Source organism: Arthrobacter sp. UYCu723 (assembly GCF_054059215.1).
Genome location: NZ_JBSSBW010000004.1, coordinates 112,290 through 169,960 on the forward strand (window position 1 = coordinate 112,290; position 57,671 = coordinate 169,960).

Below are 57,671 nucleotides of genomic sequence, written 5' to 3' on the forward strand. Positions count from 1 at the left end.
CGGCATTAACGATTGGGCATCCGTCGTGGGCTTCGCCGGGCAGGGACTCGGAGTCGCGCGTGGCGACGAGGGCGGATCTCAGAACTGCCAGGCGGGCGATGGTGTCGTCTATGTCCTGGAGGCGTTGGGTAAGCATGCCGCGGACGGTTGCGCAGGGCGGCGTTCCTGATTCTTCCTGGAGGGTGAGGATGCCTGCTATGTCCTCCAGGGCGAGCCCGAGGGAGCGGGCGCGCCGGATGAACGCCAGGGTGTCGATATCATCCGCGGTGTACAGGCGGTATCCGCCGGAACTTCGCGGCGGGGTCCGGATCAGCCCGCGTCGCTCGTAGAGCCGGATCGCTTTGGGCGTGAGGCCCGTGTCTTTGGCGGCCCGGCCGATCGTGAGCAGGGTTCCCATTTTTTCCTCCTTGGTCTTGACGTTACCCCCGGGTCAAGGTTTTAGCGTGGGACGTACGAGGAGGAGGTGGAAGGAAATGGCTTTACAACAAGGTGAGGTTTACCGTTGTCCGGATGCGTCGTGCGCCTGTGAGATCACGGTGACGAAGGGTGCGGCGGAAGGCCACGGCGGGGACAAGAACCCGACATGCTGCTGCGGGCACAGCATGGAGAAGATCAGCTGAGCGGACGAACGCCAGGCAGGCCACCGGGCGTCCGGGCGGTTTTCCGACGACCGGAATGGCGGCGACTCTGGGCGGCGCGCACGGCCTCAGTCGCCGGTGACGCTTTGGCGGCCGTGGCGTTAGGCCTGCTGGGTAGTGACTGCACTCGGGGCGGGTGCAGAGGATTTCTGATATTCCGTGCAGTCGAGTTCTGAAACTTACAGCAACGCCTACACTACGAGCCTCTACGTTCCAGGGCCACTACGAGCCTTGGAGTGTATTGCGAACGATCGTTCGCGAGACACCCGCGGGGCAGATGTCGTTTTTCGAAGTCGTCTGCACTGGCATCCGTGGTAGCCCGGGGGTAGTGCAGGCGCGTTTGAACACGCGTCTGTTCAAACCCGCCTGCACAACAGGCGTTCTGTCTCAAAGCCGCCTGCACCACCTTTAACGATGACTTTGAGGCGCCGACACCGTCGTTGCCTCAAAGTGCGGCCGTATGGTTTTGTGAGACAGCTTGTTAGGAGCACTTTCTCGCATGACCGAACGTAAGAAGTACACGCAGAAGTACAAGGACGATGCCGTCGAGCTGGTCATCTCCTCCGGCCGGCCGATCGCCCAGGTCTGTACTGATATCGGCGTTAACGAGGGCACGCTGGGGAATTGGGTGCGGCTGTACCGTGCCGATCATCCGGAGCGGTTCGGCGCCGAGGAGAAGGCGCCGGTGCCCTGGGAAGAACACCAGAAACTGGTGGCCGAGAACGCGAAGCTGAAGCAGGACGTCGAATTTCTGGGAAAAGTCAGCGCCTTCTTTGCAGCGAAGCAACGGTAGAAAATTTCTACGAGTTCATCGAAGCGGAGAAGGCGAACCATCCGATTGCCCGACTGTGCCGTGTCCTGAAAGTGTCCCGGGCTTCGTTCTACCGGTGGCGTAACCCCAAGGGCCCGTCCCCGCGCCAGGTGCGGCACGACAAGCTCGTCGGGGAGGTCACCGGCCTGTTCAACAAGGAACAAGGCCGGGCCGGCCGGGACCAGCTGACCCTGATGCTCAATAACAACAGTGTGGACGTCTCCGCACCCACGGTCGGGACCATCATGCGCGAGCACGGCCTGAAGGCCGTGCGGACCCGGGCCTGGAAGAAGACCACGGAGCAGGACCCACAGGCGAAGACCGCCCATATCAAGAACCACATGCTCGATGAGGACGGCAAACGCGACTTCACCTCCACGGTCCCCGGGACCCGGCTGTGCGGGGACATCACGTACCTGCGCACCGGTGAGGGATGGCTGTACTTGGCCACCGTGATCGACCTGTGCACCGGCATGGTCATCGGCTGGTCCATGGCTGATCACATGCGCGCCGAGCTGTGCACCGAGGCCCTGGTGATGGCCCGCGACCACGGCCGTCTTGCCTGCGACGGGGCCATTTTCAATTCCGACCGCGGATCGCAGTACACCTCCGGCGAATTCCAGCAATGGTGCGCCGGCAACAGCATCACCCAGTCCATGGGTAAGGTCGGCGTCTGCTGGGACAATGCCGTCGCGGAAAATTTCTTCTCTCACCTGAAGACGGAGTTCTACCACCACCAGACCTTCGCCAGCAGGCTTGCCGCCAGGACCGCCGTCATGGACTACATCGAAGCCTGGTACAACCGCCGCCGACCCAACCGCAGGGCCGGCGGCATACCCCCGGCAACGGCCTTAGCCAACCACCAATCCCGCGACCGCGAACCCGTGGCCGCGTAACCGAAATCAACTACGAAACTGTCTCAAAAACTTGACGTGCGCAAAGTCATCGTTAAAGGTGGTGCAGGACTGACGAGGAACCGCCGATCGTTGAGCGTGGCCTGCTGGCCATGTCCGATTCGGTGTGGGATGAGGCAGTACGACAAGCTGCGGTGATTGCTCCCTTGGCTGCGTTGGACGTTGTCGGGCAGGGGGCTGTCAATGATGCCGCCGCGCTGCTGGGTGTGTCGCGTCGCCAGGTTTATGTGCTGATCGACCGGTACAGGCGCGGCAGAGCACGAGGTTCCCGTCCGCCTAGTACATCAACCCGTAAAAGCCGTTAGCGGCCCGGACTGTGGGATGAAGAGCCGTTTCGGGCTGCATTGTCATGACTACTCCTTGATTTGGTTGTCATCGAGAAGCACTTTAGGAGTGCGACCGGGCTCTGGGTTCGGTAGCGATCCCGGTACCGTCCCTCGGTGCACGGTCCAGTCCCCGTATCAGGATCAGGTGTTCCCGGAGTACGGCGACGTGGTCATCCGGGTGGGCAGCGAGAAGGCTGCGCAGAGTGGCCTTGACAGATGCTGCTTCCGGGTCGGTCAGGACCGCTTGGATGATGCCACGGGCCTGGTCTTGCAGCGACATGGCTGTGTCGTTTTCTGGTCCTCCGGCGCGGGGTGCCGTGGCGTTCACGGGAATCCGGGGATCGTCAAAGTTCATCGGCTCGTCCTTTCCTTGGGAACGTTCTCTTTGGGGACCTGCCGGCAACGCCCTGGTCCGTTGCACCCTTTCATTTATGGGACCGTGCATGTGTGTGCGGGCCGCATCGGCGGCTGCGGGTCTTCGGGTTGATTGGTTTCCAAGGACACCGGCTGGCTGGGAGTTTCGCTTTGGAATGGCGGCGCAGCGGGGCACTGACTGGTTCGGGCTTTGATCCTTTTTCGGACGTACCAGGCTGCCGCCGCGGCCGTGAGGACGGCCAGTAGTGCGATGGTTACTGTGGGTCCGAAGGTTTTGGCGGCCGTGAGGTAGGCGTTTCCGGCGAAGTATCCGGCGAGGACTACCGCGGCCCCCCAGATGGTGCCTCCGGCGATGTTGAAGGCCAGAAATCGGCGGTAGGGCATGTGGGATAGCCCGGCGAGGGCGGGCATGACGGCGCGGAAGAACGCGGTGGACCGGCCTAGGAACACGGCGGATCCTCCCTTGCGGGCGAGCAGGTCCCGTGCCCGGTCCAGCTGCGGCCGGCGTTTTTGGAGCAGGGGGATCTGCAGGATCCGGGACCCGAAGTGGCGGCCGATCTGGTAGCCGACGGTGTCTCCGATGATGGCTGCGGCGATGACGAGGAGCAGGATGAGCCAGAGTTGAAGATGGTGCTGGCTGGCCAGGACCCCGCCGAGGACGGCTGCGGTTTCGCCGGGCAGGATGAATCCGATGAACAGGGCGTCTTCGGCGAAGACCAGGGCAGTAATGATCAGGTAGGCGGGCAGGGGCCCGGCGTTGCGGATGGCATCGATGATCCAGGTCATGACGTGCGGTCCTGTTCTCGGGCCGCCGGCCGGGTTGATCCTCCAGCGGCCGTCTGGCTCTGGCTCGGGCTCTTCATGGTGGGTCTCCTGCGGGTTCGTATCGGTACTACCAGCATGGATGATGACGCCTGAGGGGATCCTGAGGCGTGGCCCTGCACCGTCGCGTGGCTCGGCAGTAGCCTGTGTCAGTCTAGTTTTTCGCCGGTGCCCTTGGCTTTGGCGGCGGTGGCGGTGGCTGGTGCGAGTCCGGGCGCGGCGGCCTCAACGCTGATTTTTACTTCGTTGGTTGAGGTGCGGTAGAGGCTGTATTTGTTTTCCGGGTAGTGCCCGGGGCCGTTGCCGTTGTCGAAATACACGGTGGCGGACGTGTCCGGCGCCAGGGTCAGTCCGTCCAGCTTCTGGTAGTAGGACTCCGTTTGTCCCGTGGCTGAATCCCTCATGGTGTAATACACCTCGATACTGCTGATCGGGGCGGGGGTGGAGTTGCTCAATGTGAACTGGATCCGGTCCGGAATGGCGGCGTTGGTTTGCGGGTCGGTGTTGTCTTCGGCCTTGGCTTTGCTGATGGTGAGTCCCGGGGCGGTTCCGGTGGTGGCGATGGGGTTTTTGGTGACGGGCAGCACGGTGGTCGCCGGGGCTGTTGATGAGGGCTGGGCCGATGGTGTGGGGGCCCCGAGGGTCCCCTGCCAGATCAGGATCGCGGCCAGGGCGGCGATGACGACCAGGGCCAGGGGAAGAATTTTCTTGAGGGTGAGCGTCTTCATGGTTCTAGGCCTTTCGGAGGAGTTTGTCCCGGGTGCCGGCCAGGAGTGCTGCGGTGACGGCCGCGGAGAATCCGGCGAGGAGCCAGAGGCTGTGGTTGAACGTCCCTGCCCACACAAATGCAGGGCTCTGTTGGTTGAATTGGTTTTTGATGCCGAGCCAGGCGAAGAGGGGGCGTTCGTATTGTTTGGTCAGGGAGGTTTGTTCGATGAGGTCGCGGGCTGTTTCGTAGCCGGTGAAGTTGGCCATGACGGCGTGTTCGTGGGCTTTGTCGATCTGGAGGCTCGCGAAGAGGCCGCCGGGGATCTGGTTGTCCGGGTCCATGGTGTCGCCGATTTGCGGGATGATCAGGACCACCACGAGCCAGAGGACCAGGGCCAGGATCAGCCCGGTAGCCGGGGCCCGGGTGAGGGCGGCCAGGGCCAGCGCCGCGAGGGACCACAGGGTGAGGTAAATGGTGGTGTGGGCTGCAGCAATGAGCAGCCGGATGAGGTCTGTTCCCGTCAAGGGGGCGTTGCCGGCGATGAACAAAGTCGCGGTGATGACGGCGAACAGGGCAGTGGTGACGGCGATCCAGATGATCAAGGCGGCCAGGATTTTCCCGGCGGCGACGCTGTGCCTGCCAAGAGGGCGGGTGAAAAGCAGTTGCAGGGTCCCGTTGTTCTTCTCCTTGGCGATCAGTCCGTAGCCGAGGATTACGGCGAAGAGGCTCCCGACGATTTCCAGGTATTCCATGCCCGCCCGGAGCATCTGTAGCGGGAAAAGGTCAGGCGGCGGCGCGGTCACGGCACCACCGCTGGCTCTAAGGGCCGCGAGATAGGTGTTGTAGTCGGCAGTTTTGGTCCGGAAGTCCGCGGCCGCGACGAGGACGGAGAGCACGACGACGACGGCCAGGAAGAGGATGAGCAGCCTTACGGAACGGTTGCGGGAGAGGTCCCGGAGTTCCTTCTGGCACAGCGTGATGAGGTTAGTCATGGATTTCCTTTCGCATGCTGGGCCGTCCGGTCAGGACGACCGTGCCGATCCCGGCCGAGAGGAAGGCCAGGATTACCGTGATCCCGTCGATTATGGTGCCGGTGGCTTGGGGGTCCTGGAGCAGGATTGCGGCGACGTGTTTGAAGTGCTCCCCGAGTGACAAGGGACCGGTGAGGGCCGCGGTGAGCGCAAAGATGCCGGTCTGCGGGGCCGTAGGCGGTGTCACGGGGTTCAGCAGAGAGACGGGGTGGACCGCGGTCCCGAGCAGCGGCAACACGAAGATAATGACGCTCCAGATCACGATGGGGATCAGCAGTGCAGAGGTGTAACTGGATGCGTGGATCCCGCTGAGCATGCCCAGGGCCACGAAGAAGAGCAGGAAGAGCCATGCCACGCCAAAAAGTGCCGTGAGTCGGAGCAGCTGATCGGGTGCGGGGATGGTTCCGGTGACGGCGCTGATGCAGGCTGCGCTGATCAGTGCCGAGGTCCCCAGGACGGCGAGGAGTCCCAGGCTGATGCCGGCCATTTTCGCGGACAGGTAGCCGGCCGGGGACAAGCGCCGTGTCAGGACCAGATCGACCGTCCGGGCACGCCGGTCCCGCATCGCGGACTGGACACCGATCACGATGGCCAGCAAGGCCCCGATCAGGAGGATGTAAATGACGGTGTTGCGGGCATAGTAGAGCGGCGGGACATTCCCGAACGGATTGGGCGCACTCGTGAGCCCCTGGCCGGCCGCTGAGTTGTACACCTCGGTAACGGTTGCCTTCGCGGCCGAGCCGATAAATGCCGAGGCGGCGGTCATCCCGATGAATATCATCAGGAGCAGTTGGGGCAGGCGTTCACGGCCGGCGCTGCGCAGTTCGTGGCCGACGGTGGCTACCCAGGGATTCATGAGGGGGTGCCTGATTCGATGTGGAGGTAAATATCTTCAAGCGATGCCTGGTCCGGGAAAGCCTCCAGGGTGGCCGCGACGGAGTTCTGGTAGATCAGCCTTCCTGAGCTAAGGATCCCGATGCTGGTGCAGGTCTTGGTCACTTCTGCCAGGAGGTGGGTATTCATGAACACGGTCATTCCCACGGACTGGTTGAGGCCGATGATGATCTCCCGCAATTTGGCCACACCCTGCGGGTCCAGTCCGGAGGTCGGTTCGTCCAGGAACAGAACCTTCGGTTCGTGCAGGATGGCCTGTGCGATCCCGGCGCGTTGACGCATCCCTTTGCTGAACGTGGACATCCGTTCCTGGCCGTGGCCGGTGAAGTCCACGGCAGCCAGTGCCGTCTCGATGCGGGCGGCGGGATCCGGTACCCCTGAGAGCCGGGCGAAGAACATCAGGTTCTCCGCCAGCGTGAGGTTGTCGTAGAACTGGACATTCTCCGGAAGGTAACCGATCGACCGGCGCACCCGGTCAGCACCGGCGCTGACGTCGTGGCCCGCTATCCGTGCCGTGCCGGACGAGGCAGGCAGCAGCGTGGTCAGGATATTCACGGTCGTTGTCTTGCCCGCCCCGTTGTGTCCGAGCAGGCCGAAGATCTCGCCTCTGGGAACTTCGAGGCTCAGGGCCTCAAGGGCCTGTTTCGACCCGTAGGTCTTAGCCAGCGCACTGGTTTCGATTGCCATTTCCGTCATGCTTAGCAACTTATGCCGCTGCCGATAAGAGAACCCTGAGGATGCGCCGAACCCTTCGGATTCCGACATCAGGGGTTCAGCCCCAGGGCGGGCGCGAGCCAGTCCACGGCCGGGGCCAGGGACTGCCGTGGAACCTCCCAGGAGTGTCCCAGCCCGGGCACCAGGGCCGTCTTGACGTCAAAGCCGGCTTTAGCTGCTGCGTCAGCGACCCGGGCCTGGTAGCCGGCGAACGTGCCGTCCTGCGCCCCGGCGGCGAGGTAGATCCTGCTGTGGGTGTAGTGCCGGGTGGCCAGGACGTTCAAGGGCGCGACCGCGTCGAAGGCGGCCGTATCGCCGCCCAACGCCTGTGCGATGGTCGCGGCCCGGTCCGGACCCAGTGCCGGTTCCGCTTCGCCGCTGACGTCGATTACTGAGGGGTATATGTCGGAGTGCAGGGACGCCATTTGCAGGGCGCAGGTCCCGCCAAAAGAGAAACCGCCGATCGCCCACCGGGCAGGGTCAGGATCCACTCTCAGGGTGGCTTTGATCCAGGCGGGGACATCGGTGGAGAGGTACGTGCCGGCCTTGGCGATGCGCGAATCCATGCACATTGTGTTGGCCGTGGCGGAGCCGTTGACATCGGGTATGACTACGACGGGTGCGAGTCCGTTGTGTGCTGCGGCGAAAGCATCCATGGCGGTTTTGACGCCGCCGGCGGTAACCCAGTCGACCGGTGAGCCGGGCTGGCCGGCGATCAGGACCAGCACCGGCAGTGCCGGTCCTGTGTCTGCCTGGTACGCCGGTGGGAGGTAGACGTAGGCGCTGAGGGCGGCGAAGCCGGACGCCGTACCCGGAATTTGCGCCGAGTTGATCGTCCCGGCCGCAGGGAGACCCGCCGGCTTCACCCATGTGGCCGCCAACGGGCCCGTTTTCGGGCCGGGTCCTGACGGGTCCGCGGTCCGGGGCACCAGCCGGGAGCCTGACGGAAGCGACTGGATCGCTGCGGTATTGGCTCCGGTCAGATCACCGAGGGTCCGGTAGGTGCCGAAGTAGGCATTTACTTCCAACGCGGCGCCCAGAATCAGTACCGCCATGGCCACCAGTGCAGTAATTTTGCGCCGCCAGCCGGTTCCCGCCATGTTCAGACCCGCCAACAGGAGAGCCAGGAACGCGACACCGATCCACCCGGTAACGGGCCAGGGCAGTGCCTGGGCTGATACTGCGGCCACATGGACCAAGTACCAGCTTGTCCCCAGAGCCAGCAGGGCCGCTGCGGAGACCGCCGAGGCTATCTTCATCCACCAACTCCGCCCGCGGCGGAGCAGCAGGAGCAGTGCCGCCGCCGCCGCTGCCGCGGACCCGACACTGACCGGAACGACCCCGGTGAGCAGATCCAACCCGGAAAGAGTGTTCATACCGTAGTCCTTCGAACTGCCGGGGCTCCCGGACGCTGGTGCTGTTGCCCAGGCGCCGGAAGACCCGCGAAGCGGGGTGCTTCGCGGGTCCCGGTACGCCGGCGGCGCTGTGCTGTCGGCCGGTCCTTTCCTCAAGGCCGCCTGCGCGGGTCGGTGCTACGGGGAACCGGGGGCGTCCCCGGCATCGGTGTGGTCACCGGTCTGCTCAATGTTCGGACCGGTATCACCGGGCGCCTCCGGTGCGTCTGCCGCTTCGGTGCCCTCGACGGCACCCGGAGCATCGGCTGTGTCGCCCGGGGTGGGCGTGTCGACGGCACCTGGTGTGTCAGCCGTATCGCCCGGGGTGGGCGTGTCCGCCGTGACGGATTGGGTGGTGGTCGGCGCCGGTGTTGCAGCATTTGCGGCCCCAAGGCCCAGCCCGGCCATGCCGAGGACTCCTGCACTGACGATGACGATTTTGGTCTTGGTTTTCAGGTCTTTGACGTTCATGTCCGGCTCCTTTCGTGGCGGGCTCTTGGGTCCGCCGGTGCCTCCCGGTGCGGGTGGCGATGGTTCAAGTGTGGCCCGTGGCGCCTGAGAGGAGACTTAGCGTGCTTGAGGTCCGGCTGAGACAGGACCCAGGGGAGGGGTTTGTTTTCTGCCCTATGCCGGGCCCATCCTTGGAACATGGATGCTGCTCAGGGTTTGGCGCGCCGGCGCAGTGCGCGTTGGGGTGTTCGCAAGCGCGCGACCGCGACCGCGGTGCTGGTCGTCGCGGCAGCACTGGCCGTGGGCGGGATCGTCCTGCTCACCTTGCTCCAGAGCTCCCTCGTGGCGTCAACGGAAACGACGGCGCGGCAGCAAAGCTTCGACGTCATCGCACAGATCTCCGGACAGGACGTCGCCGAGGCCGGCCAATACATTGCCTCGACCGCCCATACCGGTCAATACGTGCAAATTCTCGCACCGGGAGGTTCAGTATTTGCCTCATCGATACCTGCAGCTGCCGCGGCCCCATTGACGTCCCTTCGCCCCGGGGCCGGACAGACCCTGACCCAGGACGTGACCGGACTGGACAGCCTCCATGACAACGACGATTTCCTGATCGTGGCGACCGGCGTCGATGTCGGGGGCCGGCTCTACACGGTGGTCGTCGCCGCGACCGTCCAGGTCCAGGCTGACACCGTTTCCACGGTGGCTTGGTTCATCCTCGGGGCCACGCCGATGCTGCTGGTGGTCGTCGGTATTTCCGTCTGGGTCCTGGTCGGGCGGTCACTGCGGCAAGTGGAACTGATCCGTGGTCAGGTCGCAGGGATCAGCGCACGGAGCCTGGACGGGCGCGTGGACGTGCCGCCCACCGCCGATGAGATCCAGTCCTTGGCCGAGACGATGAACATGATGCTGGGCAGGCTGCAGGCCTCAGACCAGGAACAACGCCGCTTCGTCTCGGACGCCAGCCACGAACTGCGAAGCCCGCTTGCGACACTCAGCGCCGGAGTGGAGATCGCCGCCGCTGACGCTTCCGGTGCGACCTGGGAACAGATGAAAACCGTTTTAGCGGGGGAAACAGCCCGGATGCGTTACCTGGTCGAGGATTTGCTGACCCTGGCCAAAACCAACGACGGCGGTCTCCGGCTCGAGAGCACGGACGTGGATCTGGATGATGTCCTGAACGAGGAGATCCGCCGGCTGCGTTCCACCAGCACCCGCGTTATCGAGGTCAGCCTCGAGCCCGTCAGGGTATCCGGGGACCCGCGGCGTCTGGGCCAGGTCGTGCGCAACGTCCTGGACAACGCCGACCGGCACGCCGCATCCCGGATCAGCATTCGGCTGCGCAACACCAATGACGGGGCGCTCATTAGCATCGACAACGATGGATTGCCGGTGCCGGCGGCTGAACGGGATCGGATTTTCGAACGCTTTGTCCGGCTGGATCAAAGCCGGTCCCGTGAAAGCGGCGGGAGCGGTCTGGGCCTGGCGATCGCGGCCGGAATTATGGCAGCTCACCACGGCTGGATCCGCACCGGTGAAACCCCCGGCGGGGGTTGCCGATTCGAGCTGGGCTTTACTCCGGCTCCCGCCACCGCCCGCCAACCAGAGGGGCCGGACCTGGCAGTGGACCCGCGGCTCGCCGAAGCGCCATGAAGGCGCTGTGACCGGCTTCGCAAGGATTCGAAAGCCCGGGCACGGGCCAGTTGCGGCTTCTTCGGGTTATGTGGGAGCGGCCTTGGAGCGCGAGACGTCACAGCGGTTCCTCAGTTCCAGTGCGGAAGTGTTCTCCGTATGTACCTTCGCAGCGCAACCAGCACCGCATTGGCGATCATCGTCGCACTGACCCTTGGCATGGGTTCGGCTTCCGCCGCGGAACACGGTAAAACGACGGAAACTGCCGCCAGCGCCGCCCGGGCCGCGGGTCCGGACGCGGCGGACCGAGGTCAGGGCGGCCCGGATATGGATATCCTCACCGGGTACCCCCAAGAAGTCCACACTGACGAGCGGATGATCGAAGAGGAACTCGAATTCGGGGAAGCCGCCCCGCACACGTTATGGCGGTTCCACACCGGCAGCGCTTAGAGTCCCGGCCGGCCAGGCCCGCCCCCACCACGCGCCGCTCGTTTCATCGGAGCAGGAGAGCCGGGCGCGGACATCACTTTTTATCCGGTTGGCCGGTCAGCGGTCAGCATGTATCCCATTCCCCGGACGGTGGTCAGGGTCTGCAGACCGAAGGGGCTATCGATCTTGCGCCGCAGATACCCGATGTAAACTTCCACGACGTTGTCGCCGCCTTCGAACGCCGGGTCCCAGACGTTGTCGAGAATCTGGGATTTCGACACGACTTGGTCATGGCTGCGCATCAGGTAGTGCAGTAGGCCATACTCCCGGGCTGTCAATTCTATGAGGGAATCGCCCCGGCGGACGTTGCGGCTGCCGGGGTTCAGTGACAGCGTCCCCAAGGTGAGGGTGACGGGCCGTTCCGGGGCGCCACGGCGGATCAGGGCGCGGATCCTGGCGACGAGCACGAGGAAACTGAAGGGTTTTGTCAGGTAGTCATCGGCTCCCAGATCGAATGCGTCCGTCTGGTCGTATTCCCCGTCCTTTGCCGTGAGCATCAGAACAGGGGTCCAGATCAGCCGCTCCCGGAGTTCCTTGAGAACGTCGTACCCGTTTTTGAGCGGAAGCATCAGATCAAGCAGGATCACGTCGTACGGGTTCTCCGTAGCAGCCCACAGGCCGCTGACCCCGTCATGGGTAATGTCGACCACGAAGCCCTCATTAGTGAGTCCGCGCCGGACCGTCTCGGCCAGCATTTTTTCGTCCTCGACCAGCAGCACCCGCATGCCCGGCCCCCTTTCGTTGGTACTTGCAGTATCCCGGACGCCCGTTGAGCGGAACCTGAGAAGCGGCGGAGCGGCTCTCAGTTTTTTCTCAGGGCGGGTGCCGCAAGCTGGTGGCACCCCGGCGCATCAACAGCCGACAACTTTCAAAAAGCCCTAGTTTGAAGGGATCAAACCCAACGACACGGGCTTATGTCCAGAGCCCTGGCGCCCGGGCACCGGGCTCGAGCGTTTCGAGCAGCGCGACACCGGCCAGGGACGGCAGGGGAGCGGGCGCGTCAGGCAGGTACGAGTCGTCGGCAAGCAGCTCGGCGACCGGCACCCGGCGGATGCGGCCGGTGGAGAGATTCTTCAAAGCCAGCTCGGCGCCGTCGTGGGCCGCCACTTGCCAGGAGGCGCCGTCGAACTGGATGAAGTCGAACAGGCGCACAGACTTCACGACGCGGCCTCCCGCGACCTGGCGTCCCAGGCGGAGTCCGCCTTCGGTGCGACACCCAGGGACACCCGCGTGTTTTGCGTGAGCAGGGCGTCGAGGTCGACGGCCAGCACCCCCGTGAACAGCAGGTGGAGCGCCTGCGCGCGGACGATGCCCTCGTCGGCGCCCAGCGCCTTGGCTGCCCGCCGCACGCCCCCGGTCAAAGAGGCCTCCGGGTTGAACGAGTCGACCAGCACGGCCGCTGCGGTGCCGTCGGGGGCGAAGCGGTCCTGGCGGTAGCCGGCGAGCCACCGCAGATTCGACGCCAGCGGCTCGGCCAGACCGGTGAAGACCTCGTACTCCCATCCGGCCGCCGCGCAGGCTTCGCGGGTCAGGCCGAACTGGCGCTCCGCGGACCGGACACGGCCTGCAGGCTTAACGTCGACGACCCTGCCCGTGCCATCCCGCAGCCGGACGAAGAAGTCGGGCACGTGGCCCCGGGAACCCTCGGTCCCGCGCGGCCACAGGAACGCGAACGGCTGGGAAGCGACCCCAACGACACCCCGGTCATGGTCCGCCGAAAGTAGGAAGTCGCGCTCCAGCAGGCTCTCGAACCCAACATGGGACCGGACCGTACTGGACCACCATCTGCCCTCGTAGTTCCGCTTGCCCGTCCACGAGAAGAACGCCCGCACGGGAAGCGCCGACTCAAGCCCGAGCGATGCAAGAGCCCCAGAAAGCGGCGTATTCACCATACGCCCGTCCAGGCGCGCCAGCACACGGGTCCCGTCCGTCATGTTCGAAGGCAGCGCCCTCAGCGGCTTAACAGCATCCATGGTGGCCAGATTAACTGAGACAAACCCCAGAAATCCGTAGGTGGCCAGGTAAGTTGCGAAAATGGCCAACTAAATTGCGACAGGACAGGAATGCTAGCCTTAACTAGGTCCTTCCCATGTCCTATCATACTGTCAACTTGACATAAGGTCCATTATCGGCGATCAAAAAGTTGGGTGGGCGAGCACCCTCGAATCGGCATTGTCCGTTCTCATTCCAGATGTCAGTTTTCGCATTCAACGTGTCAGTTAACGGATTACAGACGATTCTCAGTTAAGTTGTCAGCGTGGCTGAATGTGAGGCTTTGAGGTCCCTGCCGGCGAATGCGACTGACTCGGCTCGGATTCTCGCGCGGTTGGATGGACACATCCTGGATGAGCCGGTGTTGCCGGCTTGCGCATCGCTGCGCTTGGAATCTTCGCTGCCGGTCCGTTCCTTCTTTTCCTGGCCCGGCAAGCGGAATTACGAGGGTTCGTGGTGGTCCAGCACGAAGTGCGCGCATGTGGGCTTTGAGAGTCTGCTGGAGCGGGATTTCCTGATGCTTGCCGACTATGACAGGGACGTTGTGGGGATCGCGTCCCAGCCATTTGCTGTGCTGTGGCCTAAAGGGACTGATAGTGCCCGCGGCCATGTGCCGGACTTCTTTCTGCGACTTCGTGATGGCGGCGGACGAGTCGTGGATGTACGGCACCCGGACCATCTGGAGGCCGGGGCCCGTCAGTTTTCCTGGACCCGGGCGTTGTGCGATGAGGCTGACTGGGACTATGCGGTGTTCTCGGGGATGGCAGAGCCGGCGGCTTCGAATCTTCGTTGGCTCTCTGGATACCGGCTTCACAGATACGCTCCGCCCAGCACGATCGTGCCCGCGATCATGGAAGCAGTCGATTCGGGTGTCTCATTGTCTGCTGGCGTGCGGCGCGCTTCGCGAATGCTGCGGCTCGAACCTTCCACCGTTCAGGCCCATCTGCTGCATCTGGCCTTCATTGGGGTCCTCCAAGTCGGCCTGGACGAGCCATTGTCGATGGAGACTTGGATCGCCCCGGCCCAGGAAAAGTCGCCGATGCTGAGACTGGCGGCTGCGTCGTGAAGTCCGTCCGCCTTTTCGATTTCATCCAGTTTGACGCAGGATCCTGGCAGGTTGTAGCCCAGGACGGGACCGAGCTGGCCTTGAAGAATCTTGCTACCAATCGCATCCGACGAGTTCCGGTGGCCGATCTGTTGATCGATGATTCGTACTTGCCGGATGATCCCCCGTCCCTCCCCTCGCTGGACAAGGCTGCTGCTTTGGAGACGTTCTCCCCCGGCACCCGTGACGGTGTCCTTGCCCTTCACCGGCACGTCCACGAAGTGCTCCACGGGATTCCTCCAGGGTCACTGCCCGGCACGAACCCGAAGCCCGAATACGATCTCGCCAACCCCTTGCAAGTCCGGATCGAAGCCAAGCTGACGGAACTCGCTGCCCGTGGGATGGCCATGACTGAGCGGACAATGTTCCGCCATATCGCCGAATACCGAGCTCATGGCATCGGGGGCCTCGCTGACGGCAGAGCCAGCCGCCAGATGAGCGTGGCCGGGCGAACCGACCCCGGAGTTCTTGCACTGGTCGAGGCTGAAGTGTCTGGGCAGAAGGATGCTTCCACGGGCACGCGATCCCGCGTCATTGCTCGGGTCCGGGCGGCCGCAGCCAAATCGGATCTCGCCGTGCCATCCGATGCAACGCTCTACCGCATTCTGAAGAAAATCGAGGGTTCAAGGCACCCCTTCGGAAACGCGACCACGCGCCGGACCCAAGGAAACCGACCGGACAGGCCATGGGGACGCCAAAGCCCATCCCGCCCCGGCGAACTCGTGGAGATCGACTCGACCCCGATGGACCTCATGGTCGTTTATCCGGACGGCAGCAGCGGACGCGTGGACCTGACTTTCGCACTGGACATCGCCACGCGCACCCCGTTGGCGGCCATCCTTCGGCCGGTGGCAACGAAAGCCGTGGACGCGGCCGTGCTGCTTGCCCGTGCCATGACTCCCCTTCCCATGCAGCCCGGATGGGATGCATCGTTAAGCTATTCACGATCCGTTCTCCCGCCTGGGATGCTTCCGCGCGACGAGGATATGCGCTCCGCTATCGCCGCCAAACCGGTCATTGTGCCCGAATCCATCACGGTCGACCGCGGCAAGGTCTTTGTCGGCTCGACCTTCACGGCAGCTTGCGAGCGTCTGCAGATCAGCATCACCAAAGCAGCCCCTCGGACGCCCACGGACAAACCCCACATCGAACGGTTCTTTGCAGGCGTCAACACAGGGTTCACCCAGTATCTTGCCGGCTACACCGGCCCGAACGTGGTGCGGCGGGGCAAGGACCCGGCCGCCGAGGCGATATTCACCCTAGCCGAAGTGCAGAACCTGCTGGACTGGTGGCTCGTGGCCGTCTGGCAGAACCGTCCGCACCCGGGACTGCGGCACCCCGCCATGCCGAAGAAGGACCTCACTCCGAACGAAGCCTTTGCCGCCCTGGCCAGCGTCGCGCCACAGATCCCCGTCGCCCTCACCCGGGACGACTACATCGCCCTCCTGCCTGTTGAATGGCGGCGCATCCAGCCGTACGGAATCAACTTCCACGGCCGCCACTACGACAATCCGGGCTTTCACCCGTACCGTGGTGTCCCTTCCGGGCTCCCTTCTCCGGCCGACGGACGATGGGAAGTTCGGTATGACCCGTACAGACTCCAGTCGATCTACGTCCGTGACCACAAGAAAGGTCAGTGGATCGAGGCGAAGTGGACCCTGTCCACGCACCTTGTGGGACCCTTTTCCCGCGACGTCCTTGCTGCCGCGAAAAAGGCCATCGACAGGCGAGGCGAGATGGTCGCCGGCAGGGATCTTCTTGCCGAGATCAATCGGATCCTGACCGCCCCCACGGGACGCGCCGAGCGCCAAGCCACACAACGCACTCACACAACACCGTCGGCCGTCCCGGAACAGGAAACCGCGCCGGGCCCCATCACCGAATCCACTGCTACGCCGGTGGCGCCGATCCGGGCGCCGGACCCAGTCATCGTGGAATTTCCCCGGCGCCGCCGCCACGGGCGACGCATCGATCTTCTGGAGGACTGAGACATCGCCATCCCAGATAGCCTGGCGGCCTGGCGCGATTTCGTCGCGCATTTACCTGACGAGCCCCTAAGTTTGACGCTGTCAGAAGTGCAGGCACTCTCCGTTGAGGCGAAGTCTGCCTACGACCGCACCCGGTTCGCATGGCTCGCGGCAGACACGGTCTTGGAAACCACGGACACGCAGGCGCTCTCGCGGCAAGCCCGAATTGCCATAGCCCGCAACGCGGCCAGCACGGCGACCGCCAGGCGGGGCATCGCCATCTCAGGCGCCGCAGGAATGGGGAAATCGACGGCGGCTCTGCTTCTGGGCAAACGCCACGACAGATCCGAGCGCAAACGACTCGGACGCGAGGACGACCGAGAGTTCGCGCCTGTGGTTTACACCGTTGTCCCGCCTGCCACGACGCCGAAAATGCTCATGCAGGCCTTCGCGCAGTGGCTCGGACTGCCCGTGCTCCAGCGGGCTACGGCACCGATGCTCGCCGAGCAGGTCGTAGCCATATTGCGCACCCTGGGCACGTCATTGGTGATCGTCGACGAAGTGCACAACCTCAAGACGAACAGGCAGGCCGGAGCCGAAGCCGCAAACACCCTTAAACAGTTCGCGGACCGTCTGGACGCGACCTTCCTCTACGCCGGAATCGATCTTCCGACAACCGACCTCTTCGCTGGCGAAATGGGCCGACAGATCAAAGCCCGCATGATCCTCCACGAGATGACCCCATACTCCATCGGGACGAAAGCGAACCGTGAATCGTGGGCCGACCTGGTGCTCGGAGTTGAAAACCTCCTACCGCTGGCCGGGCACATCCCAGAGTCCCTTGTCGAGGAGTCTCACTACCTCTGGGACCGGACCGGCGGGAGCATCGGCGCACTTCGCGGCCTTCTCTCGGACGCAGCCATCGGTGCGATCCTCGACGGCACCGAAAAGATCGACCGGCGCCGGCTCGAAGCAACCGCCACGGACTACGCAGCCCAGGAGCACCACCGATCACACAGCAGATCCGGCGCCTCAAAGTCCAAGAAAAATGGACTCAGGATGGCCCAGTGATCCTCAGACCCCTCCCGGTCCCGACCCGACTCACCCACGGCGAGGGCATCGAGAACTACGCCACCCGACACGCCCAACGCAACGGCACCAGCGTCGAACAAATCGAAAACGCACTCCGGGAGACCGGCATAATGCCCAAATCCCGCGCACGACGGCACCCTGGACGCCTTCAAGCATGGAAACAACTGGGCGGACTCCACGACCGGGCATTCGACTCGCAACTGTCGATCGGCGGCCACCCGATCATCGAGCGGGTCCTATGCCTGCGCTGCGCCAACGGAAACCAGCGAGTAGGCCGGATTCCGGCCATCGGCTGGGTGTGCGTCGCTCACCGGCGATGGATCGGCCGCGTTCAGCTCGACATCCGGCAACTGCCCGAACTCGTCGCCGCAGAACGCCTTTTCAGATCCGCTCTGGTCTCCCACGGTATCCACGTCAGCACCCCCGCGATGCTGGCCGCGAGCGAATGCGCGAGTGCCGGCATCGCGCTCTCCACCCTGGAAGAGCGCAGGATGCGCGCCGGAGGCAACCAGTACGAAATGCTGGTCTATCCGGAAACCGTGAAAATCGCCCGACTCATTACCCGCCCTGCCTTCAAAGACTGGATACGGAATCCGGCCCACCCCGCCGAGCAGAGGCGCGATCGCGTCGCCAGCGAAATAGCGCGCACTATCTTCCGCTCCAGCGAAAGCCAACGACGCCGGGCCGCCCAGCGGATCGAAAGCACGCTCCGAAGACTCTCCCGCCGCGGCATCGAGTGGCTGGCCTGAGGCCTTCCCCAGCCACGCCACGAGCCCTTCAACTACTTACGGAACTGACAACATCAATGAGAAAGAATCCGCCAGATTTGTCTCATCCAACCTGTCAGTTCCCACGTCGCCACTGACAACTACATTGAGAACGGACAGGCATCCTCTGTGGCTTGCCAGCGTTGTTGGCGAATTTCCAAACGATCTGGCGAACCCCGCCAGCGAGTTGGCGAATCGCCGGTGCAGACCGGTCACGAGGGCCGCGAATGCGACGCGTGGACCGCAGTCGCTTGGTCGCGGGCACGCAGACAATCCTGAACGCCGCTGGAATCGAACTTTTCGCCAATTCCCGTGGCAACCTGAGCCGTTCGCGATCTGCTCAGACAGGCGCGTTATTCTGGTCAGCTGCCCCCACCGTTGCCCAACAAGGGTTCATAAGGATTCCCGCTTCGGCCACTCTCCTAGGCTCGCCAACTGGGTTGTCATTCTCGCCAACTAGGCTGGCAAGCCACATCCTCTGGGTTAGCAAGGGTCATTCTCACCCAAGTCCGGTCGCCGAAGACGCTCGGGCATCGCTGAGGGCCGCCGTGAAGGAGCCGAAGTCATTCAGTATGACCTGAATGCCCTGATGCCCTTACTGCATCGCCCATGTCCTGGCCATGGCTTCATCAAGCCGGCGCTCCGTGCTCGCGCGGCGGTCGGTCACGGTGACAGCGACTGCGACGTCCATACCGGTTTCGTGGGTCTAACCTCGATACGTGACCGTCGACAGGTTCTCAACGGCTGGTGTGGATCTCGGCGCGGGTCGACGACCGCCGTCGTACGAAGGGGTATATGACCAACAGCGCCGCAAGCGCGCCCAAACTGAGCCAAACCTGGGGGGCGTTGGCGGGATTAAGGGCCATGAGGATCACGATGAGAGTGACGGCGGCAAGCACAACGATGTTAAGCCAAGGGTGCAGCCACATCTTGAGCTTGAGCGCCTCCCGCTCAGCATCGCTCATGCGGTTTCGCAGCCGCCACTGCGTCACGGCCACGAACGCGTACACGAACATCGCCACGAGCCCTGCGGAGTTCATGATGAAGTCGAAAATTACCTTCGGTGCCACGTAGTTGGCAGCGATCGCGATGTAGCCAACCACGGTCGAGAGCAGGATCGCCTTCCACGGTACGCCGTTCCGGTTGCGGTCCTCGACCCAGCGGGGCGCATAACCGTGCTTGGAGAGGGCGAAGAGCATCCGCGATCCGGAGTACAGGCCCGAATTAAGCACCGACAGTGCAGCGGTGAGCACGACGGCATTCATCACTTGGTCGGCCGCTGGGAGGCCGAAGCGACCGAACGCGAACGCGAAGGGGCTCGTTGTCGAGGGAAGTTCGTCCCAGGGAACCACCATGAGCAGGATCGCGACCGAGCCAATGTAGAAGAATACGATGCGCCACACGATAGTGTTCGTGGCCTTCGCGACGGCCTTGGCCGGCTGCTCTGATTCTGCCGCTGCCATCGTGACGATCTCGGTGCCGAAGTAGCTAAAAACCACGACTGCGACGCCGTTTAGGACGGCAGTCCAGCCGTATGGCATGAAGCCATGCGCTGTCAGATTGGCGACAGACCCGGACGAATTCGGCAGCAAACCCAGGACGTAAAGCGTGCCGAAGATGAGGAACACGACGATAGCGGAGACCTTGATCGACGCGAGCCAGAACTCAGTTTCGCCGAACGATCGCAAAGACATGAGATTACTGATCGTTAACAAGAGGAGGCCGGCAAGCGCAAAACTCCAGTCCGGCACCATAGGAATCCATTCATGCAATATCCGTCCCACGATGACCGCTTCGAAGGCGACGACCCCGACCCAAAAGTACCAATAGAGCCAACCGATGGTGAATCCGGCCCACTCGCCAAGTCCCTCGCGGGCGTACTCCATGAACGAGCCGACGACCGGACGGTTCGTGGACATCTCGCCCAGCATGCGCATGACGAGGATGACGAGTGCTCCGCCAATTGCGTACGAAATCAGCGCGGCAGGGCCCACTGAACGGATCACGCTGCCGGAGCCCACAAAAAGACTCGCACCGATGATCCCACCCAGCGCGATCATGGTCAGGTGCCGTGGACGGAGGCTCGCGTGCGGGGACGATTTCGTGCTCGCTCCGGGTTCGCCGGTGGCGGTTCGGGTAGGCGCAGCGAGGGTCGAGGGATCTTGCATACGTATCTTCATTCCTAGGCTGGGAGGGTAGAGGTGATGCCGAGCACAATGCCCTGCCAGTGTGCGCGATGCTGCTCCCCAAGGGTATGGATGGTCTGCACTGATTCCTTGGCCGCTCTTATACACAATGCACAACGCGATCAGAGGGCGCTCCTCCATGCGGCCAGGGGAAGGGACACAGGCGTGATTCGTTGGATGATAAGGATTCCTGGCGTCAGCGAGAGCTGCTTCCCTGACTGCCGGCTGAACTTAAAACACACTGCGGATGGTCGCTTCAAACTGCCGACCTGCGAAAGGGATGGTGTCCGACCGAGCGGAGGTCTCTCCACGGGCCGGAACTCTGGTAACGGGGAGTAAGCAAGAGTAGCGTCGGTTGCATAATTTGGCGGCGACCGGCGTGACCTGAGGGGCCACGGCACGCTGGTGCCAGTTTCTTTAGGGGCAGGTATGGCTGGATGGAATGCTGACACGGCGGCCGGGCCGTTAGGTTCCGGAGCGGTCACGCTGGTGGAAGGATCTTCTTTCTGTATTTCGTTGCCGAACGGGGACATCCATCCCGAACATCCGCACGGTCTCTTCGTCCTCGACACCCGGATACTGTCCGGCTGGAGCCTGACCATTAACGGCCAGCCGCTGGAGGCCCTCGCCGCCGAGACGAAGGAGCCCTACCGGGCGCTCTTTGCCGGCCGTGCCCCCCGCCTGGACGGGTACGCGGACAGCCCGCTGATCGTGGAGCGTCTGCGCGAAGTGGGCGCCGGCCTCCGTGAGCAGGTCACCGTCCGCAATTACTCCCTGGAGTCGGCCGAATGCGTGATCTCCGTGCGGATTGAGGCGGATTTCGCGGATCTTTTCGAGGTCAAAGAGGCACGGATCCAGCGCCATTGGGAGGAAACCCGCCAAGTAGAGGGCGAGGCGCTAAGCATCCGGGCGCTCTGGCAGGAGGTGCGGAAGGGCGTCGTGATCCAGGCCCCCCGAGCCGAGGTCACGCCCGAAGCGCTGACGTACCGGGTGTCGGTCGCGCCGCACGGGCAGTGGAGCACCGTCCTCACGGTCGTTCCCGGCACGGACGGGGCCGGTGCCGCGGCGGCATTCGTCCTTGCTGACGGGGACGGAGTGTCCCCGCGGGACCGGCGCCGGCAGGAGTGGGTGGCCAGGATCCCGGTGCTGCAGATGGGCAACCGGTCGATCGAACGGACCTTGCGGCGCAGCTACGATGACTTGGGCGCCCTGCGGATCGAAGACCCGGAGCATCCGGACCGGGTGGTGGTGGCCGCCGGGGCGCCCTGGTTTATGACCCTATTCGGCCGGGCCTCGGAAATGGCGCTGCCCGTGGATCCGTCCCTGGCGCTGGGCACGCTGCAGACCTTGGCGGACCGCCAGGGCACCGTGGTGGATCCGATGACGGAGGAGGAGCCGGGCAAGATCCTGCATGAGGTACGGCTCGATGTCTCCAGCGGGCTGGCGCTGGGCGGCAAGTCCGCCTACTACGGCAGCGTCGATGCCACCCCGCTGTTCGTGATGGTGCTCGGATCGGTCAGCCGCTGGGGTTTTGCCGCGGAGACCATCGCGGCGCTGCTGCCGCACGCGGACCGTGCGCTGGCGTGGATCCGGGATTACGGGGACAAGGACGGCGACGGATTTGTCGAGTATGAGCGCCTCAACGGCCAGGGCCTGATCAACCAGGGCTGGAAGGACTCATGGGACGGAATTAGCTTCGCCGACGGCAGGATGGCCGAGCCGCCGATCGCGCTGTGTGAGGTGCAGGCCTACGTCTATATCGCGTATCAGTCGCGTGCCTCGATGGCGTATGACGCCGGCGACACGGCCTTCGGAGACGAGCTCGCCGACCGGGCGGCGCAGTTGAAGAAGCGGTTTAACGAGCAGTTCTGGATGCCGGAGCGCGGGTATTACGCCGTCGCTCTCGATGGCAGGAAGCGGCAGGTCGATGCGTGCGCGTCCAACATGGGCCACTGCCTCTGGCTGGGCCTCATCGATGAGGACAAGGCGCCTTTGGTGGCTGAACGGCTGATGTCCCCGCAAATGTTTAGCGGCTGGGGCGTGCGGACTTTGGCGGCCGACATGGGCGCTTACAACCCGGCGAGCTACCACAACGGATCGGTGTGGCCGCATGACAATGCGATCATCGCCGCCGGCCTGCTGCGCTACGGGTTCGTTGAGCAGGCCCAGCGGATCTCCACAGCACTGCTTGAGGCGGCCGAATACTCCGGGGGCCGGCTGCCGGAGCTCTTCTGCGGCTTCGGCCGGGACCAGTTCACGGCACCCGTGCCCTATCCGACGGCGTGCTCGCCGCAGGCCTGGGCGGCGACCACCCCGATCCTGCTGGTGACGAGCCTGATGCGCTATGACACCCATGTTTCCCGTGGCGGCTTTTGGATGGATCCGGTCCTCCCGGAATCCTACGGCGACCTCCACATCACCAACGCGCCCATTGCCGGCGGCCGGATCACCATCGACATCGCCAATGCCGTCCCCACCGTCCAGGGGCTGCCCGAAGGGATGGCATTCCACAGAGGGCACCGTCCTTGGTTTACCGAACTGGTGGAGCTGGCCGCCCGGCGCCCAAAGCCTTAGCGAAGTGCCGCCTCGGCTGACTGGTTCGAGGCTCGGTTCAGTCCCGCTTCCGCAGCCATGACATCCGGGTCCCACTTGCGTGTTTTACGGTCTGCCCGATTCGTTCCAGGTCTGGCTCAAAGCAACGACGTCGTCATGAAAGGCGAGGTAAAGGTTGGCAATTATCCGTGGGCTCGAGAGTGACCCGCCTACCAAAGTTTCAACTTTCTTCAACCGGTATCGGACGGTGTTCGGGTGAACGAACAGCACTCCAGCGACCTTCGCAACGTCCAGATCGTTCACCAGGTAGCAGATGACCGTCTGTTCCAGTTCGTTGTCGCCATGCAGTGCTTCAACAAACAGATTTAGCTTGTCCTTATCCTGTGGTGACCGCCGACGGGCCAGGAGCCACGTGGCTGGGTCCACGTCGTCCAGCCGGACGATCCCGTTATAGACCCCGGAGCCGGTCCTTATCGCCGCCTGGATTTGCCTGCGGGCGATGCCTGCCGCTGCCTCCGCTTCCCGGAAAGCCTCGGGGGTCCTGGCGAGGTCGGAATAAGGTTCAGACAGGCCGACGAAAACAGACCTGTCGGTCAACTCCAGCCAGGCGTCCAAGGCTGATGAGTTCGAAACCACAGCATGAAAGCCCGGAGGACTCTCGGGAGTTCGCCCATTCTCCGCGAGCAATAGTCCCAGGCCACTGGCTTCGGCGCGGCGCAAAAGTTGTTCCGAAAAGGAAGGGTCCATCGGCTGCTGGGCGAGATTCGCGGCGACCACGGCCCGAAGGGGTTCGTAGGGTGTAAATCGGAACGCACGCATACGCTCCCAGTGCCTGAATTCGCGAGCCACGGGCACGCCGTCTTGCAGCAAGGTCAGCAATTGCGTGTTTTCGTGCCGTTGTCTCGAATCTGAAAACTGAGCGATTCCATTCACTGCCGCAAGGAGCCGCTGCGTCGTTTCCAGCAGTAGGTCTCCGAGATCCTTCAGCACGCGGTGATTCCTACTGGCCACCGCAACGATAAAGCCGTCCCCTCGGAGCACCAGTGGCCGGGCCATAACTCCCCACTGTCCTATCTCCACGATCTCAGACATGTTATTGCCGTTACGCAGCTCTTTCCAGATCAAGTGGGTCGGCCCGTCCCCGGAGGATTCGACTATTCGTCCGGAATCTTCGTAAAGCACCGCCGTACCCCGGCATGCCGTGGCGAGTCTGACAATGAGGGCGTGGACGGGGTTCTCGGCAGAGATGCTTTGCAGCAGGTCGTTGCTGAGCCAGAGTGCCCGCTTTTGCAGGTAGGCGTCAGGAGAGGCTTGGGACTGGTTGATGAAGTTCTCGATGCGGTGGAAGGGAACGTCGTGTGCCACCGTATACAAAGGGAAACCGGCTTGTTTGCATGCCGCGACCAGCATGGCGGGGACCTGGTCAAAGTAAACCCCAACGCCGAAAAACAGGGCCGCTACGCGGGCCTTCCGCAGATCTTCTACGAGTCTCACGGCCAGCAGTTCATCCCGTTCGGCGTTCACAAACCTCAACCCGGTGGTGAGCAGAACAGTGTTCGGTTCCAGCCAGCCCGCCGGATTGTGGATGTCGCTTGTGTGGGCTCCCGTTATGACAGCGTCCGGGTTGCCCTGGACCAGAGGAGCCAAGCCCAACGGAGCTTCTGATACCACGTCATGAAGAGTGACGGGAGACTTATCGGGCATCCTGACTCCTAACTTCGACGTAACGGAGCGCCGGGCGGAAGGCTGATTGTAATTCTCACAATGGTGTCTGTTCCTTAATTTTAGTTTCGCCAGTGACAGAGATTCACGTCACAGCGGATTGTTGTTGCTACCCAATCAGCATCCTGGAGGAACATAGATGTCCAATCTCAGAGTCGCCGTCGACGTCGGGGGAACATTTACTGACGTCTGCATTTTCGATGAAGAAACACAGCGCATGCGTGTCGCCAAGGTCCCGTCGACACCAGCTGACCCCATGCTGGCGATATTGAACGGGGTGGAACGCGCCGAGATCAATCTGGCTGACGTGTCGCTGTTCTCACACGGCACCACGGTAGCAACAAACGCCCTGATTACCCGGAACTTTCCCCCCGCAGCCATGGTCACGACGAAGGGGTTCAGGGACGTCATCGAGATCAGGGACGGTACCAAAGACGACCTTTGGGACGCCTACAACGACGTGACCGGCCCCTACATCCGCCGCCGCGACAGGTTCGAGGTGACCGAACGTATTGACTACGCCGGCAACATCGTCGCTCCCCTGGACGAAGAAGAAGCCCGCCGCCTGGCCGCGGTCCTCCGTAAGCGCGGCGTCACCACCATCGCCGTCTGCTTCATCAACTCCTACGCCAACGCCGAGCACGAAATCCGGATGCGGAAAATCCTGGAAGAGGAACTTCCGGAAGCCACGGTCTCCACCTCAGCCGAGATCCTGCCCGAAATCTTCGAGCACGACCGCTTCAACACCGCCGTTTCCAACGCCGTGCTGGGACCCCTGGTGTCCGGCTATGTCAGCCGCCTCGCCGAGGAGCTCAAAACCGGCGGTTACGACGGCGACCTGCTGCTCCTTCACTCCGGCGGCGGTTCCATGACCCCCCGCATGGTCAAGCGCTACCCCGTGCGCCTCGCAGCGTCCGGCATCGCAGCCGGCGCGATCGCAGCGAAACACATCGCCCAGCAGTGTGGCTTCGAAAACGCCGTGAGCCTGGACATGGGCGGCACGTCTACCGATATTGCCCTGGTCTCCGACGGTGAGCTCCGCATCACCAAAGAATGGCAGGTTGAATACGGCCACCCCATCGTCTTCCCCAGCATCGAGGTCCTCACCATCGGCGCCGGCGGCGGCTCGATTGCGCACATCGACATTGCCGGTTCGCTTCGCAACGGCCCGCAGTCTGCGGGCGCCGATCCGGGACCCGCCTGCTACAACATGGGCGGCGAAGAGCCGACCAACTGCGATGCCAACGTGGTCCTGAACAGGCTCGGATCCACCCTGGCCGGCGGCGCGAAGACGCTGGACCGCGGGCTCTCGCAGGCCGTGATCAAGCGTGCCATCGCCGAACCGCTGGGCATGAGCGAAGAGGAGGCCGCCCACGCCATCCTCCAAGTCGCGAACGCCAACATGGCTGACGCCGTCCGCCTGATCTCCATCCGCCGCGGCTATGACCCCCGCGACTTCGCGCTGCTCGCCTTCGGTGGCGCCGGCGCCCTGCACGGCGTCGAGGTGGCCAAGGAACTGAACATTCCCACCGTCGTCGTACCGCCCAACCCCGGCGTCACGTCCGCACTGGGCTGCCTCCTGGTGGATATCAGGCACGACCTGTCCGCGATGTACACGGCTGTTGCCGCCCACGCCGATCCTGAAGACCTGGAGAGCAAGTACAAGGCCCTCGAAACGGAAGCCACCGCCCGGCTCCGCCACGAAGGCGTATCCGCGGAGAATTCGATCCTGCAGCGGATCATCTCCATGCGCTACCAGGGACAATGGCGATCGCTGGCCGTGAACATGGGAACCGGCGACGGTGCTCTCGAAGAAGCCATCCAGAGCTTCCACCAGCAGCACGAGCGCGAATTTGCGTTCCGCCAGGATGACCAGCCCGTGGAAATCTACCAGCTTCAGCTCTCCGCTGTCGGCAAGACGCCCAAGCCCTCCTTCGCTCCGGCCACGGAATGGGTCTCAGAGCCCGGCGAGCCCGATTCGGTCCGGCCGGTGTACTTCGGTGAGGACGGCTGGGTCGATACGCCCGTCTACGACCGCACCAAGCTCGGCGCCGGCGCGACGTTCCAAGGTCCCGCCATCATCGACCAGCTTGACTCCACGACGGTCGTGCCCCCGCGCACCACCGCCGAGATCGACGAGTGGCTCAACATCCGGATCCACCTCACAGAGTTCAAAGACGAGCAGGAAGCCTAATCATGACCGACGTGATCACCATTCCAGATCTCCATGTCGCCCACACCGATGCACGGCAGGCATCAGGCCTTGACCCCGTAACGTTCGAGGTGCTGAAAAACGCCTTCGTCACCAGCGTCGACCTGATGAGCGAGCAGATTCTCCGGACCTGCTATTCCTTTGTCATTTACTCCCGCGACTTCTCCTCCGCTCTCTGTGACGCGAACGGAAATACCGTCATGCAGGGCAGCGGCGACATTGCCGTCCACGTCGGTACCCTGCACTTCCAGTGCAAGGCCGTCATCGAAGAATTCGGCAAAGACATTCATCCGGGGGACGTGTTTGCCATCAACGACCCGTACCGGGGCGGCACACACTTCAACGACGTCAGCTTCATTCGACCGATCTTCTCCGACGGTGAGGTGATCGCCTTCGCCCAGAACAAGGGCCACTGGGCGGACATTGGCGGCAACGTTCCGGGTTCATTCGATGTCAACGCCAAGGAACATTTCGGCGAAGGCCTGCGGATCACTCCCGTGCGGATCTGGAGCAAGAGTGTCTTCCTTCACGACGTCGCCCAGCTCCTGGTGTCGAACACCCGGGCGCCCCGCCAGGCGATGGGTGACCTGCAGGCCCAGTCAGAAGCGACTGCCGTGTGCGAGCGTGAAGTCCTCCGCCTGGTGGACAAATACTCCAAATCGACGGTCGTCGCCGCGATGCAGGAAACCCAAGACTACGTTGAACGGATCGTCCTGCGCCGCCTGGAATCCCTGCCGCAGGGAGTGTGGGAGACCACCGATTACATCGACTTCGACCCGGGCAAGGGCGAGGGCCTGGTGCCCATCAAAATCAAGCTGACACTGGACGGCAAGGGCATCCACTACGACCTGACCGGTTCCGCGCCCGCCGTCGAAACCTTCCTTAATTCCGGTTACGGCACAACCCACTCGGCCATCTACGCCGGCACCAAGACGTTCTTCCCGGACGTTCCGCTGAACTCCGGCTTCTACGCCGCCGTCGATGCGGAAATCGGGCCCGAGGGCACCGTGGTCAATGCCGGGTGGCCCTACGCGGTCACCGGGTTCTGCTCCGGTCCCTACGAAAAGCTCATGAACGGAATCTTCGAGCTCTGGTCCCAGATCATGCCCGAACGCGCCATGGCCTGCGCCTTCAACCTCGAGTACCTCCTGGTCGGTGGCCGCGACGGCCGCACCGACGATAACCCCTACTTCATGTGGTACGACTGGATGGCCGGCGGCTGGGGCGGACGAGCCTCCAAAGACGGAGCCAGCGCCACCGCCCCGGTCTTCGGACCCGGTTTGGCCGTCCAGCCCATCGAAGGTCAGGAGCGGCTCTCACCCGTCCTGACCACCGTTCACCAGATCGGCACCGACTCCGGCGGACCCGGACGATTCCGAGGCGGCCTCGGCATCGAAAAGGGCGGCACCCTGGTCGACGCGACGAAGACCGTGATGAGCTACTGCTGCGACCGTGCACGCTCCATCACCTGGGGCATCGAAGGCGGCCTGCCGTCCATCCCGCACGGTGTCTGGATGAACAAGGGAACCGATCAGGAAAAGTTCCTCGGGTCCAACTTCTCAGCCGTTCCGCTGCAATCCGGGGACTCGTTCACACGCCCGTCCGCTGGTGGGGGCGGCTACGGCGATCCCCTGGAACGCCCCTTCGACGAAGTCCTCGAAGACGTCATCGACGAGTACGTGTCGATCGAACGCGCAGCGAAGGACTACGGCGTCATCATCCGCGAAATCGATCGCGAACTGGACCAGTTCGAGATCGATCAAGCAGCCAGCCTCGAGCTGCGCCAGCAGATCCGTGGCGACCGCCTAGGGTGGCTGACCGCCGATCCGGTCGCCGTGGCGGAGAAGTACCGCGCCGGAGAGGTGGACATGCTCGACGTGATCCGCCGCCACGGCGTCATCTTGGACTGGGGCACCGGGGAACTGTTCCCGGAGACCACCTCAGAGTTCCGCAAGAGCATGGAAAAGCGTTCGTCGGCCCACTGGCACTAAGCGCATTCTGACCAACACCGGGTCCGCCGGCGCTGATCGCGTCGGCGGGCCCGTTTATATCCAGATTCCTTTTGAACAGACCTGAAAGGCACGAAATTGTCGTATTCAAACTATGTCTTACCTGCCACTCAACGGGCCGGAAAATGGTCGCTGACCATGGCCTGGTGGGCAGTTTTTTCTGCGATGTTCTGGATTTACGTCGCCGTGGCCTCGGCCGGCGCAGTGGGTGTGGCCAACACCATCATCGGCATGGTGCTGACCATCGTGACGTACGGGGCCATCAACCTGGTGCTCTCGCGCTTTGCGGCACGGACGGGACTGACCGTCAGCCTCTTCTCCCGTGCACTCTTCGGACTGGTCGGCTCCGCACTGGCATCGCTGATCTTCGCAGCTACTGCCATTTACTACGCAGTGTTCGAAGGATCCATCATTGCCGTCGCGTTCCACGAGTACTTTGGTGGAAGCATGGTCGTTTGGTATGGGATCGTGGTGCTCTATGCCATTCCCCTGGCTCTGGGGGGCGTGCAGAATTGGCTGGACAAACTAAACGGTGTCTTGCTCCCGCTCTATGTTGCTGGCCTGATTGCGGTGGTCGCCGCGGCCACCCTCATCAAGGGCGTGCCCACGGACTGGATTGGCCAGGCCGCCGTCTCGTCGGCACTGCCGGGCTGGCTGACTTCGTACCTTATCTACATGGGCGTCTACATCATGATGATGTACACCTTTGACTATGCCCGGCTGGGACGTAAACAAGACGAAAAATTCCTGGGAACAGTGACATTCGGTTGGGTTTTCTACGCATTCACGTTCGGGCTGAACGGGCTGGTTGGCATATACATCATGAGCGCATGGCGCCTTGAAGCCTCAGAAACCGGGGTCGTCCAGGCGTTTATCTCATCACTGGGGATCGTCGGCCTGCTCGTCATCCTTATTTCACAGACTCGCATCAACACGGCGAACTACTTCCTCGCATCAGAAAACCTTTCAGCATTTGCCAGTCGGGTATTCAGGCTCGACCTGCCCCGCTTTGTCTGGGTTATCGTGTGCGGCGCTCTGGCCTTTTTACTCATGCTCACAGATGTTCTGAGTTACCTTCTCAAGGCTCTGGCCTGGCAAGGTGTATTTGTAACTGCCTGGGTTGCCATCGCACTGGTATTTATTGGCCTGAACTGGAAAAGGCAGGATCTTGTCCCGGATATCCGGCCGGCTAATCTCAAGGCCGTCAGCCCTGGAGCAATCGCATGGGTGTTCGCTTCAGCAGTGGGAATTGCGCTCACTGAACAAACACTGTGGCCGATAGTGTCCCAGCTTACACCTTTGATTACCATGGCTTTGGCTGCCGGCGTATACTACGCTGCCTATAAACTCTCACCGCCGCGTCTGATCAGCTCCGTAGAGACTATTGACCCAGCCGATGAAGAGTTGGACCCTGCCATCACGCATCAGACCAGCTGAAGGGCCTCGCTACCACATGCAGCCGAACTCCACCGGACAAAGTTGTCCGGTGGAGTTCGGCAATGCCTCTGTTTATCCTCCGGGAACTCAAAGATGATCCACAGTTGAACAACGAAGCCTAGATCCAGCACCTCCCCGGGCAGCCTATAGATCCGGGTACGGTGAACGATGAACCGGCCGAGACTTTGCCTTATAGGTAATCGCTCCGTAAACCCATCCGGTGCCGGGGCCCGGGACTCAGACGTTGTCCAGTTGCCGGAAAACCTGCCATGGCAGGTTCAACCGCCTCCTACGTCTTATGTCCAACCCCGGTGCCGCCGCTCGTTACCCACAGCGGACCTTCGCTGTGGCCTTCCTTGAGCTCAGCGCAGGTCATGCCCCCTCCGAAGGGCATCGTGGTCGCTCGTGTCACAAACCTCTTGTTGCCCGCTTTGCATGTCCGGGACTGTGTCGTCGAAATCCGGTGCATTATCTGAAGCACCAACGCCGTCAAAATCCGTCAACGTCCCGCCGGCGCGGTCAGGGTCAGAGTGGTACTTCCCGACTGGGATGGCGGTCCTGAATGCCCTTATCTGGCCATATCAGTTGACCCACCGCTCATCCCGGCGGACGTAGATGTGTCCTTGCCGAACGTGGACATCGCGTCAGTCCAGTGTGCAGCCAAGGCGTTGTCTTGGAGTAACGGCTCATATGCGGGTTCTGTCGCCTCAATGATTAGCGTTGTTCCGGTGGCCAGGGCGGCCCCTTCAAAACACTGACCCACAGACAAAAGGCAGTGCACGATGGGTACCGTTGGAAGCCTGCCTTGAACTGACCCACAGACAAAAGGCAGTGCACGATGGGTACCGTTGGAAGCCTGCCTTGAAGGCCTCGTCTACATACTGACCCACAGACAAAAGGCAGTGCACGATGGGTACCGTTGGAAGCCTGCCTTGAAGGCCTCGTCATCACATTCGAGGGAAAATCACCTAGTGTCAACCCCGAATCCAGCGCTAGACAAACACTTCCGGTCAGCCGGGCACAAACTTTGTCTCGCCGCGCGATTTAGTGCTGGTACTCATCGTGTACCTTCGCGGTGAGGGTCTGGCGGCGGTATGCCGCTTTGATAAAGCGTTCTCTTTCGGCGGGGGTGGTTGCTGCGCCGGCGATGGTCCAAGCCAGGGCGGTTGCTGCCTCGATCATCATGCCGTACGCCTCAGGGGAATCGGCAAATACTGCGAACTCGTGTGAGTGGATTGGTACATTCGCTCCGGGGATGCTCAGCCAGGGGTGCAGGGTGGGAATGACCTGGGAAACGTTGCCCATATCAGTTGACCCACCGCTCATCCCGGCGGACGTAGATGTGTCCTTGCCGAACGTGGACATCGCGTCAGTCCAGTGTGCAGCCAAGGCGTTGTCTTGGAGTAACGGCTCATATGCGGGTTCTGTCGCCTCAATGATTAGCGTTGTTCCGGTGGCCAGGGCGGCCCCTTCAAAACAGCTGCGGACGCGCTCAAGCAGGGCTTCATATTCACTCAAGGTGAATGCCCGGCACTCAAACTCGACTACCGCCCGTTCCGGGATGATGTTCGTGGCGTGCCCCGCCTCAGCTACGCATAGAGCTATTCGGTGGTCTCCAGGTATCTGCTGACGCAGTAACCCTACGGCGACTTGGCTCAGCACAGCTGCATCTGCAGCGTTTACGCCCAGATGGGGGGCTGCTGCCGCATGGGCGGCCCTTCCAATGAACGTCGCCTTGTACCTGCCCATCGCCTGGGCGCTGGTACCTGCCGGGTTATAGGTCACCCCATCCTGGACAGGGTGAACCATCAGGGCGAGGCTGATCCCGTCAAACGCCCCACGTTCAAGAAGAAGCGCCTTGCCGCCACCGTTTTCCTCGGCAGGGGTTCCAATGGCCTTCAGTGTGATGCCGAGCTCGTCTACATAGGGTCTCAGGGCAAGGGCGGCGGCGACGGACGCGCCAGCAATAAGGTTGTGCCCGCACGCGTGTCCGATGTTTGGCAGCGCGTCGTATTCGACGCATAGTGCCACCGTCAGTTCCCCGCTTCCAGCGCTGGCTGTAAAAGCTGTAGGAAGGCCACCAGTGCCCCGCTCAACTGTGAAGCCGCCTTCAGCCAAGAGCGCCGCTGCTGCCTCCGACGAGCGGACCTCCTCGAAGGCCACCTCGGGGTTGGAATGAATTTCGTGGGCCATGGCCTGAACCCGCGGCTTCCACTCCTTGACGCCCTCTGCGAGGGCGGTGCGCAGACTTGCCATAACGGTTGCTGTGCCTCCTGGTTCCATGAGTATCGCCTGCTTAGCAGGACATAGACGAGTCGGCCCTGGCTGCCTCGGGAAGGTCCAATCATCCGACATCTAAGTGGGCTCGCTGAAGTGGCGACCATAGTCGTTCCCGAGCCTATACCTGTGAGGGCAGTACCGCGGGTCAGGCGTTGGTGGTGCAGGATCTGCTTACCGGAGGAAGCTGAGCGTTTGCATTACTTCGTTTAGGTATCCCCGGGCGGGAACCCGGGCCTCTAAAATTTGCACGCAGTTACTTCTGGACTGGATGGGTCTTGCTTGTCCGGGTCCATCTCAACTCTGCGTGAAGGGACTCTATCGATGGCCCGGGAGAGCGAAGATCAGCTGTTTCGGCGATCAGTACAGACACAAGCGGAAGCCTTGACGAACTGTACGGTGACTCGCGTGTGGGGCTTCCCTACGATCATGGGACAGCCTGATTCTCCAAGCCGCATTCATGTTCAGGCCTTCATTGTCAGGACCACGCCGAAAAAAGGGGCATCCGTGCTGCAGCTTCAGGTGAACCGCTCGAATAGTTTGACTATCAACGCAAGAACAGGGCACCACGCGCCTTTCAGTGGCTGGTGGGGACCCGAGAGTGCTCCCTTGCCCGTCCGTTACCTGCAGCAGGGAGAAATTATGCCACCGCTGCACGGCTCCCAGACTGTATGGACGCTCGTTCGCTCCGTATCACCGTCGATAAAAGCGAACTCCCGAAGCACTTACTCCTGACGTTCAACTTCTTGCCGTTCCCCCTTCCGTTTACAAATTTAGAGAAGAGAAAAGCTCATGAAAAGCAGGATCCTCGTTCAGGGCAAGAACACCTCCCGGCGCCTCGGGTCCCCTGAAGAAGCGGTTGGTACTTCCCCGTCGGTTGCCGGTGTCCAGCAGTCCGGGTGGGTAGGCTCAGCACGTAAGCAGGAGCACTCCGACCGGCGGTCAGTTGAATCGACGCACAGGGTCTCATACGGCAGTCAGAACCGATAGTAGAACTGCGCCGGGCTCCAAGAGGCCTGCAGGGCCGGGCGCATTCCCGCGGCTTGCAAGAGAAATCTCAGATGCCAATCAGTTCGATTCTGCATTAACAGCAACCGACGGTGTTGGTTCGCCGCTCTTGTGGAGTGCATGCAGAACCAGCGTTCAGTGCCTTCTCGCATCGCCGGAAGCTGGGTTTGATCTAAGTAGGAGCGGACGCTGAGCGGGGTGATCCCTCTCCCTACTTGCAACCATATGTCGTGGCCATCGTGGCCATCGTGGCCATCGTGTCCGGAGAAGATGAGGACGATGACCCCTACGGTTGCACCGACCAGTGTCTCCACGCCGCGTTCGGCGATGAGCACTTAGGGTGCGCCGGTGCGACGAGCTGCGTAACCAGGAGTATTAGCGGCGCGAATGACACCATGGCCAGGCCGTAGTGGCGCATCATGAAAAGTTCGGTGGTGCACTGGAAGAAAATGATGACGATCACCAGCGCAGGTGCGTCCTTCTGGGCATCCAGCTACAAGGGGAAAGGCAGCAGGACGACTGCGACGATGACAAGTCCAAGGAACGTTTCCACAATCCTCTGGATTCGGCGGTAAATGCCGCCGACTAAATTTGCCGAGGCAAGCGGTACCGCCGCAGCCGCGATGGCCCACCGGGAATATGTGCTCCCGCTGAACACGCCAGCGGCTCCAGCCGCGCCTTCCGCCAGGACGTAAGGTCCCGCATGGATGAACGCTTTTGCCTTCGCGGCCGGCAAGGGATGCGTGGCCCCGTCTTGCCTTGGGCCGCCACGCAACGCGTGTGCAGACCCGTAGGGCTGAGACGCGATCCCGGCTTCGAGGTGCGAAGCTGTGGAGTGTGCGGAGGTGATGTTTCACGGAGCGCTGCTCCTCAGCCAGTCGATGACTGTCTCCCCTGGACTAGATCCAAAGCTCGTAGCCGAGATCTTTGTGGAAGTACTCCCGGCGGTCAGTGGCATCGGCCGCCAACCATAGGCCTGAACCGTCCGGCATTTCTTCTTCGACGATCCCCCGGCGAACAACGCGCTCGTTGGAGCGGATCTGTACGATGTCGCCCACATGGTCCTGCCAATCCACTGTTCGGCGGAGGTGTGTAGCGGTGTGCCACTGCTCGAACATCAACGTTCCAGGAGCAGGGCGTCGCCCTGGCCCCCGCCTCCGCATAGTGCAACGGCGGCCCGACCCGTTTCGCGGCGGATGAGTTCGTGCACGGCAGTGACAACCAACCGGGCTCCTGAAGCACCGATTGGGTGTCCGATGGCAACTGCGCCGCCGTGTATGTTTATCCGGTCCTCGGACACGCCGAGCAGTTCCCCGGAATGCGACGCAACTGAGGCGAAGGCTTCATTGATCTCAACCAGGTCGAGTTCTTCGGCTGTCCAGCCTTCGCGCTCCAGGGCGGTGCGGATAGCCTTAGCGGGCTTGTCCGGCAAGGATGTGTCAGGCCCGGCGATTTGTCCGTGGGCCCGAAGGACTGCAAGAACATTCCACCCATGCCTCTGGGCAGTCTCTCGGATGGTAAGCACAACGGCGGCGGCGCCATCGGTCAAAGGTGAGGCGTTGCCTGCCGTCACCGCCCCACCCGGGGAGAATGCGGGCCTTAGTCGGGCCAGCGACTCCTGTGAAGCATCGGGGCGGATGCCTTCATCCTCGGTGATTTCGAGGACGCCCTTTCGTGTGGGCACCTTCACTGGGATGATTTCCTGGGCCCACACCCCAGAGTTCTGCGCTGCGGCCGCCCGCAAGTGAGAGGTGACGGCGGCGGCGTCTTGGGATGCCCGCGAAATGCCCAATGCCGAGTTGGCGCGGTCAATAGCCAGGCCCATGGCCTCATGGTCGAATGCATCTGTTAATCCGTCCTGGGCGGCTGCGTCCACCAAAGTGAGCGCTCCGTACGCATTCCCGGTCCGGCTGCCTGCGACAAGGCGGGGGGCCTGGCTCATCGATTCCTGGCCGCCGGCGACGACTACGGCTGCGTCGCCAAGGCGCAGCATTCGGGCGGCCTCGATTATGGCGGACAGTCCCGAGAGGCACACTTTGTTTACTGTCACGGCGGGTGCGCTCAGCGGAATTCCCGCGGCGACCGCGCTCTGCCGGGCCGGGTTTTGTCCGGTTCCTGACTGGAGAACTTGGCCCATGATGACGGCATCGACGGTATCTGCCGAGATTCCTGCCCGTGCAAGGGCGCCAGCGATGGCCGCGCCGCCCAGTTCGACGGCGGAAAGTGGTGTCAGCTGGCCCAGCAGTCGTCCCTGAGCGGTGCGTGCTGCGCCGACAATGACGACATCCCTTGGATCGGGTAGTCGGAAGTTTGATTCTGTTTGCACTGCAAGTGCTCCCGGATTTTGTTGGTGGAGACGGCAAAGTTACTTCGACTGGCCGTTCTTCGTTTTGAACGGTTTGTGCAGGTTACGTCTTAAGGAGGCGTGTCAGACCGCCTGTCGGGAAGTTGGCGCCGAGAGTCATGCAACGGTTGATGTCCTCCCAGGTTGCGACGACGCCCTCGTCCAACATGAGCTGGGCTTCTTGAGCTAGGGCGTGGCGGACGCGCAGCCGTACCCGGCCCGGGTCCACTCCGTGCGGCTCCGGAGGCAGGATCAGTGCCGCGGGCGGAACTTTGCCGTTTTCGTCGAAGAAGCCCGGCAGTCCAGCTTTTACGACTGCCGTGAGAGAGGCTGATCGGCCGAAGCGGGCGGGGTAGGCGCGGTGCAGTGTGTCACAAATGTGCTGTTGCACCGAGGGGCCTATGTAGCCGATCAGCCGAAGGGGTGTCATGGGCAGATCCCACGGTGAGAGGGAACGGTCTACCGTGACTGGGTCTCCGCCTTTGTCGATTTCAGCCAGTATTTCGCTAAACAGGCGCGTGAGGAGTCGGTTTACGACAAACCCGGGCGTGTCAGCGACAGGTATGGCGGTCTTGTCGAGATCCTCGGCGAGACTCCAGGCTGTGGCGAGAGCGGTTTCGGATGAGAGGGGGGTCCGGACCAATTCGACGAGCGGGAGGACAGCGACTGGATTGAAGAAGTGGAACCCAAGCACCCTGTCTGGGTGCTTGAGACCACGTGCCATGTCAGTGACCGAGAGCGAGGAAGTGTTGGTGAGCAGGAGGGCGTCCGGCTCGATGTGCTCCTCTAGCTGTCGGAATACGCTCCGTTTAGTCTTTTGGTCCTCGAAGACCGCCTCGATTGCGGCGTCGCACCCGCTGAACCTCGACGGATCGGTCGTGCCTCGGATTAGCCCGGCGATTTCGGCTGCCTCGCCTGGTTGGAGCCTGCCGCGAGACTCTTGCCAGTCGAGGTGTGCGCGCATTCGGTGGAGGGCGCCGGACAGCCGGTCGGCGGAAAGGTCGCTGATGAGGACTGGGATGCGGAGCTTGTCCGCGACCAGCAGGACGAGCTGGCTTGCCATGAGACCCGCGCCAACGACGCCGAAGGTTTGGATGGTTTTCGGTTGCCCCGCGTTAGCGGCTGATACCGATACGGGGTCAGCCGTTTTCGAAAGAGTGTGAGACATCTGATCCTGCTTCCGTTCCTACCCGCGGAGGTAGACCGTTGTCGTGTGTGTATAGAAGTCTTTGGCCGCGCCGCCCTGTTCGTTGGGACCGAAGCTGCTCTTCTTTGATCCGCCGAAGGGCACATGAGGATCTGAACCCGCAGATTCCGAGTTGAGGTGAAGGATGCCCACATCGAGGGCTTCGACTGCTTCCAGTGCTGTCGCGAGGTCACGGGTGAACAACGCTGCGGACAGGCCGAACTCGGACTCTTCGGCCAAACCGAATGCTTCCTCGGTGGTCGCGGCCCGGCGGACCGTCAGGACGGGGCCAAAAAGTTCTTTTCGCCAGGCGACGTTGGTTGATCCGGCCTGGCCAGCAGGGAGCTCGAGCACGGTCGGTGCGATGAAGGCGCTGTGAGTACCGGCATAAGGATTCTCGGCGGATGTTCCGTCGATGGCGACGGCGCCGGCCCCTACGGCTGTGTTGATTCCGCTCGTGATGGACCTGCGTGCCGCCTCATGATCACGGGCCCCATCTGTACTTCTGGGTCAACAGGGTCCCGGTCTGCCAGCCGCTGAGTCGGAGTGTGAGGCGCTCAAGGAATTCGTCGGCGATGGAGTCCGCGAGAATGAGCCGTGATGTTGCGGTACATTTCTGTCCGGTGGAGCGGAACGCCCCGAAAAGCACCTGTTCCGAGGCTAGATCCAGATCAGCATCGTCCAGAACCAACGCCGCGTTTTTGCCTCCCATTTCGCCTTGCATAGGAATTCCCTGACGGCGGCCTGGGCCGCAAGTGCGCGTCCGACCCCTGACGAGCCGGTGAAGGACATGGCGTCCACGCCGGGGTTCTGAACAAGGGCAGTGCCGAGAGAGCTGGGACCAGACCACGGTGTTTCCGTGCACCAGGGCGGGAGCGATCTTCCATGCCGGGATGGCAATTGGAAAATTGAAGGGGGTGACGATGCCGACTACGCCCAGCGGCTTACGAGTTACCAGTATGCGTTCCCCGCGCCGAGGCGAAGCGAAATGCTCCCCCGCTACGCGGTCGCCCTCTGCCGCGAAGTAGCGCAGGATTTGGACGGAACGCAGCACCTCTGCCCTTCCCTCAGTCAGGGTCCTGCCTTCTTCGCGGGAAAGTTCGAGGCCAAGTGCGTCGGCTTGAGGCCCCAGGGCTGCGGCGGCGCGGGACAGGACGGCGCCGCGTTCGTGGACTGGGGCCCGGCTCCAGGCCCGCTGTGAGCCGCGCGCCGCCATGACGGCCCTGTCGACATCGGCAAGGACGGCGATGCCGCCTTCGGCGACGATCTGCGCAGGGCGGCAGGGATTGACAGAGCTAAGGTGGCCGCCGTTGCCTGATACCCATTCTCCGTCTATGAGGAGCCGGAGCTGCACCGTCCCCTTGGCACCGGGGGCGGTGCCTGACATGGCCGGTGCATCAACGGCGGCACTCACCGAAAGGCTCCTATGCCCGTTAGCTTCTGGCCAAGGATGAGGGTGTGTACCTCGTCGGTGCCCTCGTAGGTACGAACGGACTCGAGGTTGTTCGCGTGGCGAAGGGGCGAGTATTCGAGGGTTATCCCGTTGCCGCCAAGGATTGTGCGTGCTTCGCGACAGATTTCGATCGCTTCGCGGCAGTTGTTCAATTTGCCCACGCTGATCTGATGGTTTTGCAGCTTGCCGGCATCTTTAAGTCGGCCCAGGTGTAGTGCGAGAAGAAAGCCCTTGTTGATCTCCAGCGCCATGTTCACAAGTTTCTGCTGAGTCAACTGATAGCCGGCCAACGGCCGGTCGAACTGCAGCCGATTTTTGGAATAGTCCAGGGCGTCTTCGAAGGCGTCACGTGCGGCTCCCATGGTTCCCCAGGCAATGCCATAACGTGCCTCATTGAGGCAGGTGAAAGGCCCGCGGAGGCCAGTGACGTTTGGCAGGACCGCGTCGGCAGGAAGACGCACATCATCCAGAGTGATTTCACACTGGACAGATGCACGCATTGACAGCTTGGGCTCGATCGGTGTGGCGGTGAAGCCTGGAGTTTTGGTTGGTATGACGAAGCCGCGTACGCCAGTGTCCGTCTGGGCCCAGATCACTGCCACTTGTGCCACGTTGGCGAGCCCGATCCAACGCTTTGCGCCGGTCAAAATCCAGTCCGTGCCGTCGCGGCGGGCATAGGTTGCCATGGCGGAAGGGTCCGAACCGGCGGTGGGTTCGGTGAGACCGAAACATCCGATGGCCGTGCCGGCTGCCATCTGTGGAAGCCACTCCTGCTTCTGCTCCTCAGAGCCGTGCTTAGAGATGGCAGACATGGCCAGAGACCCCTGGACCGAGACGAAGGTACGTATGCCTGAGTCACCGGCCTCGAGTTCAGCAGCGGCGAGCCCGTAGTCCACCGCCGTTCCGCCAGCGCAGCCGTAGCCCTTTAAGTGCATGCCCAGCAGGCCAAGTTTGGCTAGGTCGGGGACGATTTCCAGGGGGAACCGCGCTTCTTCGTACCACGTGGCGATGTTCGGTTTGATTTCGTCCCGAACGTAGGTCCGGACCCGGTCCCGCAGTGCGGTTTCCTCGGCCGTGAGGAGAGTGTCGAAGGAGATCAGGTCCGAGGGGTCGGGTGCAGCAGCGGCCTCGACGTCGGCGGAACTAGGGGCAAGAGTCATGAGGTGGTCCCTCCTGGGCATAAGCGATTTTGGGAATGGGCGGAGCTTTGAGGGGCGTCGGTAAACGTCTTGCTTTGGGGGTGGTGCCGCAGCCAGTCCAGCACCTCCCCGGTATGCTCACCGAGGGCGGGTGGGGCTTGGGTGCGCGGTGGCAGCGCCGGCGTCCAGGTGATCGGATGGCGGATTTGGCGGCCGGTAACGTTTCCGTCCTTGTCATGGACTTGAATGGTCGGTTCCAAACCCAGTGACTGGGCGTACGCGATGCCTTCACCTATGCCGGCGACGCGGCCTGCCGGGACTCCCACGGAAACCAGCTGGTCCTGCCATTCCGTCGCTCCAGCGCCCGCGAGCCCGGCTTCCAACAGTTGGACCAGTTCCCGCCGGTGCTTTACCCGGGCTGAATTGGTGATAAACCGCGGATCCGCCGCCAGCTCCGGATTGCCGATAGCGCGGCAGAGCCTGGCGAACTGTGAGTCGTTACCCACAGCAACTGCCAGCGGGTCATCACGTGTGGCAAGAAGCTGGTACGGGACGATGGAAGGGTGGTCATTGCCCAGTCGCGTAGGAGTAACACCGGCGCCGAGGTACGCCTGGCCTTGGTTGGCAAGGGCGCCCTGCAGGCTTGAGAGGAGATTGACCTCGATCCGTCTTCCCCGGCCTGTGGAATTACGCTCTGTAAGGGCGGCGAGGATGCCGATCGTGGCATCTTTCGCTGTCAGTACATCGACCAGTGCCACACCTACTTTGTAGGCGTCGCCCTGCGGGTCCCCGGTAATACTCATCAGTCCCCCCACGGCTTGAACTATGAAGTCGTACCCAGGCAAATCGCGTCCGCCTTCGGAGCCGAAACCCGAAATCGATGCGTACACCAGGCCGGGGTTCTCCTCGGCCAATGATTCATATCCCAGGCCCAGTTTGGCGAGCCCGCCGGGTTTGAAGTTCTCCACCAAGACGTCGGCGCGGCGTGCCAGTTCCCGGGCAAGCTCCAGGTCCTCGGGGTCCGTCAGGTCAAGGGTGACGGATTCCTTATTCCGGTTAACGCTTTCGAAGTAGGTCGCGCCTGTCTTGGAGGAAGGTGGCGCCCATTCCCGCGTGTCATCCCCGGTTCCGGGCCGCTCCACCTTGATGACCCGGGCACCGAGATCAGCCAGGGTCATGGTCGCGAGCGGACCGGCAAGCACGCGGGAGAAGTCGGCGACGACAATCCCCTCAAGTGGCGCGCCGGATTCCGCTCCCGACCTCATAACTGATCCCACCCGGTCCACCTTCCCCGGTAAGTCATGACAGTGCCGACCGAATGGATGCCTCCAGTACCGCCAGGCCCTCGTCAAGGACGTCGGCTTCGATGACGAGCGGAGGCAGCAGCCGGATGATATTTCCGTTGGTCCCGCAGGTAAGAGTTAGGACACCATGGGCATTGGCTGCCTTCGCTGCTGTGGTTGCGAGGTCTTTGCGGGGTCCGGAGGCGTCGCTGAACTCGATCGCCATCATCGCACCCCTGCCGCGAACGTCCGCGACACCGTCTAATTTGACGAGCGGCTCCAGACGACGCCGCACCGCGGTTTCGATGGCAACGGCGTTCTGCAAGAGGGCGCCGTCTTCAAGGAGCTCGAACACGGCCAGAGCGGCTTCACAGGCTACGGGGTTGCCAGCGTACGTTCCGCCAAGGCCACCGGTATGGACAGCGTTCATGAGCTCAGCGCGGCCGGTAGCGGCCGAAAGCGGCAGGCCGCCGCCGAGTGCCTTAGCGGTCAGGGTGATGTCGCCGGCAATTCCTTCGTGCTCGGATGCGAACAGCGTGCCGGTCCGGCCCATGCCTGCCTGGATCTCGTCGATGACCAGAACGATGCCGTGGCGGGTAGCGATTTCACGAAGACCTTGAAGGAACCCGGGGGCCTGAACAATAAAGCCGCCCTCGCCCTGGATAGGTTCGATGACCATGGCTGCGAAGGTTTCCGCACCGTTTTCGGCGAGAAGCGCCTCGATCTGCTCAAGTGCCTTACCCGGTCCGTCAGGAGAGGTGTGCGCTGGGGCGGTCGGTCCGCGGAAAACTGAGCCCGGCAGGGGTCCGAAGTTGAGCCGGTATGGGTTTTCCTTTGCCGTCATCGCCATCGTGAGCTGGGTGCGCCCGTGGTAGGCCTCGTCGAAGACGAGAATGTTGGGGCGTCGAGTAGCGGCTCGGGCCACTTTGATGGCGTTTTCAACCGCCTCCGCTCCGGTGGTGAACAGTGCGGTCCGCTTTTCGAAGTCGCCCGGGGTGTGTTCATTGAGCCACCGGCAGACCTCGACGAAGGACGCGTATTCGGTCACCATGAAGCAGGTATGGGTGAAGCGCTCCAGCTGGGCGGCGGCACGCTTGGCCACCTGCGGGTTCGCGGCACCAACACTCGTCACGGCAATGCCTGAGGCGAAGTCGATGAGATGGTTTCCGTCAACGTCTACGAGCAGCGCATCCTGCGCGTGGTCGATAAAAACGGGCATGACAATACCGAATGCGTCGGTGACGTGCTGGCGGCGTTCGGTCTCCAACTCGCGGGAACGCGGTCCCGGAAGTTCGGTGAGCAGGCGGCGTGCGGTGGCCTTAACGCTGGCCGGATCGGTGGCCTGGTTTGCGGCGAGTTCTGATGTGACAGTCATAGGTCCTCCTGGTGTGGTGAAATCCACCATAGGGACAGTCCGATGACGTGTCGTTGGACAATACATCCAAAGATATTTCCGGTTCGGTCTAAGCGTACAAAGACCGGTCCTCTATGCTTTACCCATGATCACCCTCGCAAGGCTCGTCGAGGCCGCAAAGCGCGACCTCGCGCCCTACTGGCCGATACCGCTCCCCCGCGTGGAACTCACGGGCGTGCACGTCTCCGAGCTGGAGGATCCGACGATGTTCCTCTACGGCGGCGAGCTTCTCCTCACAGTCGGGTTGCAGCTCACCGGCCTGGACGGAGACGCACGTCAAGAGGCCGCCAAGAACTATGTGCAGCGACTGGTGGACGGTCGTGTCGCTGCCTTGGGTCTTGGCCTGGGCTCAGGCCATGCCATGGTGCCGGACGAGCTGCGGGCCGCTTGCGTTGAATCCGGCCTTCCGCTTTTGACCATTCCCCGGGAGTCTCCCTTCCTGGCCGTATCGCGGGCTTACTGGGAACTTGTCAGGCAAGGCGGTGAAGCTGAACTCACTGCTCTTTTGGGGCTTCAGGTCGCGTTGACGCGGGCGGCCGCGCAGGATAACGCGGAACCGGAGATCGTCCGCGAATTGTCGCGCGCCCTGGGAACCTGGGTGGCCTACCTGCCTGAAGGTGACGGGAGCCCGTCGTCCGCCGCCAGCGGTGCAGAACTTCCGCCCGGACTGCTGGTCGAACTCACACGGGAATCTGCCATTCTGCGGAACGCGCGTCGAGGGGCCACCGGCAATATTCAACTGGTATCCGGTGTTGCTTCGCTCTACCCGGTATCTGACGGTCCGGCCGCTTCCGGGTATCTTGCGTTGGGTAGAAGCGGGCAACTGGCTGCTGCCGAGCGGCACTTGTTCCTCACCGCATCCACGCTCCTGGCCGCCAGAGCAGCCGGACAACGCCGCGCCGCGGCAGAGCGCCGACGGGCTGAGGGCATGCTCGCGGCGCTGGTCCTGGAAGGACATGACGACGCAGCGCGACTCCTTGCAAAGCAGATGGACTCCGATCCGCTACCGGAAACAGCATTCGTCGCGGTCCTGCCCGATACCGAACATCTGGCTGCCCAGCCCGCGCTGTCCGGGCTGGTACTCGAACGTTCCGGTGTCACGTTTGTCCTGCAGTCAGCGTCGAGCCCCTATCCAAGGCTGCCAAAAGGTGTCCGCGGTGCATGGGGTGGCCCGATGCCTCTACGGCGCCTGCACGAAATTGGAGCACAGGTGGCCGAGGCCGCTGCCTCAGCACCCGCAGGACAGCTGATACGCGTTGGTCACGGCCTCGACCTGCCGGCAGATGAATGGGTGGATGAACTAACCTCCCACACCGGCCAGCTCCTTGAAACGGTCCGCGCCTACCTGGCCCACCGCGGGCAATGGGAGGCCGCCGGCCGCGAGCTCGGAGTACATCGGAACTCAGTTCGCTACCGAATCGCCCAGGCTAAGGAACTCTTGGGGGTTGACCTGGATGACCCCGACGTTGCAGCCCAACTCTGGCTCGCCCTCAGAGGCCGCTCTCAGGCATCGCCCAAAGACTAGCGCGCATATCTAGCGCGAGGGACGGCTGAAACCGTTCGCCAGCAGATCCACCGCCCCTGACGCCAATCCCTTTCCGCCTCCGGCAACCTGTGTCAACACCGAGCAAACCGCGTCCGCCGGTCCGGCCCTTTGACCTTTCGTACAAAGGAAAGTGCAAATATTGACTTTCTGCACCGTGACGTGAACTCCCAGCCTGCCTACTCTCAATGGACAGTCCGTCGTCGGAGGAGCGATCCCCGAGGGGGGATGAGCACACCCGTTGCAGGAGGAACGATGAGGACAACACGAGTCAGCACGCATGGTGTTGCCCAGTGCCGCACGATCCCTCCCAACAAAGCCTTCCCCCTGCACAGCTCCACCGCACCACTGAGAGGACAATCGTGACGATCGAAGATACGAACTCCATAGCAAAGACAACCACCACCAGGACCATACGCGGGGCGGTGCTTGAGGCCATCGGGGCAGAGCGGCCCTACGCTGATACCCGTCCCATCCATGTGGAAAACCTTGAACTCGAAGGACCAGGCAAGGGCGAGATCCTAGTCCGCATCGAGGCAGCGGGCGTATGCCACTCCGACCTTTCCGTAGTCAACGGCAACCGGCCGCGGCCGGTCCCGATGCTGCTCGGCCACGAGGCAGCTGGCATTGTGGAGGAACTGGGCGAGGGTGTCAACGACATCTCCCTGGGCCAGCGCGTCGTCATGACTTTCCTCCCCCGCTGCGGTGAATGTGCAGGATGCAACTCCAAGGGCAAAACGCCATGCGCGCAGGGCAGTGCTTCCAATGCAGAAGGAACGCTGCTGGGCGGCAACCGCAGACTCTCCCGCGAGGGTCAGCCCGTCCAACACCACCTCGGAGTCTCCGCATTCGCCACCTATGCAGTGGTCTCACGCCGTTCCGTGGTGCCCGTGGGCGCGGACGTTCCGGCGCACATAGCCGCTTTGCTCGGGTGCGCACTGCTCACCGGAGGAGGAGCTATCCTCAACGTCGCCAAGCCTGCGCCTTCCGCCCGGGTAGCCATCGTCGGTCTCGGCGGAGTAGGCATGGCGGCACTCATTACGGCCATCGCCACCGGAGTCGAACACGTCGTCGGTATCGATACGTTGCCGGCAAAACTGGAAGCCGCGCGAAACCTCGGTGCCGCTGACGCCTTGACCTCTGCTGATGCCCTGGACCGCGGCGAAAAGTTTGACGCCGTCATCGAAGCGGCAGGACACCCGCGCGCTCTGGAAGCAGCGGTCGCACTGACAAAGCCGGGCGGCATTACCGTCACCGTCGGACTGCCCGCACCCGGCCAGTCAATCTCCATCGACCCGCTGACCCTTACAGCGGAGGCACGCTCGATCGTGGGCTGCTACCTCGGCTCGGCGGTTCCGGAACATGACATCCCGATCTACGAGCAGCTCTGGCGGTCCGGCCAGCTGGCCGTTGAGGGCCTGGTCTCAGACACCATCCCGCTGGAAGAGATCAACCGCGCTATGGACACGCTCGACGGCGGCCACGCACTGCGCCAAATCATTACCTTTCCCTGACCATCCACATTTCCAGCTCCGAAGAGAGAACATCATGACCTCCACAAATGACCACATCTACAGCGCGATCATCATCGGCGCCGGCTTCGGCGGCCTAGGCCAGGGAGCCCAGTTCGTCCAGGAAGGCATCGACGACTTCCTGATCCTCGAGCGCGGCAACGATGTTGGAGGCGTATGGCGCGAGAACACCTATCCCGGCGCCGCATGCGACACCCAGGCGCTTGTGTACTGCTACAGCTACTTCCTGAACCTCAAGGTTTCCCGCATGTTTGCCGGCCAGGAGGAACTCCAGGGCTACCTGCGTTCCATGGTTGAGGAATTCGGGCTCGGTAAGCACATCCACTTCGGCCAGAACATCACCGCGACTGAATGGGACCAGGACCGCCGCCTCTGGACCGTGCACACTGCCGATGGCTCGGAGTTCCTGACCCGTTCCGTGGTGGCTGCCTGGGGCCAGCTGAACGAACCGAACATCCCCAACTTCCCCGGCACCGAAACATTCGAAGGCGCGGTGTTCCACTCCTCCAAGTGGCGGCACGACCTTGACCTGACCGGCAAGCGCGTCGCGTCCATCGGCTCCGCCGCAACTGCGGTTCAGTACGTGCCCGAGGTCGCCAAGATCGCATCGAACCTGACCGTATTCCAGCGCTCAGCCAATTACATCCTCCCCCGTGACCAGTACATCTTCACGGAGGAAGAGAGCGCCCGCTTCCAGGAAAACCCGGACACTTACCGTCAGCTGCGCCAGGAAATCCACGAATTCCGCGAAGCCGGATTCGAACGCACCCGCCGCCACACCGCAGCTTCCGAGGAAGGAGTCGAGCTGGCCCGCCAGCACCTCGAGACCCAGGTGTCTGACCCTGAACTGCGGGCCAAGCTCACTCCCGACTACGACTTCGGCTGCAAGCGGATCCTGCGGAGCGATGATTTCTACCCCGCACTGACCCGGGAGAACGTAGAACTCGTGACAGAGGCAATTACGGAACTCACTCCGCGTGGCCTCCGCACCGCTGACGGCGTCGAGCACGAGTTTGATGTCATTATCTACGCCACCGGGTTTAAGAGCCACGCCTTCATGGGATCCATGCGCGTTTCAGGACGCGACGGAATCGGCCTCGACGAGCGGTGGGGCAACGCCCCCGAAGCCTACCTGGGTATCACCGTCGACAACTTCCCCAACCTCTTCCTGGTCTATGGGCCCAACACCAACCTCAACCACAACTCGGTGGTATCCATGCTGGAGGCCCAGCACCGCTACATCGCCCAGGCTGTGCAGTACATCGCAGCCGATGAATCAAGGTTCCTGGAAGTGGACCGCGCGGTAGTTGAGAAGTTCAACGCACACGTTCAGGAAGAACTCCAGAAGTCCGCGTTCTCCTCCGAATGCTCCTCCTGGTACAAGAACGAGGACGGCCGCGTTATCAATAACTGGTCCGGAACCGTCGAAGAATACCGGTCCCACACCCACGACCTCCAGCTCGAGGACTACCTGCAGCTGGCCGAATCCGGACCCGGAAAGTGACAAAAACCGACCGGTTCAGCGGGAGGCCCGTAGCGCCGGAGGCTGCAGAGGTGCTGCAGAAATTCCGCGCCTCCGGTGGACGCCCGTTTCACTCCTACTCCGTGAAGCATGTTCGCGAGCTCTACGAGAACGGTTGCGCTGCCAACGGCCTTAGCGGTGATCCGCTGGCGTCGGTCACTGACTTCAGCCTGGATGGTTTCAAGGTGCGGGTCTATGACCCCCGCACCGTTGGAGGCCCCACCCCCGCCGTGCTGTTTTTCCACGGCGGAGGGTGGGTCATGGGCAGCCTCTCAACTCATGACGGACTGTGCCGTCGCCTGGCCTCCCTCACGAACCTGCCGGTCATTGCTGTGGACTACCGGCTTGCCCCGGAGCACCCCTACCCGGCTGCGATTGACGACAGTCGCATGGCGATGCACTGGTTGTTCGACGCCGGCAACGAGCACGGCCTGGACGTAACCGAGGCTGTGCTCGTCGGTGATAGCGCGGGAGGACAATTGGCCGCAGTCCTGGCCAATGAGAACGCCACGACCACAGATCCCCTGCCTGTAGTGGCTCAGGTCCTCATGTACCCAATGGTGGATCTGACCATGTCCTCACCCTCCTACAAACGCGTCACCGAGGGGTTCCCTCTGGTTGCTGACACCATCCGCTGGTTCGCTGACCACTACCTGCCAGAGGGCGTAGACCGCGGTGCACCGGATATCAGTCCTTCCCTAGCCCGGCTCCCCGCAGGGCTGCCACCCGCTTACGTGATCACTGTGGACAACGACCCGCTGGTTGACGAGGGGGCAAACTACGCCGCCGCCTTGGCCCGGGCAGGCACGGAGGTCCAGTACCAGCACCTCCCCGGGTACGCCCACGGATTGTTCACCTCCGCGGGACGTATTCCCCGTGGAGAACAAACAGTCGACCAGATCGCTGCCTTTATCAGGGACCGCACTATCTAAATGAGATGGAGTACGTCCCGCCATCACAAGACCGAAGTGGCCAGTCGCGCTTCCGGCGCTTGAGCCCGTCGGGCTGATCAATCAAGGACGGTGATAGCCCTCCACCCTAATGGTGGGTTATCACCGTCACTTACTTTCTTTAGGAATCTTCATGACTACTGCCCTCGTTGATCCGACTGTTGTCTCACGCCAGAGTGAGGCTGACCTCCTTGCCTCTGTCCCCACCGGTTTGTTGATCGGAGGTCGGTGGCGGGACGCGTCCGACGGCGGCACGTTCGATGTCCATGACCCCGCCACGGGGGAGGTGCTCGCTACCCTCGCCTCCGCCACGAGTGAGGACGCCGTCGCCGCGCTCGACGCGGCCGATAAGGTCCAAGCCTCCTGGGCACGCACTGCACCGCGTGAGCGCGCCGAGATCCTGCGCCGGGCCTTCGATCTGGTCACCGAGCGTGCCGAGGACTTCGCGCTGCTGATGACCTTGGAAATGGGCAAGCCGCTGGCCGAATCCCGTGGGGAGGTCGCTTACGGTGCGGAATTCCTCCGTTGGTTCTCGGAGGAGACGGTCCGGGACTACGGCCGGTACCTCACCACCCCGGAGGGCAAGAACAAGATCCTGGTCCAGCACAAGCCGGTGGGCCCGTGCCTGCTCATCACGCCTTGGAACTTCCCGCTCGCCATGGCCACCCGCAAGGTAGCCCCTGCCATCGCCGCGGGATGCACCATGGTCCTGAAGCCGGCGAGGCTGACCCCGCTGACATCCCAGCTTTTTGCGCAGACCATGATGGAGGCCGGCTTGCCCGTCGGTGTCCTCAACGTGGTGTCTTCCTCGTCCGCCTCGGGGATATCCGGACCGCTGCTGCAAGATTCGCGGTTGCGGAAGGTCTCCTTCACTGGATCCACCCCCATAGGCAAACAGTTGATGGCCGACGCAGCGCAGAACGTGCTGCGGACCTCGATGGAACTCGGTGGCAACGCCCCATTCATCGTGTTTGAAGACGCGGACCTGGACAAGGCCGTCGAAGGCGCCATGGCCGCCAAAATGCGGAACATGGGCGAGGCCTGCACGGCGGCCAATCGCTTCCTCGTCCATGAGTCAGTGGCACAGGAGTTCACCCTGAAGTTCGCCGCAGCCATGGGCGCGCTTGCCACCGGCCGCGGCACCGAACCCGCCACCCAGGTAGGGCCTCTGATCGATGCCGGTGCCCGCGATAATGTGCACGCACTGGTCAGCGCCGCCATTGAAGCCGGAGCCACCGTAGTGACTGGCGGTTCGCCAGTGGACGGGGGCGGGTACTTCTACCAGCCGACCGTGCTCAGCGGCGTGCCCCACGACGCCGAGATCCTCCGCCAGGAAATCTTCGGCCCAGTTGCACCCGTCACGACCTTCACCACCGAGGAAGACGCCATCCGGCTGGCCAACGCCAGCGAATATGGTCTGGCCTCCTACGTGTACAGCCGCGACTTCAACAAGCTCCTGCGCGTGGCCGAGCAGATCGAATTCGGCATGGTGGGCTTCAACGCCGGCATAATCTCGAACGCTGCAGCACCCTTCGGCGGCGTCAAGCAATCCGGGCGCGGCCGTGAAGGCGGCTCCGAGGGTATCGCCGAGTACACCACCACCCAATACATCGGCATCGCCGACCCCTACGCCGCAGGTAGCTGACAGGGCACCTATGGCCAGGGCGGGACGCAGACTCTACGGGCGTGCACTGCACGGACCGACAGCACCGAACCTCACCTCATCCATGACGATCTCCCTGGTCGTCGAACTCAAAGGAATCTTGATGAAAAGCATTCTTTATCAGCAAGCTCAGGGTAGGGAACGTGAGACAACGACGCGGCCACGGACGGGTGCCCACTCCCCGGCAGGCGCGCCCGGCATTCCGGACCGAGGAGTTGCCCGCCCGCTCCCCGGCCCGGCAAGCACTACGCCCCGGAATCGGTCTGCATCCTCCCGCTTAAGGATGGACGCAGCCATGTTCACGCCCATCTGCAGGTGTGACACCAGTGCGCTCCGTGCTAACAATGCGTCCCTTCACTCGATCCATACGTCGCGCTCTGCAGACTGCACCCAACCGCGTCCCGAAACGGCCCTCCAGGTTCCTAACAGCGTCAACCCGCAGGACGGCTGCGAAGAGGGCTGCCACTACTGCAACGGACCGGAAACGGATTGAAATCTGGGGACAAGCCGGCACGCAACCCCGCCGGCGCAGGAGGCAAGCGCTTTGCCACAAGTGGATCCCAAAACGCCACACCGGGGCAGTTCAGGGGTGCGGACCCTGCCAGCCATGCAGGGCGAAAACGTTTGAATCCTATGTTTTACACGACCGCAGCACCTAGGACCGGGGCAGTTCAGGGGTGCGGACCTACGAGGCCATAATGCCAGCCGCAAATCAACACAAGCACCATCACCAGGACTTCCCGTGCCACTGCCACAAGCGGTGACCCTGCGCCAATAAATGGTTGGTGGCGGCCGGCCGACGACCCCATGCCATTTCGCTACATGGAGCAAAGGGAAACCATGCCACAACTGGACGGAACGCCGACCCTCTGGACCCTTGTGTTTGACTTGGCGCCCTCAGCGAGAGCCCATTATGTAAAGCTGCGGCCCTGACGTGCTGAGAGACCCAGACTCCCGGGTCCAGAAGAGGCGACTACGTCTACTGGTCAGATCCCATTAGCAGAAGTAAAATCTTGCCAAATGGCCTATCCAGCCATTAGGAGACACGCCCTAGTACTACAGTCGCGGTTGGCGGTACCTCATGTTTTCGGGTGTCACCGGGCCTCGTCTTTTCCCCGGAAAACCATGGAAATTCCGCGGCTCCAACGGCGGCATGGGGTCGAAAAAGAGACGACATTTACCAACCGCGACTGTAGTACTAGTACTACAGTCGCGGTTGGCGGTACCTCATGTTTTCGGGTGTCACCGGGCCTCGTCTTTTCCCCGGAAAACCATGGAAATTCCGCGGCTCCAACGGCGGCATGGGGTCGAAAAAGAGACGACATTTACCAACCGCGACTGTAGTACTAGCCGTCTTCTGCGACTTTGTAGCCAATATGGACCGCTCCGGCTGTTGCCCCGCCCCCACCATGACGACGGCGAGGACCACCCGCAGGGCGATCGTTTCGCCGAGCCTAAAGCCTTCTTGTACGGCGCCGTGCCCTTAGATGGTCTCAATCGTCACGGGCGCGGTGTTCGTCAGGTTGGGGCACACCCCAACCTGACGTCAGACTGCCACTTAAGCACCGTCAGAATAGGGTCCGGAAGGCGTTTCCTAGACGCCCTCGGCGCCACTCTTAGATGCCAATCTGACGGGGTTTGCAGTCTGGAGGATGGTGAAGACTGATGGACCTGTGAATCCCAGCGGGGTGTCGTTTCCCGCTGGGACTTGTTCCCGACCGGTGAATCACGTCGCGCCAGTATTCGACCGGGCCTGGACGGGCGGTTTATTTCTTCGGTTTCGTGCGCCTCTTTTGCACCGGGGGGACGTCCAGGTGCGGGACGGCCCGCAGCATGAACCGGTCAAAGTGCGGCACCGTGAAGCCCGCGTAGCCGTGGGCGGGCGTATAGAGCAGGCCCATGTTGATGAGTTCGGATCGTGTAGGGGCCAGCTGGGTGGACTCGCGTCCCATGACGGCGGCGACGTCGGCGGCCTTTTGGGAGTCGGGGCCAAGCTGTGCCATCGCGCGCATGTAGGCGATCTGCAGCTGGGTGGCTCTGTCGAGCCGGACGCGGAAGAACGAGGAATCAAGTTTTGCCTCGTAGGCGTCCTTTGCATCCTCAACGTCTTCCAAGGTGATGGAGTCGCCGTCTGCGACTGCCCACACCTGGTACCCAAGTTCCTGCACGAAGTATGGATAGCCTTCAGTGAGGTCGAAGGCCCGGACCAGTGCTTCGTCTTCGAAGTGCACATGTTCGATGTGCGCTGGCGCGGCCAGTGCTTTCTTGGCATCTTCGAAATCCAGGGATCCGAGTTTGGGGAACTTGAAGAGCCGCTCGGCGTAGGATTTTGCGTCGCCGGCAAGCTCGGCGATCTGGGGCAACCCTGCACCGACAAACGTTACCGGGAGTTTTCTCTGCACCGATTTGTGGATCGCTTGGATGACGGCTTCTAGTTGTGATTGGCTCAGGAACTGGACCTCGTCGAACAGCAGCACCAGGCCCGTCCCGTGTTCCCTGGCGGCTTCGCCTATCGAAACCAGGACGTCCGTCAGGTCCAGGGTAAGACTGCCGTGATCGGCAAATCCTTCGGCGGCGTCGACATCGAGTGACAGGGTCGGGATACCCGAGGAAGGATCGATGGACAGGCTGAAGGACTGCAGGACTTGGGCAGCCTTCCGTGCTTTGTCTCCCCACTTGGCTCGTGGTGAAATCTGGTAGAGCGCGGCCCGCAGCTGCGAGTATATAGTCCTGCGGAAGTGGTCGTCATCGTGTTTGCTGGCCTCGAGCTCCAGCACCTTCCATTTGAACTCTTCTGCTATCTGACGGAACTCCCCCAGCAAAACGGTTTTGCCCACACCGCGAAGGCCGGTGACGATCATGGATTGATTGGTGCGGCCCTTGTCGAGCCTCCGCAGGAGGATCCGGAAGTCCTCAAGGAGATCGTCACGGCCGATGACAATCTCCGGCGTCGCACCCGCGTTCGGAGTGTAGGGGTTGTTCACTGGATCCATGTCACGAATCTTACAAGATTTACTTCACTTTATTGGTTTCTAATAAAGTGTGTATTTTTCAATAAAGTAATCCGGAGCCGGGCTCGAAGCTTACCCAAATGCTGTGCGGCCTGGCTTCAGTAAGTCCTCGGTGTCCTTACAGAATCACTGGTTCGGTGGTTCAACGGCGGATGGAAGCCGTGGATGCTTTTCACGGGTGAGAAAATCCAAAAGTTCAACCAGGCCCGGTAGGGACTGATCAACTGCGGCGGAAGAGGTTGGCCCCGCTCCTCGATGGAATAAGTCCACCCTGCTGGTGTTGCGTGGATCACATTTGGTCTATGGTTATTCGGGGTCGCCACAGCGTCGTGGCACCCAACATAGAGCGGAGAAGATTTTTCGTGACGACAGACAAGCTTCGGGTGCTGGTCCGGGTGGACCTCGACTGCGCAAAGGCTCAGGTTGCCGCGCAGGGTCATGTGACATCCAAAAGCGTCCACGGCCTGTATGCCGTGATGAAGCGCGCCAACTCGCTCACCGCGGGAATGGCCCTGGAGCTTGATATGACCCGGGCCCGGATCGAGCCCGACGCGTTGGAAGAACTCCGGGCCTGCTCGCGGTCCCACCACCTGCCCGACGGCGTCGATCCGCTCCAGTCCGACTACAGGCTGAGCATCCTCGCCCCCGAGACCGCGGCCCTGGCAGCAACGGCTAACCAGGCAGCCTGACCGGCGCCAACCAACTCCCCCGCATCCGGGCAAAACATCAAGGATGAACCGCGGATACTGCGTCGTGAGGAATGGGTGCCCTACCCTTCGCATTCGGTGCAGTAGGAGTGGCCGTTGCTTTCGCGTGCGAGCTGGGACCGGTGCCGGACAAGGAAACAGGAATAGCAGGTGAACTCGTCCGCGGCCTGGGGAACGACCTGGACGACGAGTTCCTCGGCGACGATTTCGCCCCCGGGGGTCAGGCCCTCATCGAGTGCATCAGCCTCGTCCAGTTCAGTGACGACGCTGCGGGCATCCGGGGCATTCGCGGACTGCAGTGCCTCCAGGGAACGGTCCTGGGTTTCCTTGACGTCGGAACGGACCTCGTCGTAATCAGTTGCCACTTTAGATGATTCTCATTTCTGATATTTTCCTGCGATGTTCTTCTGACGAGACAGCAACGTACACCACCGCGCCGTGTTCCCACCCCAACGGACGGACAAGAGGTCAGTGCGCCGCCCTATGACGCGGACGGCGCCGGTGCATTTGCCGAGCCCATCACCAGAGCAATATGAGTGAATGAAACGGCAACCTGCCCCGGGAGGCCCCTGTAACCGGCGCCCGGTCCCACAATCGGCCTGTTCAACGGCTCCCATGGTTGAGGGCAGGTGGCGGCAGGCACAGTCCCGTGCCGGCGCTGGCCGGGCCCGGCTCTCCTTAGCCTTGGCCCACGCGGATGCCATTGTCAGCGAGGAACTCGCGGCAACGGCCCATCTGGCGGTCGGTGGAGAAGGCGTACCACTGGTCGCTCAGGTCCTCGCTGTGGACGATGTCGCGGAACCGGGAGAAGGCGCCTTTGCCCCCGATCGCCCGCTCCAGCCGCTCCCGGAGGGCCTCATCGTGCTGCCGCTCGGCGAAGGCCGCCATGTCCCGCCAGCCGTTTCGCGAACCGGTGCGGTGGAGCCGAAACCAACGGTCCGGCTCCTCCTCAACGTCGATGGCGGCGCCCTCCTCGACCATCATCGGTTCAGTGGCGCTGTCGTCGTACACCTGCCCAGTGTGTAGGTCGAGGTAGCCACCGGTCGACAGCTCGGGATCCCCTTCCAGCACGGTGCTGAGCATGTCCAGGTCTACCGGCACCACCCGGCCCGTCATCGGCTGACTGCGCAGACCGGCCAGCAGGTCCTCGGCCAGCAGCCGGTCACCAGGGCCGTCGCGCCACGTCAGCCGGTTAATGACCGACAGTGCCACCGGCTCGGCTTCCTGGCGTCGCTGCTCCAGCGCCATCGGTATGCCGGCCCCCACCTGTTGCAGAGCATCATCGACGTCGCGTCCCGTCACCGCCGCGAGGAAGCGGGCCGCATCTGCCGCCGCGATGGCTACACGCAGCTCGGACAGGTCCAGCCCCGGCACCTGCACCTGTGCGGGCCAGGCATGCAGCAGCATCGGGTGTGGCCGGCCCGGTTTCCCCGGCGCCCGGCTCTCCCCGTCGTCGGCAGCCCACCGGCGCCCGTACTGGTCCGGGATGCTGCCCCAGCCCCAGTACGGCAAGGGGGCATCAGGACGGACACCCAATACCTCCAGCGGGTCGACCTTCACCTCCCCGACCGTGCACCGGTGCATCCAGGCGTCACCGAGATCGAACGTGAACTGAAACTCATCCCCCGGCTCCACCGTCCGGGCGACCTTGGCAGCCGCGATGTCGATTGGCGCGATGATCGGCCCGCGGATCGACGAAGCCATTTCGGCTCCCGTCTCTTCATCAGTGATTACCCGTCCGTCGGCCAGAGTGAACACTGACAAGTGCGAGCGGTCCCACCGTGCGAAAGCATCGTTGATGGCATCGGCGAGATCCATGAAGGTATGCAACGGTCCGACCGCGAAGATGCGCCCAGGCCACGGCCACAACTCCTCACCACGACCACCGAGCAATTCCACCGTCACCGACAACCAGGTTCGCGCCATACCCCAAGAATGCCACGCGCCACGGCCGACCCGCAGCCGCGTTACGGCACAGCCCCGGGCGCCTACATCCTTGTCCCCCGCCCGTCGCCTCCCATGAGCTACCGCGATAGCATCTGCTGGATGGACAAGGTGCAATCGCGGACAGGTGCCGTTCCCCACCCCGACCGCGCTGCTGAGCCGTTGGCATCCGCATGAGGCTCGTGAAAACAGACGTCATCGCGGGCTTGCCGGCCCCGGCAGCCAGGGCGTTCCTGCGCCGGACCAGGTTCGCAGACTTCGATGAGGAGTGGGCGGTGTCCCTGCTCTCGTCCCTTGGCGCTGCCGGCCCGCATTCGGCCCTCCTGGGCCTTGAAGACGCCGGGTACATCGAGCGTGCCTCGCACTGCCACGGCAACCATCGGTGGTGGAGAACAACAACGCTCGGGAATGCCCTGGCCATGGCCAGCTTCGGGAAACCGATCACCCGCAAAACAGCGGACCGGCTCGTCACCGAAATGATCGAGCGGGCCAAAGCCTACAACGCCGATCCCACCAAACCCTGCTTCGTGCAGCGCTTGAGGATCTTCGGCAGCTACCTCGACACAGCGGTCGATCCCCTCGGTGACGTGGACGTGGAACTCGTCCTCGGCCAGCGCACCACTGACCCGCAAGAACTCCTCAGATACGGCACCGCCAGCGGACGCACGTTTCCGACCTTCACCGACCATCTGCTGTGGCCACGCAAGGAAGCCGCACTCATCCTGAAGAACCGCTCCACGGCCATCAACATCACCACCGAAGATATTGACCAGCTCACAGACAAGGCCACAATCATCTATTCGATAGCCACCGATGAAACCCTTCCCCCCTCCCCCGCCCCTGAGTAACAACCACTACGGCCACGGCGGCACATCACTGTAAGGTGTCCTGAGCCGCCGGACCTGCGTGTCAGCTGCACCCCACCCGCCCGACGCCACCAGGGGTCAAGGCATGCCCAGAGGACGAATGGAGAGCACGGCAGGGGCTGCGCCCCTGCTGGCAGGCCAAACATCGATCGATGACGTCCTCGAGCAGCCGTACGACCTGACTCCCCAACTCCCCCGCCATTGGGCCGCACTTCTCACATCCCAGCGTCTTCACGCCGCCCGGAACTCTGGAAGAGCCCCGACCTCTTCTCCGAACGCGGAAGCCGGGAACGACCACGCTTGAGGTCGCACCGCCCGCCGTGTTGTTGGAGGCCGATGACCACCCCGAGGTCATCCGCGGTCGCCCCGGTAAGCGGCACCAAAACAACAGCACTGGACCTCCGAAGGTCCGGATCTGTTGTGCTTTCGGTTCAGCGCCTTAGAGGGTGGGGCCGCGGCGTCCTTGGTCGGGTCCGGCGCTGGGGCCGCGGTGTGCAGCCTTACGCCGGGCTTGCTCCGCGGCCTGTTCTTCCTGGGCTTTACGGATTTGGGCCAGTTTCTCGGCGAAGTCGTTGCTGGCCGCGGGCCGCTTTTGTTGTGCCGCTGCCAGCCGTTCCTGCCACGACTTCCTGGCGTCCCCGCCGGCGGCTTCGCCGGTGGACCGCTCTGCCTCCCGGCGTTCGGCTATGTCTTTCATGGCTTCTGTGACTGCTTCCGGGGTTTGTTCGGGTGTGGACGTGGTGCTGGTGCCCCTGATGCGGCGTGCCATCGCGGCGATGCGTTCGGCTCGTTCCTGTTCCGGGGTAAGGGTGGTGTCCTGGGAGCGTTCCTGGCGCAGCTGGTCCACGACCTGCTCGGCGGGTGTGGGCCGTTCGGCCACGGTCGCTTCCACGTTCGCGGCTTCTGCCATGAGGGCTGCGTCAGCGCCTGCCAGGGGTTCCTTGGCGGTCTGGGCTGAGTATTTGTGCATGGCGGTGATACGGGACCTGAGTTCGCCCCCGGTGCCTTGCTGGGTGTACTGGTCCGGGATCACGGTGGTGTCGGTGTCGGGGATCCGGTAGGTGTCGCGGAAGGTTTTGACCTCCACTGCCAGGTCCCGCCATTGCTGCTGCTTGGCGGTATCGGAGGGGACGGGGCCAAGGGCGGCGGCCCAGGCCGGCGGTTCGGCCGCGAGCTGGGAACCGAGACGGTTCACTTCCAGTGCCATGGCCTCGCGTCGTTCCTGCAGCTCGGTCCTCCACGGTGCGGGGGTGTCCTTGTGGGTGATGACGTCCGCCGGTGCCATCCACGGGGCAAGGCCGTCCGCGGCGGGTGTGGTGGCCACGGGTTCGGGCAGGCGTCGGCGGAGGATCTGTTCTGCTTCGATGCGGCGGAGGATCTGTTCTGCTGCGCGGGCGCGTGGGGCGTTTTCGTCGCGGGCGTAGTTGGTGGTCGCGCCACGTTCGTATGTTTCATCTGCGCGGACGGGTTCTGGCATCAGCTCACGCAAGGCCTTCTCCTTTTGCAGGGAACCGGCGAGCCAGTTGGCTTTCGCGGCCGCGGGGGAATCGTTGACCGTTTCATCGGTCCGCAGTGTTTCCTTGGC

Annotated in this window: 46 protein-coding genes and 2 pseudogenes (2 of these 48 cut by a window edge); 20 read left to right on the top strand and 28 right to left on the bottom strand. The window is 62.8% G+C overall.

Annotation, left to right across the window (positions count from 1 at the left end; all coding sequences use genetic code 11):
• Positions 1 to 397, bottom strand: partial view of a heavy metal-responsive transcriptional regulator gene (locus ACVWZ8_RS24370; protein ID WP_456506366.1) — the 5' portion only. 86 nt of this gene lie to the left of the window's left edge; the window shows 397 of its 483 coding nt (coding positions 1-397); the start codon lies at positions 395 to 397; its stop codon lies off the left edge, out of view.
• Positions 398 to 1,137: 740 nt separating this feature from the next.
• On the opposite strand from ACVWZ8_RS24370, the gene ACVWZ8_RS24375 reads away from it, so the two are divergent.
• A protein-coding gene (locus ACVWZ8_RS24375) for an IS3 family transposase (RefSeq protein ID WP_456506367.1) occupies positions 1,138 to 2,345 on the top strand; the annotation gives its coding sequence in 2 pieces (ribosomal slippage) (positions 1,138 to 1,393 and positions 1,393 to 2,345; 1,209 coding nt in all).
• Positions 2,346 to 2,455: 110 nt separating this feature from the next.
• The gene (locus tag ACVWZ8_RS24380; RefSeq protein ID WP_456506368.1) at positions 2,456 to 2,668 is read left to right on the top strand and encodes a helix-turn-helix domain-containing protein; all 213 of its coding nucleotides are present in this window, start codon (positions 2,456 to 2,458) and stop codon (positions 2,666 to 2,668) included.
• 82 nt (positions 2,669 to 2,750) lie between these two features.
• Here ACVWZ8_RS24380 and ACVWZ8_RS24385 read toward each other — a convergent pair whose 3' ends face one another.
• The 8 genes from ACVWZ8_RS24385 to ACVWZ8_RS24420 all read right to left on the bottom strand — a co-directional run bounded on the left by ACVWZ8_RS24385 (position 2,751) and on the right by ACVWZ8_RS24420 (position 9,099).
• The gene (locus ACVWZ8_RS24385; RefSeq protein ID WP_456506369.1) at positions 2,751 to 3,044 is read right to left on the bottom strand and encodes a hypothetical protein; all 294 of its coding nucleotides are present in this window, start codon (positions 3,042 to 3,044) and stop codon (positions 2,751 to 2,753) included.
• A 74-nt stretch (positions 3,045 to 3,118) separates the two neighbouring features.
• Positions 3,119 to 3,850 (bottom strand): DedA family protein, encoded by a 732-nt coding sequence (locus ACVWZ8_RS24390; protein ID WP_456506370.1) that lies wholly within the window; start codon positions 3,848 to 3,850, stop codon positions 3,119 to 3,121.
• Between the two features lie 185 nt (positions 3,851 to 4,035).
• Positions 4,036 to 4,614, bottom strand: coding sequence for a hypothetical protein (locus ACVWZ8_RS24395; RefSeq protein ID WP_456506371.1), 579 nt, complete (start codon positions 4,612 to 4,614; stop codon positions 4,036 to 4,038).
• 4 nt (positions 4,615 to 4,618) lie between these two features.
• The gene (locus ACVWZ8_RS24400) at positions 4,619 to 5,587 is read right to left on the bottom strand and encodes an ABC transporter permease (protein ID WP_456506372.1); all 969 of its coding nucleotides are present in this window, start codon (positions 5,585 to 5,587) and stop codon (positions 4,619 to 4,621) included.
• The gene (locus ACVWZ8_RS24405; protein WP_456506373.1) at positions 5,580 to 6,482 is read right to left on the bottom strand and encodes an ABC transporter permease; all 903 of its coding nucleotides are present in this window, start codon (positions 6,480 to 6,482) and stop codon (positions 5,580 to 5,582) included. The genes ACVWZ8_RS24400 and ACVWZ8_RS24405 overlap by 8 nt, the downstream gene beginning before the upstream one ends.
• Positions 6,479 to 7,207: an ABC transporter ATP-binding protein gene (locus ACVWZ8_RS24410; protein WP_456506374.1), complete on the bottom strand. Its 729-nt coding sequence runs from the start codon at positions 7,205 to 7,207 to the stop codon at positions 6,479 to 6,481. The genes ACVWZ8_RS24405 and ACVWZ8_RS24410 overlap by 4 nt, the downstream gene beginning before the upstream one ends.
• Before the next feature lie 77 nt (positions 7,208 to 7,284).
• Positions 7,285 to 8,610, bottom strand: a complete 1,326-nt coding sequence (locus tag ACVWZ8_RS24415; RefSeq protein ID WP_456506375.1) for an alpha/beta hydrolase — start codon at positions 8,608 to 8,610, stop codon at positions 7,285 to 7,287.
• Positions 8,611 to 8,766: 156 nt separating this feature from the next.
• Positions 8,767 to 9,099, bottom strand: a complete 333-nt coding sequence (locus ACVWZ8_RS24420) for a hypothetical protein (protein WP_456506376.1) — start codon at positions 9,097 to 9,099, stop codon at positions 8,767 to 8,769.
• A 177-nt stretch (positions 9,100 to 9,276) separates the two neighbouring features.
• On the opposite strand from ACVWZ8_RS24420, the gene ACVWZ8_RS24425 reads away from it, so the two are divergent.
• A complete protein-coding gene (locus ACVWZ8_RS24425) occupies positions 9,277 to 10,734 on the top strand; it encodes an ATP-binding protein (RefSeq protein ID WP_456506377.1) in 1,458 nt (485 codons plus the stop codon).
• A 138-nt stretch (positions 10,735 to 10,872) separates the two neighbouring features.
• Positions 10,873 to 11,163, top strand: a complete 291-nt coding sequence (locus ACVWZ8_RS24430) for a hypothetical protein (protein WP_456506378.1) — start codon at positions 10,873 to 10,875, stop codon at positions 11,161 to 11,163.
• A gap of 80 nt (positions 11,164 to 11,243) precedes the next feature.
• Here the strand turns inward: ACVWZ8_RS24430 and ACVWZ8_RS24435 are convergent, their stop codons facing one another.
• From ACVWZ8_RS24435 to ACVWZ8_RS24445, 3 genes are all read right to left on the bottom strand, one after another.
• Entirely contained in the window at positions 11,244 to 11,927 is a 684-nt protein-coding gene (locus ACVWZ8_RS24435) for a response regulator transcription factor (protein ID WP_282330767.1), read from the bottom strand.
• A 187-nt stretch (positions 11,928 to 12,114) separates the two neighbouring features.
• Positions 12,115 to 12,363 carry a hypothetical protein gene (locus tag ACVWZ8_RS24440; RefSeq protein ID WP_456506379.1) on the bottom strand — a complete coding sequence of 83 codons (249 nt, stop codon included), beginning with the start codon at positions 12,361 to 12,363 and terminating at the stop codon, positions 12,115 to 12,117.
• The gene (locus ACVWZ8_RS24445) at positions 12,360 to 13,175 is read right to left on the bottom strand and encodes a TnsA-like heteromeric transposase endonuclease subunit (protein WP_456506380.1); all 816 of its coding nucleotides are present in this window, start codon (positions 13,173 to 13,175) and stop codon (positions 12,360 to 12,362) included. Before ACVWZ8_RS24445 ends, ACVWZ8_RS24440 begins: the two co-directional genes overlap by 4 nt.
• A 353-nt stretch (positions 13,176 to 13,528) precedes the next feature.
• Here ACVWZ8_RS24445 and ACVWZ8_RS24450 point away from each other — a divergent pair, with 353 nt between their 5' ends.
• The 4 genes from ACVWZ8_RS24450 to ACVWZ8_RS24465 all read left to right on the top strand — a co-directional run bounded on the left by ACVWZ8_RS24450 (position 13,529) and on the right by ACVWZ8_RS24465 (position 18,107).
• Entirely contained in the window at positions 13,529 to 14,260 is a 732-nt protein-coding gene (locus ACVWZ8_RS24450; protein WP_456506381.1) for a TnsA-like heteromeric transposase endonuclease subunit, read from the top strand.
• Positions 14,257 to 16,287, top strand: coding sequence for a Mu transposase C-terminal domain-containing protein (locus ACVWZ8_RS24455; protein WP_456506382.1), 2,031 nt, complete (start codon positions 14,257 to 14,259; stop codon positions 16,285 to 16,287). Before ACVWZ8_RS24450 ends, ACVWZ8_RS24455 begins: the two co-directional genes overlap by 4 nt.
• Before the next feature lie 72 nt (positions 16,288 to 16,359).
• The gene (locus ACVWZ8_RS24460) at positions 16,360 to 17,337 is read left to right on the top strand and encodes an ATP-binding protein (RefSeq protein WP_354167630.1); all 978 of its coding nucleotides are present in this window, start codon (positions 16,360 to 16,362) and stop codon (positions 17,335 to 17,337) included.
• On the top strand, positions 17,334 to 18,107 hold the full coding sequence (locus ACVWZ8_RS24465; RefSeq protein WP_456506383.1) for a hypothetical protein: 774 nt from the start codon (positions 17,334 to 17,336) through the stop codon (positions 18,105 to 18,107). Before ACVWZ8_RS24460 ends, ACVWZ8_RS24465 begins: the two co-directional genes overlap by 4 nt.
• Before the next feature lie 755 nt (positions 18,108 to 18,862).
• Here the strand turns inward: ACVWZ8_RS24465 and ACVWZ8_RS24470 are convergent.
• Complete coding sequence (locus tag ACVWZ8_RS24470) at positions 18,863 to 20,305, bottom strand: amino acid permease (protein ID WP_456506384.1); 1,443 nt, start codon at positions 20,303 to 20,305, stop codon at positions 18,863 to 18,865.
• Positions 20,306 to 20,740: 435 nt separating this feature from the next.
• Here ACVWZ8_RS24470 and ACVWZ8_RS24475 point away from each other — a divergent pair, with 435 nt between their 5' ends.
• The gene (locus tag ACVWZ8_RS24475) at positions 20,741 to 22,885 is read left to right on the top strand and encodes an amylo-alpha-1,6-glucosidase (RefSeq protein ID WP_456506385.1); all 2,145 of its coding nucleotides are present in this window, start codon (positions 20,741 to 20,743) and stop codon (positions 22,883 to 22,885) included.
• Positions 22,886 to 22,969: 84 nt separating this feature from the next.
• On the opposite strand, the gene ACVWZ8_RS24480 is transcribed toward ACVWZ8_RS24475, so the two are convergent.
• Positions 22,970 to 24,568 (bottom strand): PucR family transcriptional regulator ligand-binding domain-containing protein, encoded by a 1,599-nt coding sequence (locus tag ACVWZ8_RS24480; protein ID WP_456506386.1) that lies wholly within the window; start codon positions 24,566 to 24,568, stop codon positions 22,970 to 22,972.
• Between the two features lie 157 nt (positions 24,569 to 24,725).
• On the opposite strand from ACVWZ8_RS24480, the gene ACVWZ8_RS24485 reads away from it, so the two are divergent.
• From ACVWZ8_RS24485 to ACVWZ8_RS24495, 3 genes are all read left to right on the top strand, one after another.
• The gene (locus tag ACVWZ8_RS24485) at positions 24,726 to 26,780 is read left to right on the top strand and encodes a hydantoinase/oxoprolinase family protein (RefSeq protein WP_456506387.1); all 2,055 of its coding nucleotides are present in this window, start codon (positions 24,726 to 24,728) and stop codon (positions 26,778 to 26,780) included.
• A gap of 2 nt (positions 26,781 to 26,782) precedes the next feature.
• The gene (locus ACVWZ8_RS24490) at positions 26,783 to 28,789 is read left to right on the top strand and encodes a hydantoinase B/oxoprolinase family protein (protein WP_456506388.1); all 2,007 of its coding nucleotides are present in this window, start codon (positions 26,783 to 26,785) and stop codon (positions 28,787 to 28,789) included.
• Between the two features lie 156 nt (positions 28,790 to 28,945).
• Positions 28,946 to 30,244, top strand: coding sequence for a purine-cytosine permease family protein (locus tag ACVWZ8_RS24495; protein WP_456506389.1), 1,299 nt, complete (start codon positions 28,946 to 28,948; stop codon positions 30,242 to 30,244).
• A gap of 1,044 nt (positions 30,245 to 31,288) precedes the next feature.
• Here ACVWZ8_RS24495 and ACVWZ8_RS24500 read toward each other — a convergent pair.
• Positions 31,289 to 32,527, bottom strand: coding sequence for an amidohydrolase (locus ACVWZ8_RS24500; protein WP_456506390.1), 1,239 nt, complete (start codon positions 32,525 to 32,527; stop codon positions 31,289 to 31,291).
• A gap of 1,411 nt (positions 32,528 to 33,938) precedes the next feature.
• On the opposite strand from ACVWZ8_RS24500, the gene ACVWZ8_RS24505 reads away from it, so the two are divergent.
• The gene (locus ACVWZ8_RS24505) at positions 33,939 to 34,118 is read left to right on the top strand and encodes a hypothetical protein (RefSeq protein WP_456506391.1); all 180 of its coding nucleotides are present in this window, start codon (positions 33,939 to 33,941) and stop codon (positions 34,116 to 34,118) included.
• Between the two features lie 310 nt (positions 34,119 to 34,428).
• On the opposite strand, the gene ACVWZ8_RS24510 is transcribed toward ACVWZ8_RS24505, so the two are convergent.
• The 9 genes and pseudogenes from ACVWZ8_RS24510 to ACVWZ8_RS24550 form a co-directional block, all read right to left on the bottom strand.
• A complete protein-coding gene (locus ACVWZ8_RS24510) occupies positions 34,429 to 34,647 on the bottom strand; it encodes a hypothetical protein (protein WP_456506392.1) in 219 nt (72 codons plus the stop codon).
• The gene (locus tag ACVWZ8_RS24515; RefSeq protein ID WP_456506393.1) at positions 34,647 to 35,855 is read right to left on the bottom strand and encodes an acetyl-CoA C-acyltransferase; all 1,209 of its coding nucleotides are present in this window, start codon (positions 35,853 to 35,855) and stop codon (positions 34,647 to 34,649) included. The genes ACVWZ8_RS24510 and ACVWZ8_RS24515 overlap by 1 nt, the downstream gene beginning before the upstream one ends.
• 82 nt (positions 35,856 to 35,937) lie before the next feature.
• Entirely contained in the window at positions 35,938 to 37,041 is a 1,104-nt protein-coding gene (locus ACVWZ8_RS24520) for a 3-hydroxyacyl-CoA dehydrogenase NAD-binding domain-containing protein (protein WP_456506394.1), read from the bottom strand.
• Positions 37,042 to 37,059: 18 nt separating this feature from the next.
• Positions 37,060 to 37,771 (bottom strand): annotated as a pseudogene (locus tag ACVWZ8_RS24525) (aldehyde dehydrogenase family protein).
• Complete coding sequence (locus ACVWZ8_RS24530) at positions 37,720 to 37,851, bottom strand: hypothetical protein (protein WP_456506506.1); 132 nt, start codon at positions 37,849 to 37,851, stop codon at positions 37,720 to 37,722. Before ACVWZ8_RS24530 ends, ACVWZ8_RS24525 begins: the two are co-directional and overlap by 52 nt.
• A gap of 109 nt (positions 37,852 to 37,960) precedes the next feature.
• A pseudogene (locus ACVWZ8_RS24535) lies at positions 37,961 to 38,446 on the bottom strand (aldehyde dehydrogenase family protein); the annotation flags it as partial.
• 23 nt (positions 38,447 to 38,469) lie between these two features.
• Complete coding sequence (locus tag ACVWZ8_RS24540) at positions 38,470 to 39,672, bottom strand: acyl-CoA dehydrogenase family protein (protein ID WP_456506395.1); 1,203 nt, start codon at positions 39,670 to 39,672, stop codon at positions 38,470 to 38,472.
• Positions 39,669 to 40,916, bottom strand: a complete 1,248-nt coding sequence (locus ACVWZ8_RS24545; RefSeq protein WP_456506396.1) for a CaiB/BaiF CoA transferase family protein — start codon at positions 40,914 to 40,916, stop codon at positions 39,669 to 39,671. Before ACVWZ8_RS24545 ends, ACVWZ8_RS24540 begins: the two co-directional genes overlap by 4 nt.
• Before the next feature lie 34 nt (positions 40,917 to 40,950).
• Positions 40,951 to 42,309 carry an aminotransferase class III-fold pyridoxal phosphate-dependent enzyme gene (locus ACVWZ8_RS24550; RefSeq protein ID WP_456506397.1) on the bottom strand — a complete coding sequence of 453 codons (1,359 nt, stop codon included), beginning with the start codon at positions 42,307 to 42,309 and terminating at the stop codon, positions 40,951 to 40,953.
• A gap of 124 nt (positions 42,310 to 42,433) precedes the next feature.
• Here ACVWZ8_RS24550 and ACVWZ8_RS24555 point away from each other — a divergent pair, with 124 nt between their 5' ends.
• The 5 genes from ACVWZ8_RS24555 (at position 42,434) to ACVWZ8_RS24575 (ending at position 49,540) form a co-directional block, all read left to right on the top strand.
• Positions 42,434 to 43,873 carry a PucR family transcriptional regulator gene (locus ACVWZ8_RS24555; protein ID WP_456506398.1) on the top strand — a complete coding sequence of 480 codons (1,440 nt, stop codon included), beginning with the start codon at positions 42,434 to 42,436 and terminating at the stop codon, positions 43,871 to 43,873.
• Between the two features lie 380 nt (positions 43,874 to 44,253).
• Positions 44,254 to 45,405 (top strand): alcohol dehydrogenase catalytic domain-containing protein, encoded by a 1,152-nt coding sequence (locus ACVWZ8_RS24560; RefSeq protein ID WP_456506399.1) that lies wholly within the window; start codon positions 44,254 to 44,256, stop codon positions 45,403 to 45,405.
• Between the two features lie 34 nt (positions 45,406 to 45,439).
• Positions 45,440 to 46,927, top strand: coding sequence for a flavin-containing monooxygenase (locus ACVWZ8_RS24565; RefSeq protein ID WP_456506400.1), 1,488 nt, complete (start codon positions 45,440 to 45,442; stop codon positions 46,925 to 46,927).
• Between the two features lie 50 nt (positions 46,928 to 46,977).
• Positions 46,978 to 47,877 carry an alpha/beta hydrolase gene (locus ACVWZ8_RS24570; RefSeq protein WP_456506401.1) on the top strand — a complete coding sequence of 300 codons (900 nt, stop codon included), beginning with the start codon at positions 46,978 to 46,980 and terminating at the stop codon, positions 47,875 to 47,877.
• Positions 47,878 to 48,028: 151 nt separating this feature from the next.
• On the top strand, positions 48,029 to 49,540 hold the full coding sequence (locus ACVWZ8_RS24575) for an NAD-dependent succinate-semialdehyde dehydrogenase (RefSeq protein WP_456506402.1): 1,512 nt from the start codon (positions 48,029 to 48,031) through the stop codon (positions 49,538 to 49,540).
• A 1,784-nt stretch (positions 49,541 to 51,324) separates the two neighbouring features.
• Here ACVWZ8_RS24575 and ACVWZ8_RS24580 read toward each other — a convergent pair.
• Positions 51,325 to 52,551, bottom strand: a complete 1,227-nt coding sequence (locus ACVWZ8_RS24580; RefSeq protein WP_456506403.1) for an ATP-binding protein — start codon at positions 52,549 to 52,551, stop codon at positions 51,325 to 51,327.
• 380 nt (positions 52,552 to 52,931) lie between these two features.
• On the opposite strand from ACVWZ8_RS24580, the gene ACVWZ8_RS24585 reads away from it, so the two are divergent.
• The gene (locus ACVWZ8_RS24585; RefSeq protein ID WP_456506404.1) at positions 52,932 to 53,258 is read left to right on the top strand and encodes a hypothetical protein; all 327 of its coding nucleotides are present in this window, start codon (positions 52,932 to 52,934) and stop codon (positions 53,256 to 53,258) included.
• 80 nt (positions 53,259 to 53,338) lie between these two features.
• Here the strand turns inward: ACVWZ8_RS24585 and ACVWZ8_RS24590 are convergent, their stop codons facing one another.
• A complete protein-coding gene (locus tag ACVWZ8_RS24590) occupies positions 53,339 to 53,641 on the bottom strand; it encodes a DUF4193 domain-containing protein (RefSeq protein WP_456506405.1) in 303 nt (100 codons plus the stop codon).
• 313 nt (positions 53,642 to 53,954) lie between these two features.
• Entirely contained in the window at positions 53,955 to 55,202 is a 1,248-nt protein-coding gene (locus tag ACVWZ8_RS24595; protein ID WP_354184248.1) for a hypothetical protein, read from the bottom strand.
• A gap of 191 nt (positions 55,203 to 55,393) precedes the next feature.
• Between ACVWZ8_RS24595 and ACVWZ8_RS24600 the strand changes: the two genes are divergently transcribed.
• Positions 55,394 to 56,068: a hypothetical protein gene (locus tag ACVWZ8_RS24600; RefSeq protein ID WP_456506406.1), complete on the top strand. Its 675-nt coding sequence runs from the start codon at positions 55,394 to 55,396 to the stop codon at positions 56,066 to 56,068.
• Positions 56,069 to 56,525: 457 nt separating this feature from the next.
• Here the strand turns inward: ACVWZ8_RS24600 and mobF are convergent, their stop codons facing one another.
• On the bottom strand, positions 56,526 to 57,671 hold the end of the coding sequence (gene mobF / locus ACVWZ8_RS24605; protein WP_456506407.1) for a MobF family relaxase. Its footprint extends 3,456 nt past the window's final position; 1,146 of the gene's 4,602 nt are visible here — the last part of the coding sequence; its start codon lies beyond the right edge, outside the window; its stop codon occupies positions 56,526 to 56,528.

What these genes read in the sequence shown, in the direction of transcription:
- ACVWZ8_RS24380 (WP_456506368.1), top strand. Translation starts at nt 2,456, where the DNA reads ATGTCCGATTCGGTGTGGGATGAGGCAGTACGACAAGCTGCGGTGATT.
- ACVWZ8_RS24385 (WP_456506369.1), bottom strand. Translation starts at nt 3,044, where the DNA reads ATGAACTTTGACGATCCCCGGATTCCCGTGAACGCCACGGCACCCCGC.
- ACVWZ8_RS24390 (WP_456506370.1), bottom strand. Translation starts at nt 3,850, where the DNA reads ATGACCTGGATCATCGATGCCATCCGCAACGCCGGGCCCCTGCCCGCC.
- ACVWZ8_RS24395 (WP_456506371.1), bottom strand. Translation starts at nt 4,614, where the DNA reads ATGAAGACGCTCACCCTCAAGAAAATTCTTCCCCTGGCCCTGGTCGTC.
- ACVWZ8_RS24400 (WP_456506372.1), bottom strand. Translation starts at nt 5,587, where the DNA reads ATGACTAACCTCATCACGCTGTGCCAGAAGGAACTCCGGGACCTCTCC.
- ACVWZ8_RS24405 (WP_456506373.1), bottom strand. Translation starts at nt 6,482, where the DNA reads ATGAATCCCTGGGTAGCCACCGTCGGCCACGAACTGCGCAGCGCCGGC.
- ACVWZ8_RS24410 (WP_456506374.1), bottom strand. Translation starts at nt 7,207, where the DNA reads ATGGCAATCGAAACCAGTGCGCTGGCTAAGACCTACGGGTCGAAACAG.
- ACVWZ8_RS24415 (WP_456506375.1), bottom strand. Translation starts at nt 8,610, where the DNA reads ATGAACACTCTTTCCGGGTTGGATCTGCTCACCGGGGTCGTTCCGGTC.
- ACVWZ8_RS24420 (WP_456506376.1), bottom strand. Translation starts at nt 9,099, where the DNA reads ATGAACGTCAAAGACCTGAAAACCAAGACCAAAATCGTCATCGTCAGT.
- ACVWZ8_RS24425 (WP_456506377.1), top strand. Translation starts at nt 9,277, where the DNA reads ATGGATGCTGCTCAGGGTTTGGCGCGCCGGCGCAGTGCGCGTTGGGGT.
- ACVWZ8_RS24430 (WP_456506378.1), top strand. Translation starts at nt 10,873, where the DNA reads ATGTACCTTCGCAGCGCAACCAGCACCGCATTGGCGATCATCGTCGCA.
- ACVWZ8_RS24435 (WP_282330767.1), bottom strand. Translation starts at nt 11,927, where the DNA reads ATGCGGGTGCTGCTGGTCGAGGACGAAAAAATGCTGGCCGAGACGGTC.
- ACVWZ8_RS24445 (WP_456506380.1), bottom strand. Translation starts at nt 13,175, where the DNA reads ATGGATGCTGTTAAGCCGCTGAGGGCGCTGCCTTCGAACATGACGGAC.
- ACVWZ8_RS24470 (WP_456506384.1), bottom strand. Translation starts at nt 20,305, where the DNA reads ATGAAGATACGTATGCAAGATCCCTCGACCCTCGCTGCGCCTACCCGA.
- ACVWZ8_RS24475 (WP_456506385.1), top strand. Translation starts at nt 20,741, where the DNA reads ATGGCTGGATGGAATGCTGACACGGCGGCCGGGCCGTTAGGTTCCGGA.
- ACVWZ8_RS24480 (WP_456506386.1), bottom strand. Translation starts at nt 24,568, where the DNA reads ATGCCCGATAAGTCTCCCGTCACTCTTCATGACGTGGTATCAGAAGCT.
- ACVWZ8_RS24485 (WP_456506387.1), top strand. Translation starts at nt 24,726, where the DNA reads ATGTCCAATCTCAGAGTCGCCGTCGACGTCGGGGGAACATTTACTGAC.
- ACVWZ8_RS24490 (WP_456506388.1), top strand. Translation starts at nt 26,783, where the DNA reads ATGACCGACGTGATCACCATTCCAGATCTCCATGTCGCCCACACCGAT.
- ACVWZ8_RS24495 (WP_456506389.1), top strand. Translation starts at nt 28,946, where the DNA reads ATGGCCTGGTGGGCAGTTTTTTCTGCGATGTTCTGGATTTACGTCGCC.
- ACVWZ8_RS24500 (WP_456506390.1), bottom strand. Translation starts at nt 32,527, where the DNA reads ATGGAACCAGGAGGCACAGCAACCGTTATGGCAAGTCTGCGCACCGCC.
- ACVWZ8_RS24510 (WP_456506392.1), bottom strand. Translation starts at nt 34,647, where the DNA reads ATGTTCGAGCAGTGGCACACCGCTACACACCTCCGCCGAACAGTGGAT.
- ACVWZ8_RS24520 (WP_456506394.1), bottom strand. Translation starts at nt 37,041, where the DNA reads ATGTCTCACACTCTTTCGAAAACGGCTGACCCCGTATCGGTATCAGCC.
- ACVWZ8_RS24530 (WP_456506506.1), bottom strand. Translation starts at nt 37,851, where the DNA reads ATGTCCTTCACCGGCTCGTCAGGGGTCGGACGCGCACTTGCGGCCCAG.
- ACVWZ8_RS24540 (WP_456506395.1), bottom strand. Translation starts at nt 39,672, where the DNA reads ATGACTCTTGCCCCTAGTTCCGCCGACGTCGAGGCCGCTGCTGCACCC.
- ACVWZ8_RS24545 (WP_456506396.1), bottom strand. Translation starts at nt 40,916, where the DNA reads ATGAGGTCGGGAGCGGAATCCGGCGCGCCACTTGAGGGGATTGTCGTC.
- ACVWZ8_RS24550 (WP_456506397.1), bottom strand. Translation starts at nt 42,309, where the DNA reads ATGACTGTCACATCAGAACTCGCCGCAAACCAGGCCACCGATCCGGCC.
- ACVWZ8_RS24555 (WP_456506398.1), top strand. Translation starts at nt 42,434, where the DNA reads ATGATCACCCTCGCAAGGCTCGTCGAGGCCGCAAAGCGCGACCTCGCG.
- ACVWZ8_RS24565 (WP_456506400.1), top strand. Translation starts at nt 45,440, where the DNA reads ATGACCTCCACAAATGACCACATCTACAGCGCGATCATCATCGGCGCC.
- ACVWZ8_RS24575 (WP_456506402.1), top strand. Translation starts at nt 48,029, where the DNA reads ATGACTACTGCCCTCGTTGATCCGACTGTTGTCTCACGCCAGAGTGAG.
- ACVWZ8_RS24580 (WP_456506403.1), bottom strand. Translation starts at nt 52,551, where the DNA reads ATGGATCCAGTGAACAACCCCTACACTCCGAACGCGGGTGCGACGCCG.
- ACVWZ8_RS24595 (WP_354184248.1), bottom strand. Translation starts at nt 55,202, where the DNA reads ATGGCGCGAACCTGGTTGTCGGTGACGGTGGAATTGCTCGGTGGTCGT.
- ACVWZ8_RS24600 (WP_456506406.1), top strand. Translation starts at nt 55,394, where the DNA reads ATGAGGCTCGTGAAAACAGACGTCATCGCGGGCTTGCCGGCCCCGGCA.